The sequence below is a fragment of the Pseudomonas sp. SAS7 genome, from assembly GCF_052112345.1.
GTDB lineage: Bacteria > Pseudomonadota > Gammaproteobacteria > Pseudomonadales > Pseudomonadaceae > Aquipseudomonas > Aquipseudomonas putida_Q.
On record NZ_JBEGGO010000001.1, the window covers coordinates 749,731 to 791,523 of the forward strand.

General features: G+C 65.0%; 33 protein-coding genes and 1 pseudogene (1 of these 34 only partly in view). 10 read left to right on the plus strand and 24 right to left on the minus strand.

The window, feature by feature from the left end; genetic code table 11:
* A protein-coding gene (locus ABI582_RS03345; RefSeq protein ID WP_338746751.1) for a sulfite exporter TauE/SafE family protein crosses the window boundary here: on the plus strand, nucleotides 1-470 show its 3' portion. Its footprint begins 316 nt before the window's first position; only the last 470 of its 786 coding nucleotides appear in the window; its start codon lies off the left edge, out of view; the stop codon is at nucleotides 468-470.
* A gap of 3 nt (nucleotides 471-473) precedes the next feature.
* Here the strand turns inward: ABI582_RS03345 and ABI582_RS03350 are convergent, their stop codons facing one another.
* From ABI582_RS03350 to ABI582_RS03370, 5 genes are all read right to left on the minus strand, one after another.
* The gene (locus ABI582_RS03350) at nucleotides 474-1,013 is read right to left on the minus strand and encodes a histidine phosphatase family protein (protein ID WP_442118392.1); all 540 of its coding nucleotides are present in this window, start codon (nucleotides 1,011-1,013) and stop codon (nucleotides 474-476) included.
* A gap of 227 nt (nucleotides 1,014-1,240) precedes the next feature.
* Nucleotides 1,241-1,579: a DUF3325 domain-containing protein gene (locus ABI582_RS03355; RefSeq protein WP_442118393.1), complete on the minus strand. Its 339-nt coding sequence runs from the start codon at nucleotides 1,577-1,579 to the stop codon at nucleotides 1,241-1,243.
* Nucleotides 1,576-3,096 carry a PepSY-associated TM helix domain-containing protein gene (locus tag ABI582_RS03360; RefSeq protein ID WP_442118394.1) on the minus strand — a complete coding sequence of 507 codons (1,521 nt, stop codon included), beginning with the start codon at nucleotides 3,094-3,096 and terminating at the stop codon, nucleotides 1,576-1,578. Before ABI582_RS03360 ends, ABI582_RS03355 begins: the two co-directional genes overlap by 4 nt.
* The gene (locus ABI582_RS03365; protein WP_258656171.1) at nucleotides 3,093-3,380 is read right to left on the minus strand and encodes an iron transporter; all 288 of its coding nucleotides are present in this window, start codon (nucleotides 3,378-3,380) and stop codon (nucleotides 3,093-3,095) included. The genes ABI582_RS03360 and ABI582_RS03365 overlap by 4 nt, the downstream gene beginning before the upstream one ends.
* 143 nt (nucleotides 3,381-3,523) lie before the next feature.
* Nucleotides 3,524-5,764, minus strand: a complete 2,241-nt coding sequence (locus ABI582_RS03370; protein ID WP_442118395.1) for a TonB-dependent siderophore receptor — start codon at nucleotides 5,762-5,764, stop codon at nucleotides 3,524-3,526.
* 290 nt (nucleotides 5,765-6,054) lie between these two features.
* Between ABI582_RS03370 and ABI582_RS03375 the strand changes: the two genes are divergently transcribed.
* Entirely contained in the window at nucleotides 6,055-7,338 is a 1,284-nt protein-coding gene (locus tag ABI582_RS03375) for an arsenic transporter (protein WP_442118396.1), read from the plus strand.
* Nucleotides 7,339-7,410: 72 nt separating this feature from the next.
* Here the strand turns inward: ABI582_RS03375 and ABI582_RS03380 are convergent, their stop codons facing one another.
* The 7 genes from ABI582_RS03380 to ABI582_RS03410 all read right to left on the minus strand — a co-directional run bounded on the left by ABI582_RS03380 (nucleotide 7,411) and on the right by ABI582_RS03410 (nucleotide 17,838).
* Complete coding sequence (locus ABI582_RS03380) at nucleotides 7,411-8,487, minus strand: 3-keto-5-aminohexanoate cleavage protein (protein WP_049275186.1); 1,077 nt, start codon at nucleotides 8,485-8,487, stop codon at nucleotides 7,411-7,413.
* 63 nt (nucleotides 8,488-8,550) lie between these two features.
* Nucleotides 8,551-10,191, minus strand: a complete 1,641-nt coding sequence (locus ABI582_RS03385) for a fatty acid--CoA ligase (RefSeq protein ID WP_442118397.1) — start codon at nucleotides 10,189-10,191, stop codon at nucleotides 8,551-8,553.
* Nucleotides 10,192-10,234: 43 nt separating this feature from the next.
* The gene (locus ABI582_RS03390; RefSeq protein ID WP_442118398.1) at nucleotides 10,235-12,760 is read right to left on the minus strand and encodes an efflux RND transporter permease subunit; all 2,526 of its coding nucleotides are present in this window, start codon (nucleotides 12,758-12,760) and stop codon (nucleotides 10,235-10,237) included.
* Nucleotides 12,761-12,790: 30 nt separating this feature from the next.
* Complete coding sequence (locus tag ABI582_RS03395) at nucleotides 12,791-13,867, minus strand: WD40/YVTN/BNR-like repeat-containing protein (protein WP_442118399.1); 1,077 nt, start codon at nucleotides 13,865-13,867, stop codon at nucleotides 12,791-12,793.
* A gap of 64 nt (nucleotides 13,868-13,931) precedes the next feature.
* Nucleotides 13,932-15,290 (minus strand): DUF1329 domain-containing protein, encoded by a 1,359-nt coding sequence (locus ABI582_RS03400; RefSeq protein WP_442118400.1) that lies wholly within the window; start codon nucleotides 15,288-15,290, stop codon nucleotides 13,932-13,934.
* Nucleotides 15,291-15,323: 33 nt separating this feature from the next.
* Complete coding sequence (locus tag ABI582_RS03405; RefSeq protein WP_442118401.1) at nucleotides 15,324-17,189, minus strand: DUF1302 domain-containing protein; 1,866 nt, start codon at nucleotides 17,187-17,189, stop codon at nucleotides 15,324-15,326.
* A gap of 82 nt (nucleotides 17,190-17,271) precedes the next feature.
* Nucleotides 17,272-17,838 carry an RBBP9/YdeN family alpha/beta hydrolase gene (locus ABI582_RS03410; protein ID WP_442118402.1) on the minus strand — a complete coding sequence of 189 codons (567 nt, stop codon included), beginning with the start codon at nucleotides 17,836-17,838 and terminating at the stop codon, nucleotides 17,272-17,274.
* A 244-nt stretch (nucleotides 17,839-18,082) separates the two neighbouring features.
* Between ABI582_RS03410 and ABI582_RS03415 the strand changes: the two genes are divergently transcribed.
* Entirely contained in the window at nucleotides 18,083-19,138 is a 1,056-nt protein-coding gene (locus tag ABI582_RS03415) for an AraC family transcriptional regulator (RefSeq protein WP_258656155.1), read from the plus strand.
* An 18-nt stretch (nucleotides 19,139-19,156) separates the two neighbouring features.
* On the opposite strand, the pseudogene ABI582_RS03420 reads toward ABI582_RS03415, so the two are convergent.
* The 11 genes and pseudogenes from ABI582_RS03420 to ABI582_RS03470 form a co-directional block, all read right to left on the minus strand.
* Nucleotides 19,157-19,405, minus strand: a pseudogene (locus ABI582_RS03420) (putative sulfate exporter family transporter); the annotation flags it as partial.
* Nucleotides 19,378-19,512 (minus strand): hypothetical protein, encoded by a 135-nt coding sequence (locus ABI582_RS03425; RefSeq protein ID WP_442118403.1) that lies wholly within the window; start codon nucleotides 19,510-19,512, stop codon nucleotides 19,378-19,380. The gene ABI582_RS03425 and the pseudogene ABI582_RS03420, both read right to left, overlap by 28 nt.
* The gene (locus tag ABI582_RS03430; RefSeq protein ID WP_442118404.1) at nucleotides 19,509-20,171 is read right to left on the minus strand and encodes a DsbA family oxidoreductase; all 663 of its coding nucleotides are present in this window, start codon (nucleotides 20,169-20,171) and stop codon (nucleotides 19,509-19,511) included. Before ABI582_RS03430 ends, ABI582_RS03425 begins: the two co-directional genes overlap by 4 nt.
* On the minus strand, nucleotides 20,168-21,502 hold the full coding sequence (locus ABI582_RS03435) for an MFS transporter (protein ID WP_442118405.1): 1,335 nt from the start codon (nucleotides 21,500-21,502) through the stop codon (nucleotides 20,168-20,170). Before ABI582_RS03435 ends, ABI582_RS03430 begins: the two co-directional genes overlap by 4 nt.
* A gap of 98 nt (nucleotides 21,503-21,600) precedes the next feature.
* Nucleotides 21,601-22,449 (minus strand): TauD/TfdA dioxygenase family protein, encoded by an 849-nt coding sequence (locus ABI582_RS03440; RefSeq protein WP_016500602.1) that lies wholly within the window; start codon nucleotides 22,447-22,449, stop codon nucleotides 21,601-21,603.
* A 13-nt stretch (nucleotides 22,450-22,462) separates the two neighbouring features.
* Nucleotides 22,463-23,443: a quinone oxidoreductase family protein gene (locus tag ABI582_RS03445; RefSeq protein ID WP_442118406.1), complete on the minus strand. Its 981-nt coding sequence runs from the start codon at nucleotides 23,441-23,443 to the stop codon at nucleotides 22,463-22,465.
* A gap of 157 nt (nucleotides 23,444-23,600) precedes the next feature.
* Nucleotides 23,601-24,359 (minus strand): SDR family NAD(P)-dependent oxidoreductase, encoded by a 759-nt coding sequence (locus ABI582_RS03450; RefSeq protein WP_442118407.1) that lies wholly within the window; start codon nucleotides 24,357-24,359, stop codon nucleotides 23,601-23,603.
* Nucleotides 24,356-25,534, minus strand: a complete 1,179-nt coding sequence (locus tag ABI582_RS03455; RefSeq protein WP_442118408.1) for an acyl-CoA dehydrogenase family protein — start codon at nucleotides 25,532-25,534, stop codon at nucleotides 24,356-24,358. The genes ABI582_RS03450 and ABI582_RS03455 overlap by 4 nt, the downstream gene beginning before the upstream one ends.
* Nucleotides 25,535-25,563: 29 nt before the next feature.
* Nucleotides 25,564-26,283 (minus strand): histidine phosphatase family protein, encoded by a 720-nt coding sequence (locus tag ABI582_RS03460; protein WP_442118409.1) that lies wholly within the window; start codon nucleotides 26,281-26,283, stop codon nucleotides 25,564-25,566.
* Nucleotides 26,276-26,638 (minus strand): DUF6285 domain-containing protein, encoded by a 363-nt coding sequence (locus tag ABI582_RS03465; protein ID WP_442118410.1) that lies wholly within the window; start codon nucleotides 26,636-26,638, stop codon nucleotides 26,276-26,278. The genes ABI582_RS03460 and ABI582_RS03465 overlap by 8 nt, the downstream gene beginning before the upstream one ends.
* The gene (locus ABI582_RS03470) at nucleotides 26,635-27,684 is read right to left on the minus strand and encodes a phosphotransferase family protein (protein ID WP_442118411.1); all 1,050 of its coding nucleotides are present in this window, start codon (nucleotides 27,682-27,684) and stop codon (nucleotides 26,635-26,637) included. The genes ABI582_RS03465 and ABI582_RS03470 overlap by 4 nt, the downstream gene beginning before the upstream one ends.
* Before the next feature lie 274 nt (nucleotides 27,685-27,958).
* On the opposite strand from ABI582_RS03470, the gene ABI582_RS03475 reads away from it, so the two are divergent.
* From ABI582_RS03475 to ABI582_RS03505, 7 genes are all read left to right on the plus strand, one after another.
* Nucleotides 27,959-30,616, plus strand: coding sequence for a LuxR C-terminal-related transcriptional regulator (locus ABI582_RS03475; RefSeq protein WP_442118412.1), 2,658 nt, complete (start codon nucleotides 27,959-27,961; stop codon nucleotides 30,614-30,616).
* A 111-nt stretch (nucleotides 30,617-30,727) separates the two neighbouring features.
* Nucleotides 30,728-32,515, plus strand: coding sequence for an acyl-CoA dehydrogenase C-terminal domain-containing protein (locus tag ABI582_RS03480; RefSeq protein ID WP_442118413.1), 1,788 nt, complete (start codon nucleotides 30,728-30,730; stop codon nucleotides 32,513-32,515).
* A gap of 169 nt (nucleotides 32,516-32,684) precedes the next feature.
* Entirely contained in the window at nucleotides 32,685-34,787 is a 2,103-nt protein-coding gene (locus ABI582_RS03485; RefSeq protein ID WP_442118414.1) for a 3-hydroxyacyl-CoA dehydrogenase NAD-binding domain-containing protein, read from the plus strand.
* Between the two features lie 34 nt (nucleotides 34,788-34,821).
* Nucleotides 34,822-36,006 carry an acetyl-CoA C-acyltransferase gene (locus tag ABI582_RS03490; RefSeq protein WP_442118415.1) on the plus strand — a complete coding sequence of 395 codons (1,185 nt, stop codon included), beginning with the start codon at nucleotides 34,822-34,824 and terminating at the stop codon, nucleotides 36,004-36,006.
* A gap of 15 nt (nucleotides 36,007-36,021) precedes the next feature.
* The gene (locus tag ABI582_RS03495) at nucleotides 36,022-36,795 is read left to right on the plus strand and encodes an SDR family NAD(P)-dependent oxidoreductase (protein ID WP_442118416.1); all 774 of its coding nucleotides are present in this window, start codon (nucleotides 36,022-36,024) and stop codon (nucleotides 36,793-36,795) included.
* A 30-nt stretch (nucleotides 36,796-36,825) separates the two neighbouring features.
* The gene (gene prpR, locus ABI582_RS03500) at nucleotides 36,826-38,466 is read left to right on the plus strand and encodes a propionate catabolism operon regulatory protein PrpR (protein ID WP_442118417.1); all 1,641 of its coding nucleotides are present in this window, start codon (nucleotides 36,826-36,828) and stop codon (nucleotides 38,464-38,466) included.
* 75 nt (nucleotides 38,467-38,541) lie between these two features.
* A complete protein-coding gene (locus ABI582_RS03505) occupies nucleotides 38,542-39,744 on the plus strand; it encodes an MFS transporter (protein WP_442118418.1) in 1,203 nt (400 codons plus the stop codon).
* A gap of 10 nt (nucleotides 39,745-39,754) precedes the next feature.
* On the opposite strand, the gene ABI582_RS03510 is transcribed toward ABI582_RS03505, so the two are convergent.
* On the minus strand, nucleotides 39,755-41,563 hold the full coding sequence (locus ABI582_RS03510; protein ID WP_338746723.1) for an ABC transporter ATP-binding protein/permease: 1,809 nt from the start codon (nucleotides 41,561-41,563) through the stop codon (nucleotides 39,755-39,757).
* Between the last annotated feature and the right edge of the window lie 230 nt (nucleotides 41,564-41,793).

Sequence of the window (41,793 nt, forward strand, 5' to 3'; positions counted from 1 at the left end):
TCAAGCAAGGCCTGGCGGTGGTATTGATCCTGACCGCGCTGGCCATCCTGTTCAAATCGCGCCTGCAGGCTTTCGCCAGCCGCCATGCCGGTGACCACTACCACCTCAGCGACCGTAGCCTGAACACCCTTACCGTGCTTACTGGCGTGGTACTTGGGGTAATGGTCACCCTCACCTCCATCGGTGCTGGCGCACTGGGTACGGTGGCGCTGTTCCTGCTGTACCCGTTTCTGGTTACGCGCCGCCTGGTCGGTACCGAAATCGCTCACGCCGTGCCGCTCACCCTGGTAGCAGGCCTGGGCCACGCCGGCATGGGCAACATGGACTGGTCGCTGCTGGGTTACCTGCTGCTGGGCTCGCTGCCGGGCATTTACCTGGGCAGCCACCTCACCGGGCGGATCTCCGACCGCGTACTGCGTCCGTGCCTGGCAGCGATGCTGCTGCTGATCGGCTACAAGCTGGCGTTCTGACCTTCAGCCCAGGCGCAGGCGCCACTGCCCGGTAAAGCTCAGCTCAAGGCGCGAAAGCGGCAGCACGTCGATACGCTGGCTGGCCTGCATCGGACACCCCAACACCTGTACCAGTACAGCGCGCATGACCATCGGGTGAGTCACTGCCAGCCACTCACCCGGCGTGTCGAAAGCCGCCAGCCAGGCGGCCACACGCTGGCATAGCGCAGCAAACGACTCCCCCCCATGCACCGCACTGGCCGGGTCCTGCAGCCAGTTTGCCAACGCCTGCGGTTGTTCGGTTTGCAACTGCTTCAACGGCAAACCCTGCCAACGCCCCAGGTCGCAATCGGCCAATGCCGGCTCGATCTGCGCCGGCCCCGACAACCACGCCGCCGTCTCGCAGGCTCGCCGCTCTGGCGCAGTCAGCACCTGCATGCCAGGCACGATGGCGTCGGGGTGTTGGGTCAACGGCAAGATGCCGTCATCTGCACGGTGCAAGCGCCCGGTCTTCTGGGCCTGGGTCAGGGCATGGCAGATCAGGGTCAGGCGGACGGCTTTCACCGGGGCTCTCTCGCAGCAGGCAGGGGCCCATGGTTTAGCATGCTGCGAGGCTTTTGGCTGCAACAATGTCGCCGGATTAACAAACGCGCATCCCTTGTAGGAGCGGCCTCGTGTCGCGAAAGGGCCGCAAAGCGGCCCCAGATTTTCGGCTTCGCAGCGGATATCGTCGGGGCCGCTTTGCGGCCCTTTCGCGGCACAAGGCCGCTCCTACACAGTCCGCGTTCAGTTCATAGATGGGTAACCACCTGCACCAAACCCCACACCGGCAGCCCCCCCACCAATCCCACCGCCAGCCGCGGCCAGTACGGCAGCAACATCACCAGCACCAACCCCGCCAGCGACAGCACGCCGAACCAGGCCACCGGCCCCATGGCCCAGCCCCAGGCCTGGGCGCACAGCGTCAGGCTCGCCAGCAACGCCAACCAACCGGCACTGCGCAGGCTGATACTCCACACGCGCGGGCAGGTGCGATTCCACACCTGTTTATAATGCCGCTCCAGCCCCTGGCACAGCCCGAGCATACCGGCATAAGCGAACAGCACTGCGCCTGCAATCCACATCATCATGCCTCGGCCTCCTGTTGGCGCCCTGCCCGGGCCTTCTGCTGCACCGGTTGTGCTTGCCGCACCCGCCAGGCCACCAGCCCAACCAACACGCCCAGCACCAGCGCACAGGCCGCTACCCCCAGGCGCATGGCGTCTTCGAGGCCGCCAAACGCACCCAGCCCGATGCACAGCAACCCCGTCAGCAACAGTTGCTCGGCCCATGCACGGCGTGCCGGCCTGATACCCGCATGCAACAGCGCCAGCAGCCATACACCAAAGAACGCACGTACTTCCCAGCTCTCCCGCTGTACCAGTTCCACCGGCAACAAGCGGCTGGCCCACAGCAGCCCGACGCACGCCAGCAGCAAACCGCTGATGAAGCCCACGTTGCATACCTCGGCCACCCGGTACCAGCGCCGTGCCGAAGCATCAGCAGTGGCGCTGGCATACTTGCGCCCGCGTTTCACGCAGAACAGCACCAGGCCGCTGGCGATCATCAGGCAGCTGACCAGCCCGCACACGAAGTACAGCCAACGCATCGGATAGCCGCCGAACTGGGCGAAGTGCAGGCCGACCATGACCCGCTGGGTCAAAGGCACCGCGCGCCATTCAGGCACGTCACTGAGAAGTCGCCCGCTGACGCCATCGAAGACCATGGCCTGCCCCTTGGCCAGCGCCATGCGATTGCCCAGTTCGGGGCGGATTTCGACGCGCGCCGCCGCCGTGTTCGGGTTGCGGATATTCAAGCCGCCAATCGGCCCCAGCCGCGCCTCGGCCTGGGCCAACAGCGGTGCTACATCCACCAGCGCGGCCGGCTGCCTGGCCAGGCCACGGGGCTGTTCCACGCGAGCATTGCCTTGGGCCTGGAAGTAGGCGCGGGCGTCGCCGGCAAAGAGCGCATCGACCCCGGCGGGGATGTAGATAAGCATGAAGATCACCAGGCCGGTGTAGGTGATCATCAGGTGGAACGGCAGCAACAACACCGCACTGGCGTTGTGGAAATCCAGCCACGAGCGCTGGCCCTTGTTAGGCCGGAAAGTGAAGAACTCCTTGAAGATCTTCTTGTGGATGACGATGCCGGTCACCAGTGCCGCAAGCATCACCAGCGCCAGCGCACCGACTACGAAAATACCCCAGTTGCGTGGCAGGTCGAGGGTGAAGTGAAAGCGGAAGAAGAAGTTGCCGCCGACACTGTCGCGCACCTCGATGGCCTCGCCGGTGCGCGGGTCGAGATGTACACCACCGCCGTGGCGGCGCTCGCCGGTAGAAACGCGCAGCCCTGGCGCGCGTTCGCTCGGCAGGCTGATACCCCAGTTGCCAGCCTTTGGTTCATGGGCCTGCAGGTAGTTGATAGCGCGCCGGGCAGCGTCGGCCTGGGACACCTGGGTGGCCGGGATTTCCGGCTGCATCCAGTGGTTGAGCTCCTTGTCGAACACCGCCAGGGTGCCGGTGACGAAGATGGCGAACAGCAGCCAGCCGAAGATCAGCCCGGCCCAGGTGTGCAGCCAGGCCATCGATTGGGTGAAGGTGTTCTTCATGCCAGCCGCTCCATTACCTGCGGCCAGAAGCCGATCAGGGCAAGGGGCACAGCCAGTGCCAGCGGCGCCCAGGCGCGCAGGGCATCACGGCAGGCGAAGGCCCAGAGGATGGCGACGGTGTAAAAAATGAACGCCGGCAGGGTCGCGACAATGACTGCATCGGCGGCAGATAGCGGCAGGATGCGCGCCAGGCAGGCGCTGGCGGCGTAGCTGAGGGCGTAGCCGCCGAGCAACGCGGCGGCGCTGCGGGAGAGTAGTTGTAGCCAGGCGGGGGCTTTGATCATCGGGGGCTCCGTTGCATAGCCAGGTAGGGCATCTGGGGCTGCTTTGCAGCCCGATCGCGACACAAGGCCGCTCCTACAGGGAGCGCGAATCGCCTGTAGGAGCGGCCTTGTGTCGCGATCGGGCCGCAAAGCGGCCCCCGCTGTCAGAAGTTGATATTCAGCGCAGCAAACACCGCCCTGCCCGGCTGGTTATACGTGTTGGCCCCCGAACTGCTCGCGTTGCCGCCACGCAGGATCTGCTTGTCGAACACGTTGTTCACCCCCACCCGCACGTCGTAGTTGGCGTTGAACTTGTACCCGGCACTCACGTCCACCAGGCCATAGGCCTCGACGTCCTGCTGCGCAGCCTGGTCGTAGTTTTCCTGGGTGCGGTAGTTGTAGGTCGGCGACTTCTGTTTACCGAAGTAAGTACCCGCCACCTGGAACGACAGCTGCTCGGTGGCGCGCCAGTCGAGGGTGGTGTTGACGGTGTACTCCGGGATCACCGACAGCGGTTCGCCGGTCTCGCGATTGTCGTTGTCCAGCATCCAGGTCAGGTTGGTGTTCCAGTCCAGGGTTGGCGTCAGCTCGATGAAGAAGTTGCCTTCGATACCTTCCACCCGCGCCTTGCCGGCGTTTTCCCACTGGGTCACGCGGCGGCCGCTGTTGATGGCATAGAGCACATCGGTACCGCCGATGATCTTGTTCTTGTAGTCATTGCGGAAGTAGGTGGCGCTGGTACGCCAGGTGCCGCGGTCGTACAGCAGGCCAATCTCCTTGTTGACGCTGATTTCCGGTTTGAGGTCGGCGTTACCCTGCAGGTAGCAGCCACCGGAGTTGGTCTGCTCCACACTGCAACCTTGGCCGCGGCTATAGAGCAGGTAGTTGGGGTTGGACTGGTACAGGTTCGGCACCTTGTAGGCGCGAGCAATGCCGCCTTTGACCGACAGCGCCTCGGTGAGCTTGTGCGACAGGTTCAGGCTGGGGCTGAAGTTGTCGCCAAACATCTCGTGATGGTCAAAACGCAAGCCAGGCGTCACCGTCGTGTCGCCGATGACGATATTGTCCTCGACGAACAACGCGTAGCTTCTGGCGGTCATCTTCGATTCGCTGCGGTCGAAACCGCTGATCGCGTCATTGCCCGATCCACTCGGGTCGAAGCTCTGCGGACGGAACGAGCCCTGGTCGTTGAGCGACTCGTACAGGTACTCGCCCCCCAGGGTCAGCACATGCTCGGTGCTGCCCAGGGCGAACGGCAAGTTGACCTCACTGTTCAAACGCGTGTTGCGCAACCGCGACATCGCCGCGCCGCTGTCGTTGATCGCCCCTTCCGGGCCACCGGCCAAGCCTTCGTTGAGGCGCCAGTTGCGCACGTATTCGTAAGCCAGGGTGGTCTTGCTGGTACCCCAGGTGAAGTCGCCCAGGTGGGTCAGGTCGTAAGTGCTGCGCTGCATGACGTTGGTTTCGTGGCCATACAGGCTGGAAATAAGTGCGACGTCGCTGCCGCCGTTGCTGTTCATGGTGTCGCCAGCGTAGATATTGCCCTGGCGGCTGTAGCCTGCACTGGCTTCGAAGCGGTGCTCGTCGTTCAGCTTCCAGCTGAGCAGGCCGTTGATGTCCTTGTTGCGCACACCCTCACGCCCGGCAACCAGCGCGCTGTTGGCGTGGCTGGCGTTGATATCCAGGTCGTCAGCGTCAGTCTTGGCCAAGCCGCCGAACAGGCGGAAACCAAGGTTATCGGTGAGGCCGCCACCGAGGTTGAAGTTGGCGCGGCGGCTGGCACCCTCGGCACTGTCCTCCGGCAACTGGGTGAACAGGCTGACGCTGCCCTTGAGCTCGTCGGTGGGGCGTTTGGTGATGATATTCACCACCCCGCCCATGGCGCCGGAGCCGTAGCGAGCGGCGGCCGGGCCACGCAAGATCTCGATACGCTCGACTGCCTCGGCGGGCACCCAGTTGGTTTCACCCCGGGTATCACGGTCACCGTTCCAGCCATAACGCACGGCATTGCGGGCGCTGGAGGGCTTGCCGTCGATGAGGATCAGGGTGTTTTCCGGGCCCATGCCGCGCAGGTCGATCTGGCGGTTGTTGCCGCGTGCGCCGCTGGCGCTGTTGCCGGTCAGGTTGACGCCAGGCTCGCGGCGGATGATATCGGACAGGTCATTGGCCGGTGGGTGGCGCTTGATGTCGTCGGCGGTGATGATCGACGAACCCAAGGCCTGGCGCGCCTCGCGCTCGGCGGTGATCAGCGTGTCCTGAATCACCAGCGCGTTGTCGGCAACCGGCACTTCCAGCACCTCACCCGTACGCTGCTCTTCAGCCTGGGCCGCGGTGGCCACCATGGCCGGTGACGCCAGTGCGACGAACGCCAAGGCCAGGCTGTTGGGTGAAGTTCTGCACTGCATGGGTACATCTCCTGCGATTCATGAGCGAAACGGCACATCCCTGTCGGAAACCGGGGGGCCATCGCCCACCGGCCTCGCAAACACAGTCTGGTGGCCAACAGGGGTGGTAAATATAGGGAATCGCAAATGAGAGTAAATCGTATTTACGAAGTTTACATGTTTGTAACGGAACTTTGCTGAACCGCGGCGTAGAGCGCTGCCTTCTCGCCTGCACGGAATGAACGGGACGCTGAAGTAATTGCCTCCTGCACTGGCTACACTTGCCCTCTCCTGACCCGAGCCACCTGTTCATGCTCCCAGCCGCACTGATTTTCCTGTTCACCTTGACCCTGGTCATCTGGCAACCCAAAGGCCTCGGCGTCGGCTGGAGTGCCACCTTCGGTGCACTTCTGGCCCTGCTGTGCGGCGTGGTGTCACTGCACGATATCCCCACCGTCTGGGCAATCATCTGGAACGCCACCGCCACCTTCATCGCCCTGATCGTCATCAGCCTGTTACTGGACGAAGCCGGTTTCTTCGCCTGGACGGCGCTGCATGTGGCGCGTTGGGCCCGAGGCGACGGGCGTCGCCTGTTTGCCTTCATGGTGCTGCTGGGGGCAGCGGTATCGGCGCTGTTCGCCAACGATGGCGCAGCACTGATCCTCACCCCCATCGTCATGTCGATGCTGCTGGCGCTGCGCTTTTCCCCCACGGCAACCCTGGCCTTCGTGATGGGCGCCGGTTTTATCGCCGACACCGCAAGCCTGCCGCTAGTGGTATCGAACCTGGTCAACATCGTGTCGGCGGACTACTTCGGGCTCGGCTTCAACGCCTACGCCGCCGTGATGGTGCCGGTGAACCTGGTGGCGGTCGCGGCCACGCTGCTGGTGCTGTGGCTGTATTTTCGCCGCGACATCCCGCTGCGGTACGCCACCGACGACCTGCAGTTGCCTGCCCTGGCAGTGCGCGATCGCGCCACGTTCCGTGCGGGCTGGGTGGTATTGGTGGTGTTGCTGGCCGCGCTGTTCGTGCTGGAGCCGCTGGGCATCCCGGTCAGCGCCGTGGCCTCGGCCTGCGCCGCCGTGCTGTTCGCCGTGGCCGCCCGCGGCCACGTGATTTCAACCCGCCGTGTGCTGCGCGAAGCACCGTGGCAGATCGTGGTGTTCTCGCTGGGGATGTACCTGGTGGTGTACGGGTTGCGCAATGCCGGCCTGACCGACGCCCTTGCCGGGGTACTGGACTGGCTCGCCAGGCATGGGTTGTGGGCAGCTACGCTGGGCACCGGGCTGATTGCGGCGCTGCTCTCGTCGCTGATGAACAACCTGCCCAGTGTGCTGATCGGCGCCTTGTCGATCCATGCCAGCGAAGCCCAGGGCGTGGTGCGCGAGGCGATGATCTACGCCAATGTCATCGGCTGCGACCTGGGGCCGAAGATCACCCCGATCGGCAGCCTGGCCACGTTGCTGTGGCTGCATGTGCTGGCGCGCAAAGGGGTGGTGATCAGCTGGGGATATTACTTCAAGGTCGGCGTACTGCTGACCGTGCCGGTGCTGCTGGCGACCTTGGCGGCACTGGCACTGTGGTTGAGTTTTTGAGGTTGCCGAGCAGCTGGCTCCAATCCTTGGAGCACAGCTTCAGCCAGCGCAAAACCTCTCTTCAACCAATACTCAATTGCCGTCAGCGGTTTCAGCCGTCTTGCGCAAGAAACCCTGCTGGCCGCCATTGCGGTTTGGCGCGAACCCATTGGCCTGCAGGCTCTCTTCGACGGTGTCGTAGAACACGCCGATCTTGCTGATTTCACGAGCCTCTTTGGCGGTGGCGATCGGCCGACCGAACTCGCGCGAAATGCGCACCAGCTGCTCGATCTGCTGCACCGTGGACATCTTCTCGGTCTGCGCCTGGTTCCACAGGTTGTCCTCGATACCGCAGCGCACGTGCAGGCCCATGGCGATGCCCATCATGTTGATCGGCAGCACGTTGCGCATCGAGCTTTCCACGGTGAGCACGGCGCCGTCCGGCACGGCCCGCACGATGTTGGCCAGGCTGTAGATATTCGGCACGTCCATGCCGCCGCCGATGGCCACCCAGTTCATCACCAGCGGGCCTTTGTAGATGCCACGGCGCATCAGGCGCTCGACCGACTCGAAACTGTTCAGGTTGTAGCACTGGAAGGCGCTCTGGATACCGGCGGCGCTAAGGCGGCGCACGTGCTCCTCGACCCAGCCGGGCTGCGCGGGCACGGTCATTTCCTTGTAGGCCTCATACACCGCCGGGTCTTCCATCGAAGTCCCGCGCACATCCTGGTAGCCCCAGTGCTCGACCACGTTCATCTGCGAGGTGTTGACCGTCACGGTGACCTGATCGGGCTTGGGGTCGAGCTCGGCCAGCATATGGCGGGTGTCGTCGCTCAGCCACTTGGCCGCGGCGCCTTCGGTCTCAGGGGCAAAGCTGATCGAGCCACCCACCTGGATGATCATTTCCGGTACCGCTTCACGCACACCGGCAATCAACTCGTTGAACTTGGACAGGCGCTTGGAGCCCTTGCCATCCAGCTCGCGCACATGCAGGTGCAGCACCGTGGCACCGGCGTTGTAGCAATCCACGGCCTTTTGTACTTGCTCGGCCATGGTCACCGGAATGTCCTCGGGGAAGTCGGACGGCACCCAGGAAGGCGCATAGGGCGCTGCGGTGATGATCAACGGCTGCTGGTTCTCGGTGAACAGGTGGCCATCAAGGAAGTTCATGGGGGTGTTCCTTATATTGTGATTATTGGAAAAGTGTCGGTACAGACCGACGGCTATCGGGTTTCAGCAATGCATCTCGCGGATCAGCTTCTTGTTGATCTTGCCGACACTGGTCTTGGGTATGTCCGCCACGAAGTGCACCTGACGGGGAATCGCCCACTTGTTGATCTGGCCACTGTCGACAAACTGCTTCAGGTGCGCTTCGAGCCCTACCTGGTCGAGGCTGCCACCCAGCGTGCACACCACCAGCGCAATCGGCCGCTCGCCCCAGTGCTCGTCGGGAATGCCCACCACCGCCACGGCATTGACCGCCGCGTGCTGGCTGATCAGGTTCTCCAGCGCCAGCGAGCTGATCCATTCACCGCCGGTCTTGATCACATCCTTGATCCGGTCCTTGATTTCCAGCACCCCGTGACGGTCGATCGAGCCCATGTCGCCGGTGTGCAGCCAGCCGTCCTGCCACAGTTCGGCACCCTTTTCCGGCTCGTGCAGGTAACCCTGGGTCAGCCACGGCGAACGCACCACGATCTCGCCCAGCGACTCACCGTCGTGGGCCACCTCCACGCCCGCCGCATCGACGATGCGCAGGTCGACCATCGCCACCGGGGCGCCGGTCTTGATCCGCTGCGCTACCTGCTCGCCCATGGGCAAGGCCAGGTCTTCGTCGCGCAGGTGGGTCAAGGTCAGCAGCGGGCAGGTTTCCGACATGCCGTAGCCGCTGAAGATCAGCATGCCGCGCTCGCTGGCCTGGCGCGCCAGGCCGTGGGTAAGCGCGCTGCCGCCGAGCAGGATCTTCCAGCGGCTGAAATCGATGTGCCGGCTTTGCTCGCTGTCGAGCATCATTTGCAGCAAGGTGGGTACGCAGTGGGAGAACGTCACCCCCTCATCGCGGTACAGGCGCACCAGCTTGTCCGGCTCGTAGCGGCCCGGGTACACCTGCTTGATGCCCAGCATCGTGGCCGTGTAGGGCACGCCCCAGGCGTGCACATGGAACATCGGGGTGATCGGCATGTACACGTCACTGGAACGCAGCAACGGCTGGCCGTCGTAGGCGGCGAAGGTGCCTAACTGGTTCAGGGTGTGCAGCACCAGCTGGCGGTGCGAGAAGTACACCCCCTTGGGGTTGCCGGTGGTGCCGGTGGTGTAGAACAGCGTGGCCACCGACTGCTCGTCGAAGTCCTCGAACTCGGCCTCGGGGCTGGCTGCATCCAGCAGCGCTTCGTATTCGCCGAGCACCGGCAGCGACGTGGCCGCAGCCTCCCCGTCCGTCAGTTGCAGGTAGCCTTTGACCGTGCCCAGCTGGCCGCGCAGCTGCTCCAGCAGCGGCACGAAGTCGTCATGCACCAGCACCAGGTCATCCCCGGCGTGATTCATGGTGTAGGCCACCTGCTCCGGCGACAGGCGAATGTTCACTGTGTGCAGCACCGCGCCAATCATCGGCACGGCGAAGAAGCATTCCAGCGAACGGTGGCTGTCCCAGTCCAGCAGCGCGACAGTGTCACCGGCCTGCACGCCGGCCGCGCGCAGCACGTTGGCCAGGCGCCGCACCCGCTGCTCGAGCTCGCGGTAGCTGTAGCGCAGCGTGTCGGCGTAGACGATCTGCTGGTCCGGCTGGTGCCGCACACCCGACATCAGCAGGCGTTTGATCAGCAAGGGGTAGGCATAGGCGCCGGCTGCCGGCGGCATTATTTTTGTCTTGGCCATGACGTTGGTTCCAGTTTCCATGTTCGAATCGACTAAGAGCTGACTACGCCTGCACCCGCGCTTGCGCGCGTGGTACCAGGGCGCTCTCACAGGGCTGTGGTGCGGCTTCGCAATGCGCGGGGGCCGCCGCGACAAAGCGCTTGTCCGGCAGCAGGAAGTGCGACAGGGCCGGGATCAGCAGCAGTGCGCCGAGCATGTTCCAGAGGAACATGAAGGTCAGCAGGATGCCCATGTCGGCCTGGAACTTGATCGGCGACCACGCCCAGGCGACCACCCCGGCGGCCAGGGTGATACCCACCAGCCCGACCACCCGGCCGGTGAAGGCCACGGCGTTCTGGTAGGCCTCGCCCAGGGTGCGGCCCTGCCGCTGGTAGTGCAGCTGCACACTGAGCAGGTACAGCGCGTAGTCCACGCCGATGCCGACGCCCAGGGCGATCACCGGCAAGGTGGCCACTTTCACGCCAATGCCCATGGCCACCATCAGCGCTTCGCACAGCACTGAAGTCAGCACCAGAGGCAGCAGCGCCACCAAGGTCGCGCGCCAGCTGCGGAAGGTGATCAGGCAGAACAGCGTGACCGCCAGGTAGACAAACAGCAGCATGGTGCGGTTGGCTTCGCGCACCACGATGTTGGTGGCAGCTTCGATACCGGCGCTGCCGGCGGCCAGCAGAAACTGCCGGTCGGGGGTGCTGTTTTCGCGGGCGAAGCGGTCGGCGATGGCCACCACGTCGTCCAGGGTCTGGGCCTTGTGGTCCTTGAGGTAGGCGATCACCGGCATCATCGAGCAATCGGTGTTGAACAGCTCCGGGGCGTTGACCGAGGCCTGCTGGGCGGCGTAGTTGAGCATGTCCTGGTTGCGCTGCAGGCTGCTCATCTTCGGGTTGCCTTCGAAGGAGCCTGCGGTGATCTGGCGCACGGCGTTGACCAGCGACACCGTGGTCTGCACGCCGGGGTACTGCTGCAACTGCCAGGCCAGGCGGTCGGCGAGGATCAGCGTCTTGTAGTTCAGGCAGCCTTCCGGCGGGGTCTTGATCATCACCGCGAACAGGTCGCTGGACAGCGCGTAGTGGCTGGTGATGTAGGCGTTGTCGCGGTTGTAGCGCGAATCGGCGCGCAGCTCCGGCGCGCCACTGTCGAGGTCGCCGATCTTCAACTGCAGGCTCACCCAGAACCCGCCCAGGCCCAGCAACGTGGCCACCAGCACCGCGCCGGTGGCCCACTTGCGCGTGGTAAAGCGGTCGAGGGCGTCCCACAGCTTGCCGAAGCCGCGGTGCTCGGCGGCACGCTGGTCAATGCGCAAGGCACGTTCGGATGCCTTGCGGCCAACGCCAACGTAAGACAGCGACACCGGAATCAACAGCAGCGAGGTGAAGATCAGTACCGCCACGCCGATGCTGGCGGTGATCGCCAGGTCCTTGATCACTGGGATGTCGATCAGCATCAGCACGGCAAAGCCCACGGCGTCCGCCAGCAGCGCCGTAACCCCGGCCACAAACAGGCGGCGGAAGGTATAGCGCGCCGCCACCAGCTTGTGGGTGCCACGGCCGATGTCCTGCATGATGCCGTTCATCTTCTGCGCCGCGTGCGACACGCCGATGGCAAAGATCAGGAACGGCACCAGGATCGAGTACGGGTCGATGGCATAGCCCAGCCAACCGACAATGCCCAACTGCCACACCACCGCCGCCAGGGAGCAGAACACCACCAAGAGGGTACTGCGCACGCAGCGGGTGTACAGGAAGATGATCACCAGCGAGGTGACCACTGCCAGGGCGAAGAACATCATTACCTGGATCAGCCCGTCGATCAGGTCGCCCATCAGCTTGGCAAACCCGATGACCCGCACCTTGTACTTGCCCTCGCCTTCCTTGCCAGACGCGCGCGCCTTGCTGTCGCCGCCGTATTCGTACTGGTCGCGCAACTGCTGTTCGAGCATTTGCGAGAACTGCCGGTAGTCGATACCGCGCCCGGTGGCGAGGTCGTGGTCGAGCAGCGGCACCACCAGCATGCTGGACTTGAAGTCGCTCGCCACCAGGCTGCCGACGATACCGGCACGGTTGATGTTCTGGCGCAGCTGCTCGATGTCGGCCGGTTTGCCCTGGTAGTCATCGGGCATCACCGCGCCACCCTGGAAGCCTTCTTCGGTGACCTCGGTCCAGCGCACGCCAGGGCTCCACAACGACTTCATCCAGGCACGGTCGACGCCCTGGGCAAGGAACAGCTCGTCGTTGATCTTTTTCAGCACGTCCAGGTATTCGGGGTCGAAGATATCGCCCTGGGTGTTCTCCACCACCACCCGCACCGAGTTGCCCAGGCCGCGCAGCGACTTGCGGTTGTCCAGGTAGTTCTGGATGTAGGGCTGGCTTTGCGGGATCATTTTCTCGAAGCTGGGCCGCAGTTCCAGGCGGGTGACCGCCACATAGCCGAGCACCAGCGTGGCCAGCACCATGAACAGCATGAACAGCGGGCGATAGTTGAAGACCATGCGTTCGAGCAGGTTGCCGGAACGTGGATCGAAATCCCGCAGGTCGCGGATCACCGGCATGGTGTCTTGCTTGATGTTGGCCATCACGAGGCTCTCTTGGAATTCTTGTGGGTCTTAGCGGGCTGGCAGCACGCGCACGCCGCGCTCACCTACCAGCACCGTGCCGTTGCCGCGGGTTTGCAGGGCAGCCGCCACGGGTGCCAGCGGCACCTGCGGTTGCAAGGCGAAGCTCTGGCCGCCGTCGTGGCTGCGCAGCACATGCCCGGCCTGGCTGAACAGCCAGTAGTCACCCTGGCTGTCGAGGCTGGCGGCGGTGATGCTCTGGCCCAGCCCGGTGTCCACCTTGGTCCAGCTCTGGCCGCCGTCGAGGCTGCGTGCCACATGGCCACGCAGGCCGTAGGCAAGCACTTCGCCGGGCTTGCCGAGAATGCCGAACCAGGTGCCCTGGTAAGGGCCAGGCAGGGCGACGAAGCGCTGCTGCCCGGTGTTCCACTTGAGCAGCAGGCCCTGTTCGCCGGCCACATAAAGGTCATCGCCGACCGCCCGGATGGCATTGAGGTGCAGGCCTTGCGGGTTGTCGGTGCGGTCCTGCATCGGCACCCAGTTTTCGCCGCCATCGTCGGTGCGCAAGATCAGGTTGAACACACCCACTACGTAGCCGTGCCGGGCGTCGGTGAACCACACACCCAGAAACGGCTTGTCGGCGCCCTCTTGCTCCAGGCGCTGGCCTTCGGCGGCGAACTGCGGCCATTGCGCATCGTCGGGGTGGGCCTGTGCCAAGGCCTGGTAATGGGCCGTGACCAGTGCACCGATCTTCCGGCCATCGAGCTGCACGGCCCAGTTCATACCGCCGTCACGGCTGTGCAGCACCACGCCATCGTTGCCTACCGCCCAACCCTCCTGGGGGGTTGGAAACGCCAGGGCATTGAGGTCGGCGCTGACCGGTACGCTGGCCTGGCGCCAGTCCTGGCCCTGGTTGTCGGAATACACGATGTGGCCACGGGCCCCCACCGCGACCAGCCGCTCACCGGCCCGCACCACATCGCGCAAGGCGCTGTGCACCGCCAGCGCGCTAGGCTCGGCCGGCAGGTCCAGCACATCGACATAGGCCGCCTGGGCCACACCGCAACTGCCGCCCAGGGCGAGCGTGATTGCCAGCGCCCACGGCGCATACTTGTTCAAAGAAGCCATGCCACATCCTCTGCAAAACCTGACGGCGGCCACGTGCGGGCCGCCGTCAGACGGGTCGTCGGGGTCAGCGAATGCCGGCGCCGGCCAGGGCTTCGGGCGACCATTGCGCCTTGGACAGAGGGGCGATGTACTCGATACCGCCATGCGGGCCGATCAGGCCGTTGACGTTGTAGGTGCCACCGACCAGGTCGTAGACCACGTGCGGGTTGTTGTTGGGAATCTGCACGTCGTAGCTCTGGGTAAAGAAGCTGAACGAGCCGCGATACAGCTGGCCACGGGCGTCGTACTGGTCAGAAGCCAGCGCAAACCAGCTGTCCTCGTCAAGGTAGAAGCGGCGCTTGGCATAGATGTGGCGGGCATTGCCCTTGAGGGTGCCTTCCACTACCCAGACACGGTGTTTTTCCCAGCGCACCTGGTCGGGCGAAAGGTGGTTCGGCGTGGTCAGGGACTTCGGGTCGTGAATGTAGGTGAGCTTGTAGGTGTTGTACGGCACGTACATTTCTTTCTTGCCGAGCAGCTGCCAGTCGTATCGGTCCAGCGCACCGTTGAACACGTACACGTCGTCGAAGGTGCCGGAGCCTGCAGTACCTGGGTTGGGTGTGTCGTAGGCCAGGTTCGGCGCCAGCTTCACCCGGCGCTGCCCAGGCAGGTACTGCCAGGCGCGTCGCTCTTGTACCAGCGGGTTGGCGGCGTCCTTGAGCATCATCGATTCACCGGCGCGGCGTGCCGGGCCTTCGAAGTACAGCTTGGTCTGGAAGTAGATGTCCTTGGGCTCGATGACTTTGTTCAGCTCTTCGTAGATCGGGTAGGCGTTGTACGCCAGGCCCGTGGTGGCCAGGGCCGCGACGCCGGCGGAGTCGACGTTCCAGGAGTCATACTTGGCCTTCTGTGCCACGCCCTGGTAGCGCAGCAGGTGGTTCCACATGGCCTCGGCGCCCGACTGCGGGATCGGGAACGGCACGCCGGGCAGCACATTTTCGATGGCCATGCCGTCCTGCAGGGACTTGGCATTGGCGGCATTTTTCAGGGTGTTGTCGAGCAGCACCTTGGGCAACGCCGCGGTGCGGTGGCTTGGGTACACATCGATGTGGAAGCTCGGGAAGCGCTTGGCCAGCTCTACGGTGGTAGCGGTCAGCGAATCCTTGTACTGGTCGACGTTCTTGCCGTCGATCACCAGCAGCGGTTTCTCCGAGGCGAAGGGGTCCGGGCGCAGGGTATCGCCCTGCTTGAAGCCGGCAGGCGGGGTGTTCAGGCCACCCTGGTAGGCCGGGATCGCGCCGTCGGCACTGGCGGCCTTGTCGGCGCCGACCAGGGTCAGGTCCTTGCCCAGCCGGGCGACGTCCTGGGCCGGGGCGGCCGCATGGGCATTACCGGCAATAACGACCGCAAGCGAGGCCGACAGCAGGCTATTGAGATACTTCATCGCGTTTCTCCGCTTGTTGTTGTACTAGGAGCTTCAGAAGGTGGTCTTGAACGAGGCCGTGACCATGCCGCGATCTTTGAGCAGCGGTGCAAGCCCTGCCTGCGAAGTGATCTGCCCGGGGATGCACTGGTAACGCCCGTTGGTGCCCGGGGTGTTGTTGTCGGTGCCGGTTTCGCAGGTATCGAACTTGCCGAAGGAGTCGACGTACTTCAGGTCGAACTTGTACTTCTGGTAGACGTCGGCGGCGATCCCGATCGAGTAGCTGCCGGAGTCTTCATTGCCGCCCAGCTGCACGGCCGAGTTGCCCTTGAGGCCGACGTTGTAGGACAGCGGCAGTGTGATATCGACCCCTGGCAGCGCCTGGAACCAGGTCGGGGTGAAGTTGACCGCCAGGGTGTAGGCGTTGGTGGTGACCTTGTCGACACCTTCGTAGCTGGCGTCGCCCTTGAAGGTCTGCTCGCCCTTGTCGACACTGACCAGATGGGTCATGGCGCCTTCCACGGCCAGCGACGAAGCGTTCCACAACGGCGTGGCGCCGAACGACACCAGGCCGTTGAGTACCACATGCAAGGTCTTGCCGCGGGCCAGCCCGGTTTCACCGTGGCCTGGCACTTCGCCGATCAGGTTGGTGCCGCCGGCGGTACCAGCCAGCGCCTCGTACAGCGGCCCGTTGATCGTGGTGAAGTTGCTGATCAGCGGCATGTTTTCGCGGTAGTTGACGTCCAGCCCCACGCTCACCGGGCCGACGCTCTTGGCCAGGCTGATGCCGTAGATATCGATATCGTCGGCATAGGCCGTCATGTAGCTGGTGCCTTCCAGGCTGCCCGTGTGCAGGTTGGGGGCATTGATCAGCACCGCGGGGGTCGGGTCGGAGGTGTTGCGGTAGTAGAAGCCCAGGGTGCCGTCGAGCCATTCCGGGCTCCACTTGGCCATTACACCGAAGTCGCCGCTGTTGTGCGGGCGGATGTCATGCCCACGGGGTGCGCCATAGAAGGCACCGGCACCGCCGACGGCGTTGGGCACCGGCAGCCAGAAAATGTCGGCACCGTCGCCAAGCATGTCGTAGGCGCCCATGTAGGTGCCCCCTTCAGGCAGGCGCGAGTTTTCGAATTCGAGAAAGTACTGGGCCGCCAGGGTCAGTTCCGGGGTGATCGTGTAACTCAGCGACAGCTGCTTGCGCGGCAGGAACAGTTCCTTGGTTTCGGTGCCGGGCACGTTGTACAGCTTGGCCAGGTCCAGTGCCGACTGGCCATAGTTGATGCCGTTGGCGGCGTTGAACAAGGTCTCGCCCCAGTACACCGAGTGCCAGCCGAGCTTGCCGCTGAGCATCGACTCGTCACCGATTTCGCTGCTGTAGAACACGAAGGCATCGAGGAATTCGCCAGACGGGCCGTTGTAGTACCGGTCGCTGTAATTGCTCAGGCCATGGCGCCTGGACGGGCCGCCCTGCAGCACAGTGCCGGCCGGCAGGCCACCGGCCGGGCGCGCCAGCACCAGGTTGCCGGCATTGCCCGCCTGGCCGGGAAACGGGTTGGAGTTGGAGCCCACGTCGTCATAAGCGTGGTCGTACCAGCTCGCAGCACTGACGCGCATACCCATGTTGCCCTGGTACACCACGTCCAGTTCGGTCAGCAGGTCGACCCGCTGGGTCACCGCGCTGCCGACGCTGAAGTTCTTGTCACCGTCGTTGAGGTTGGCGGTGCGGGCGACCTTGGCGTTCTGGCCCTCGACCCGCTGGCCGTAGCTGAGCTTGGCGGTGTTGTCGAAGCGCACGTTCCAGTCAGGGTCGGCCAGGTCAAGCTGAAATGCCTGGGCAGCCGGCGCGCCGGCGACCAGCACCAGCGTGGCCAACAGATTGCGGCGGTGAAGGCAGAAGAGAACGTTCTTATTGTTGTTCATGCGGTATCTCTGCTTGGGATGTGCAAGGTGCCAGCAACGATCGGGCGCCGGCCTGACCCTGAGTGCGCGTGCCCCGCGCGGTTTAGCGGTCGAGTTGCTGGATCAAGGCCTCGGCGTGTGGCCATGGGCCGAAGCCCGAGGCTGGGTTGAGGTGGCCAACGGCGCCGAGATCGACCAGCTCGCTGCCCCACTCGTCGGCCATGCGGGCGACTGCTTCGAAACCCGCCAGGTGATCGTTGCTGCTGGCCGCGACCAGGCTCGGGAATGGCAGCCGGCCGCTTGGCAGCGGCGCCCAGCCGTTGGCGCGCAGGGTGTCGGGGGTGGGGTAACTGGCCGGCCAATTGGTATCCAGGTCCGGTGGGGCGGCCAGCAAGGCGCCCTTGATCGGGCGTTGGTAGCGGGCGGCCCAGTGCGCCACCATCAGCACACCGGCGCTGTGCGCGACCAGGATCACCGGGCCGTCGATGCTGGCCAGTTCGCGCTCGATCGCTTCAACGCGCGCGCTGCAACTGAGCTTGTCGGTTTCCAGCGGTGGTACCGAGCGAACCTTGCCCAGGCGCGCTTGCAGCAGGGTTTGCCAATGTTCGGGTACATGGTCGCGCAAGCCAGGCACGATCAGCACGGTTGCGGCGGTTTGCAGTTTTTCCACGTCAGGGCCCTTGCTCTGGTCAACTCGGTCGATTGCCGACTGCTTGAAGCCAGAGTAAAGAGTCGCCCTGCCAGCCGCTTTACATTGCGCGTCACGAACTTTTCAGTTGATGACACGGCTGCTGTGCCGCCCGGCCCCGGGCTCCGCTGCTCGGAAATGGCTTTGCATCTGACGACACAACCGCTATAAAAGACCACCCGCCAGCGCAGCGGAAGCTCATCAAGATCACGTGGAAAACAATAAAATGACCGTGCTCGCCCGTGCTGCAACCCTCACCAATTACCTGGAAGTTTCACGCCATCTGGGCCTCAACGGCCATGGCCTGCTGGCTCAGGCCGGCCTCAGTGCATCGCTGCTGGAAACCCCTGATCAACGCATCCCGGTGGCCGCCGCCATCAACGTGCTGGAGGAGTCGGCGCGGCTGAGCGGTTGCGAAGCCTTCGGCCTGCGCATGGCCGAACTGCGCCAGTTGTCGGACTTTGGCCAGGTCAGCCTGCTGATCAGCCATCAGCACTCGCTGCGTGACGCCCTGCAGGTGATCGTGCAGTACCGCCACCTGCTCAACAACGCACTGGCCATCCACATCGAGGAAATCGGCAAGACGGTGATCATCCGCCAGGAGGTCATCACCGACCAGCCGATGCACAGCCGCCAGGCCATCGAGCTGGCCATCGGCGTGATGCACCGCTTCTGCTCGGCGCTACTGGGCTCGCACTGGCACCCGATCAGCGCCAACTTCACCCACGCCGCCCCAGCTGACCTGGCCATCCACCGGCGCATCTTCGGCTGCAAGCTGGAGTTCAACACCGACTTCAATGGCCTCGTCTGCTCGGCGTCCGACCTGGACACCGCCAACCCCCAGGCCAACGCAGGCATGGCGCGGCTGGCGCAACGTTATGTGGGGTTGCTGCAGGACGAAAACCTGCCATCGCTGACGCTGGAAGTGCGCAAGGCGATCTTCCTGCTGATGCCCATGGGCCGCGCCACCATCGAGCACATCGCCCAGACCCAGGGCATGAACGTGCGCACCTTGCAGCGGCGCCTGGAAGAAGAAGGCGCGACCTTCAGCGAGCTGGTCAACGGCGTACGCCGCGACCTGGTGGTGCGCTACCTGGAAAGCCCTGGCTATTCGCTGGGGCGCATCGCCGACATGCTCGGCTATTCCATGCACAGCTCGTTCACCCGTTGGTTCATCAGCCAGTTCGGCCAGCCGCCAGCCACCTGGCGTGCGCAGCATGAGCCGCACACACAAACCAGACGCAACCGCAGCGCCGCCCAGGCGACCACCAGCGCACGCTGACGGCCCTTGGCCTCTGGGCTACATGCCGACGTGCATCAGGCCCAGCACCAGCAGCACCAGGAACACCGTCTCGCCCACCATCAGCACAATCGGCTTGATGCCTACGGCGGCCAGCTCCTTGAGCTGGGTTTTCATGCCCAGGGCTGCGATCGATACCACCAGGCACCCACGCGACAGTTCGTTGATACTGCGCTGCACAGCCAGCGGCACCCAGCCGGTGCTGTTGACGCAGACAAGGATCAGGAAGCCGACCGCGAACCATGGCAGTGTTCGGCCAGAAAACTCGCCGCACCCGCGGCGATCAAGCTGACGATCAGGCCCAGGGCCAGGTCGCGCACCCGGTTGTTGACCTGGGCAAACGCCAGCGTGCTCATGCCTCCCTCTCCGTCAGGCCCGACACCGCAAGATGCATGGCCTCCAGCAAGGCCTCGGCCGGCTGCGCGCCAACCACTTGCAGCCGGTCATCGAAAACGAAGCACGGCACGCCGCGGCCGGCGATGTCAGCGCTGGCGCTGACGAACGGCAGGCCATCGCCACGCAAGCTTCCGGCCAGCGCCTCTGGGGCAAAGCCGCACTGCTCGGCGATGCGCAACAGCGTAGCGCGGTCGCCCAAGTCCTCACCCTGCTTGAAGTACGCAGCCAGTAACCGCTCCAGCAGTGCCTCTACCTGTGCTTCACTGCCCAGCTCACTGGCGTGAAGCAACAGGCGATGAGCGTCGGCGGTATTGGGCATGCGCTCGATGCGGCTGAACTCGATCTGCTCGCCGACGGCGCTGGCCGCTTCGCGCACCTGGGCCTGACGCTGCCGCACCGCCTGATCGCTGCCCAGGCGTCGCCGGTAGAACTCAGCGAACGGCTGGCCATCGAATGGCAGCTCAGGCAACAGTTGCACGCCCTGCCAGGCCAGGTTGACCTCGACCTCTGGCTGCGCTGCCTTGAACTGCGCCAGGGCGGCTTGCAGTTGCCGGCGGCCTATCAAGCACCACGGGCAGATGAAATCGAAGTACACATCAATCGACAACGAACGCTTCACGAACGGGCCTCCAGTTCTGGCTGGACAGGTGCCTGGGCGGTTTCACCGAGCTGCAGGTGCGCCATGTCCAAGTGATAGTGACGCTTGGCATAAATGAACACCGCTGCAGCGCCGATGCTGATCAACGGCACTAGCTGGAATGCCGACTGCAAGCCGATCAGGTCAGACACCTTGCCGGTGATCAGCGGGCCGGTGGCCAACCCGAGCAGGTTGTTGCACAAGGTCAGCGTGGCAAACGCGGTGCCGTGCACCGTGTAGTGGGTGAGGTTGGCGACCATGGCGCTGGATGGGCCATTGGTGCCGGCGGCGATCATCATGCCCAGGCAAATCAGCACCAGTTGCGGCATGCCCGGCGGCAAGGCAAAGGCCACTGACAGCAGCACACAGCTGCCCAGGCAGTAGGCGATGGCCAGGCTGATCTTGTGGTCCGGGCGCTTGCGCCCCATGCGGTCGCAAAACATGCCGCACAGCACGATGCCAACCCCGCTGCACAGCACGATAATCGCAGCCACGGCGCCGGCGCGGTCAGTGCTCATGGCGTAGTAGCGGTTCAGGTAGCTGGGGAACCACACGATCACCGTGCCACCGACGAACAACTGCAAACCGCTGCCGACATAGGCGCTGATGACCGAGCGGCTTGAATACAGGGTACGCAGTGGCCGCATTGCCTTGAGCGCAGCCTTGTCGGGCGTTGCCGCCAGGCCCTTGGGGGCAATGCGCGCCTCGCGCACGATGAGCGGATACAGCAGCGCCAGCGCCAGGCCGAAGAAGGCCATGCCGGCGAATGCCCAGCGCCAACCCAGGTGCTGGGCCATCACACCGCCCAGGCCCATGCCCAGTACCGAACCGAACATGCCGCCGGCCATGAACGAACCCGCCAGTGTGGCGCGCATCTCACGCGGGAACACCGCCACCACCACGGCAATACCGACGCTGCCGTAGGCCGCCTCGCCGACACCAACAAGAAAGCGCGCGATGAACATCTGCTGGTAGTTTTCCGCCAGGGCGCAACCCAAGGTAGCCAGGCTCCACATCACGGCCATGAACGTCAGGCTCTTGATCCGGCCAATGCGGTCGGCCAGCAACGACAGGGGGAAGGTCAGCAAACCGACCATCAGCGCGACGATGCCGCTGAGCAGCCCGAGCTGGCTGTCGCTGAGCTGCCATTCCTGCTTGAGCAGCGGGAATACGGCGTTGAGCACTTGCCGCGACATGTAGTCGGAAATCAGCAGGCCGAAGGTCAGGGCGAAAACGATCCAGGCGTAGCGCCGTGGAATGCCGAGCGAAGTATCAGTGCCTGGTTCTGCCGCACTGGCGTGATAGGTGGCCATGCTGCCTCCTCGGATATCTGAGTTTTTTTTGTTGTTATTGCTTACAGGCTATCGCGTAGCGATTGGGGCCGCATTGCGGCCCCAACGTGTCTGGCGGGTCAGAAAGTCGCATCCCCCATGATCCCGGCGCGTTCCATCTTGCGGTGGCAGGCTGGGTAATCCATGACGGCGTAATGCTGGGTACTGCGGTTGTCCCAGATGGCAATGCTGTTGGGCTTCCAGCGCCAGCGCACCTGGTACTCGGGGATGTAGGCCTGGCTGATCAGGTAGCGCAGCAATTCGCCCGCGCCGGGGTTGGCATCCTGGCCGAAACGCACCCGCTCGGGGGTGTGATAGTTGCTGAAATGGGTGGCGAAGGCATTGACGAACAGCACCTTCTCGCCGGTCTCCGGGTGAGTACGCACCACCGGGTGCTCGGCATCCGGGAAGCGCGCCTTTAATGCCAGGCGTTTTTCGATCGGCATGGCCGCGCCAAACGTGGCCTCGATGCTATGTCGCGCCCGCAGCCCTTCGATACGCGTCTTGATCTCGGTCGGCAGGTTGGCGTACGCCAGCACCATGTTGGTCCACAGGGTGTCGCCGCCCACCATAGGGCTTTCCACGCAGCGCAGCACGCAACCCATCGGCGGTTTTTCACGCCAGGTGGCGTCGGTGTGCCAGGCGTTTTCATAGCGGTCAACCGGCGTTTCCGGCGACTTGTAGATCTGCACCAGGCCCGGGTGGTCCGGGTCGCTGCCGACCACGGGGTGGTCCTCCAGCTCGCCGAAGCGGCGGGCGAACGCCACGTGGTCGGCGCGGCTGATGTCCTGGTCGCGCAGGAACAGCACCCGGTGCTTGAGCAACTGGGCACGCACCTCGGCAAACAGGCCGTCATCATGGATCGCATCGGCCAGCCTGACGCCAAGCAGTTCGGCACCGATGGCGCAGGTCAATTGTTCGACTTGCATGGCAGTGCCCTCCTCAAATGACGAAGATCGACGAGCCGGTGGTCTTGCGCGACTCCAGATCACGGTGCGCCTGAACTGCGTCCTGCAAGGCGTAGTGCTGGTTGATTTCGATCTTGATACGGCCGCTACCCACATGGCCGAACAGCTCGCCTGCCAGGGCGGCTTTCTCGGCCGGGTCGGCGATGTAATCAGCCAGCGCCGGGCGGGTCAGGAACAGCGAGCCCTTCATCGCAAGAATCTGCGGGTCGAACGGTTCGATGGTGCCGGATGCGGTGCCCACGCAGACCATCAGGCCACGGCGCTTGAGCGAGTCCAGCGAGCCCATGAAGGTAGTGCGCCCGACGCTGTCGAAGACCACGTTGACCCCAACCCCGTCGGTCAGCTCGCGCACGCGTTTGGCCACGTCTTCGTGGCTGTAGTTGATGGTGTGGTCGCAACCATGGGCATGCGCCAATTCGGCCTTGGCGTCGGTGGACACGGTACCGATCACGGTCAGCCCCAGCAGCTTGGCCCACTGCGAGACGATCAACCCGACACCACCCGCAGCGGCGTGCAGCAGAATGCTGTCCCCTGGTTTGAAGTCGTACAGGCGACGCATCAGGTACGAGGCCGTGAGGCCGCGCATGGTCATGGCCGCGGCCGTTTCGAACGCGATGGTTTCCGGCAGCTTGATCAGCGGCGCGGCAGGGATCAGGCGCTCGGTGCTGTAAGCGCCGAGGGTATTCATGAAGCCGGTGTAGGTCACCCGGTCGCCGACCGCTACGTGGCTGACACCCTCGCCCACCGCCTGGACCACGCCGGACGCTTCCACGCCCATGCCGTTGGCCAGCGGGATCGGGTAGGTGCCGTTGCGGAAATAGGTGTCAGCGTAGTTCAGGCCGACCGCCACGTGGCGCAGGCGCACCTGCCCAGGGCCCGGTTCGCCGACTTCGACGTCTTCGTAGCGCAGGACCTCAGGCCCTCCGGTTTCGTAGAAACGTACCGCTTTGGCCATGCCAATCTTCCTTCTTGTAGTTTTTGGTGAATAGCAACATTCGTCTTGAAGGGCAATTTAGGCCGTTGCGCAATACGCCGCTTATCATCGGACGACAACGGTTTTTCAGTTCATGACAGCGCCCCCGGTTTCAGTGCCGGGGCGCGGCTGGCATGGCTCAGAACGCCGAAATACCACCATCCACGGCGATCGCCTGGCCGGTCATGTAGCTGTTTTCACGGGCGCACAGCATCAGCATGGCCGCAACGATTTCGTCGGGGGTACCCAGGCGCTTCATCGGCGAGCCCTGGGCGAGAAACGCCTGCTGCTCGCCCACAGCGCTCCCGGTAACCATGGGCGTGGCGCTGTAGAACGGGCACAGCGCATTGACGCGGATGCCTCGGCGGGCGTATTCCACCGCCGCAGTTCGGGTCAGCCCCACCACTGCATGCTTGGCAGCGGCATAGGCGGCCAGCTTGGGCGCACCGCCAAGCCCGGCCATGGAGGCGATGTTGAGGATCACCCCGCCGCCTTGCGGCAACATCTGGCGGAGCTGTTGCTGCATGCAGAAGAACACGCCCTTGGTGTTGACCGCGTGGCTGCGGTCCAGCTCTTCTTCGGTGGTGTCGACGAAGCGCTTCATCGGCGTAAGGATGCCGGCGTTGTTCACCCCCACATCGAGGCGGCCGAAGGTGGCCATGGCCGCGTCCACCAGCGCCTTGACCTGCACCTCACGGGTCACGTCGCACGGCACCGCCAGCACTGTGGCGCCGGCCTCGCGCAGGGTGCCGGCCACCCGCTCCAGGCCCGTGACGTTGCGGTCGCCGAGCACCAGGCGGGTGCCCAACCCGGCCAGTCGCTCGGCCAACAACGCGCCAAAACCGCTGGCGGCGCCGGTGATCATCACCACCTGGTTGCGATAGCTGTCCAGGTTCATCCGGCCACCCCCGGCGCTGTGCGGGCGAGGATCTTCTTCGCCAGGCTCATGCGGTGCACTTCGTTCGGGCCGTCATAGATGCGGAAACTGCGCGCATCGCGGAAAATCCGCTCGACGATAGACTCGCCGGTAACGCCCTGCCCACCGAGCACCTGCACACAACGGTCGATCACCCGCCAGATGGCCTCGGAGCTGAGCACCTTGGCCATGCTCGACTCGAAATTGCCGCGCTCGCCCTGGTCCAGTACCCACGCGCAGTGCCAGATCGACAGGCGCGTGGTGTGCAGGTCCATTTGGTTGTCGGCGAGCATGAAGCCCACGCCCTGATGCTCGCCCAGCGGCTTGCCGAACGACACCCGGTGGCTTGCGTAGCGGCAGGCTTCGTCATGGGCACGACGGGCCTGGCCGAGCCAGCGCATGCAATGGGTCAGGCGCGCCGGGGCCAGGCGCACCTGGGCGTAACGGAAGCCTTTGCCCACTTCGCCAAGCACATCGCTGGCGGGAATGCGCAGGTTGTCGAAGCGCAGCACCGCGTGGCCGCCGGCGAAGCAACTGTCGAGCGAGTCCATCATGCGCTCGAGGATGAAACCGGGGCGGTCGGTGTCGGTGAGGAACATGGTCGCGCTGCCGTCTTCCATGCGCGCCATGATGATTGCCACTTGCGCGCCCTCGGCACCGGTGATGAACCACTTCTGGCCATTGATGACGTAGTCGTCGCCGTCGCGTACGGCCTGGGTGGTGAGCATCGACGGATCGGAGCCGGCGCCCGGGCTTGGCTCGGTCATGGCGAAGCAGGAGCGGACCCGGCCCTGCACCAGCGGCTTGAGCCAGCGGTCTTTTTGCGCAGGCGTTGCCACTTGTTCCATCAGGTGTATGTTGCCTTCGTCGGGGGCATGGATGTTCAGGGCCACCGGCCCAAGCGGCGAATAACCGGCCTCTTCGAAGATGATCGCCTTCTCGATGTGGCTCAGGCCCAGCCCGCCCATTTCACGCGAGGCATGCGGAGTCAGCAGGCCGTGTTCACGGGCGCGCTCGATCAGCACCTGGCGCAGCTCGGGCGATGGACCGTGGGGTGTCTGGCGCGGGTCGCGCTCCAGGGGGATGACGAGGTCAGCGACGAACTGCCGTACTTTGGCTTGCAGGGCAGTCAACTCGGCAGACAGGGCGAAATGCATGGCGGTATTCCTTAGCAGGGTCATCAGGGTCAGGCGAGCAGGCGACGTGGGTCGATGGAGGCGTGCACATGCTCCATGACGGTCTGGTCGATCGTTGCCTTGGCAGGGTCGTAGGCTGAGTAGTTGAGGGTGCGGATGTAGGCACGCAGCACCCGCGGGCCAGCCATGTCGATGTCGACGATGTTCAGGCAGGCCGGGTCTTGCTCGAAGGCAGCCAAGGCACCAAGGCCGGCGCCGCAGGCCCAGGCCAGGAGGATGCGGTTGACCGCATCATGGGTGACCAGTAGCAGCGCGCTCCAGTCAGGCGATTCCAGCAACTGCTGGAAGCTGCCCAGCACGCGTTGCTGGAAAGCAACCCACGGCTCACCGCGCAAGAAGGCTGCGTCGGCGCGATCAGCGAGCTGGTAGGCCTGGGCCACTTCGCGGTGCAGGCATTCGCGGGGGATTTCCCTCAATCGGCCGGCACGGATTTCGCGAAACCCCGCGTGCTCTTCCACAGGCTGGACGCGGCCGTCCAGGAGCTGGTCGAGTGTTTGCCGGGTGCGCGGGTAGTCCGAGCACACGGCGCGGTCGAAGGGTGTCTGCGCCAGCACCTGGCCCAGCGCTTGGGCCTGGGCTACGCCCTTGGGCGACAACGGCACGCTGCGCGGGTCGAGGGGCCGGCCGCTGGCATCGAAATAGTCAACATGGCCATGGCGCACCAGGTAGCAACGACGGCGGCGCACGGGCTGGGCAGGCTGTTCAGTCATGGATCAGTGCCTTGGGGTTGCTGATGCTCAGTTGTGCGCGGTTGATGGCACGCAGTGCCGCCAGCAGGCGGGCACGGGGCTCACCGGCATGGTCGTAGGCCCCCTGGCGAATGCGCTGGGCGAGCTCGCTGCGGGCTTGCTCGGACGAGGCCTGGTCTTGTAGCAGCCCGGCCATGGCCTGGCGTTCGATGTTGGCACAGGCCACCCCCTGGGCAGCCTCGCGGCAGGCGATCAGCAGAGCGCTGGCCACCATCCGCGCCTCGTAGTGTAAGTGCGCCGGCAATGCGGGCAACAACTGCTTGAGCACGGCGTCACGCGCCGTCAGCAGCAAGTCCTGGGCATCGGGCTGGTTCATGCGCGGCCTCCTTGGGTGAGCAACAGCAGTTCCTGTTCGAGCTCGCTGACCATGCGCCCGGTCAACGCCAGCTCCAGCGAACGTTGCTGGCCTGAGGCATGGCGTTCGGCCTGCTGCAGGGCGATCACCGCCCAGCGCAGGTGGGCCATGACCTGCCAGAAACGCAGCGTTTCGCGGTCCAGGTCGAGTGGCGAGACGCTGCGGTAGCCGGCGAGCAGGTCGTCCAGGCGGCCGACGCCGCCCGCCTCCAGATCCGGCCGGGCGAAGCGCCAGCAGCGTGCGGTGAACCAGCCCAGGTCTTCGCGGGGGTCGCCCCAGCCGGCGAATTCCCAGTCCAGCACGCCGCAGAGCTCCCCTCCCTCGACCATGTAGTTGCCTGTGCGGTAGTCGCGATGGATCAGGCAGGTGGCAAGGGGCGCTGGCTTGTTCAGCTCGCACCAGCGCAAGCCCCATTCGATGATCGGGTGGCTGCCCGGCAAAGCATCGAGGAACAGCCGGTACTGGTCGACGCTGGCCTGCACGGCGTCGGCCACCGGTGCAGGCAGGAACGCCAGCGCCGCTTGCGGTGGGCGCAGCTGGTGCAAGCGTGCGAGGTTGGCCCCAAGCGCCCGGCACAGCCCCGGGTTGCCCTCGGGGGCGCCTTGGCTGCTGGTCAAGCGGTGGCCGCCAGCGTGGCCGGCCAGGGCCTGCATGATGAAGAAATCGCGCCCGATCACCTGTGGCGTCTGGCACAGCCACAGTGGCTCGGGCACCTTCACGCCCACTTGGTGAGCGGCGCTGAGCACGGCGAACTCCTGCTCGCGGCTCATGCTGGCGGCCACGGCGGAAGCCGCATCGGTGCGCAGTACCCAACGCTGCGGCACACCGGCAACCTCGGCCTTGATCAACCAGTTCTCCTGGATGGCGCCGCCTGACAAGCGCTCACTGTGGGTGATGCGCACCGGCTGGCCGTGCAGGCGCTGCTGTAGATAGGCAGACAGCACCTCATGGGCGTCTGATACGTCGATGCGAGCACTGGATTGCTGCGCGAAATGGCTGCTTGGCATGGTCGGTCCAACTCACTGTTCACGAGTGCCGTGGCTCTAAGCAAGATGGTTGCCAGCTTCCTATGATTTAAATATTCGCTTAATAATCAATGAGTTGAATCTAATTTCCCGGCGTACTCAACGCGATTCAAATCAAACTTGAACAGCGCCATCGCACAGCTGAAACCGCCGTTCAATTCTGCACAGCAAGCCACTGCCCTCCCCCGCAGAATTTCCCCGCGCCGGGCGTGCGCTCGGCTAGGATGTCTGGCCAAACCGATGGAACCTGCTAGCCATGCATCTTCCCGCGCTCAAACCGAACCAGCTGCGCCCGCCCGCCGAGCCGACCAAAGGGGTGGTGCGAGCGCGGCTGCTCGAGCAACTGGCCACCGCCCTGGACAACAGCAGCGTCGTGCTACTGCAAGCACCGCTGGGCTATGGCAAGAGCACGCTACTCGGCCAGTTAACCCGCAGCCTGGCGGGAGCCTGGGCATGGCTGCGTGTGACCCGTGCCGAGAACCAGCCACTGGCCCTGCTGCTGCACCTGCACGCGGCGCTGCAACTGCCTGCGCAGCAACGCGACACACCCCAGGCCGAGCACCTGTGGAGCCTGATCCTGGCCGACCTGGAGGCCCGTCAGGCGCCGCTGACGCTGCTCCTCGACGACCTCCACCTGCTCAACGCCGCACCCGCCTGGCAGTACCTGGACACGCTGCTGCATTACCCGCCGCCTGCGCTGCGCCTGGTCGCCGCCAGCGAAGGGCCGCCCCCGCTGCCGCTAGCCCACTTGCGCCGCGATGGTCGGCTGACTGTGCTGGGCGCCCGTGACCTGGCCCTGGACAGCGAAGAGACGCGCCAGTTGGCACAGGCCCGGGACGTCAACCTGGGCAGCGATGCGCTGTACCAGCTGCGCGCCGGCAGCGAAGGCTGGCCCAGCGGTGTGCTGTTCTGGTTCGAGGCCTACCGCGAGGCGCTGCACAGCACCGGCCAGGCCCCCGCTGACCTGCGCCCGATCACCCGCCAGGCCTATGCCCATGCCCGGCAGTTTCTCGAAGAGGAACGTCTGCAGCGCTTGCCCCTGCCGTTGCGCGCATTTCTCGAACACACCGCGGTGGCCCAGGTGTTCGATGCAGGCCTTGCCAGCGAACTGGCCGCCAATGCCGATGTGCCCGCCGCGCTGCGCCAGCTGCAGCGCCTGGGCCTGATCATCGAAGTCCCCCAAGGCAGTCACGCCGAATACCGCTACCACCCGGCCCTGCGCAACAGCCTCTACCACCGCCTGGAACAGCGCGATCCCCAGCGCCTGCGGCAACTGCATCGCCAGGCTGCCAACTGGCTGCTGGCCCAGCGCCGTTACACCGAGGCGATCTACCAGTTCGGCCGCGCCCGCGACCTGGACGCCGTGCTCAACATCGTCGATCGGCACGCTTTCGAGCTGCTGCGCGAGGGCAAGGTCAACACCCTGGTCGATGTGCTCGACGAGGTCGCCGGGCACGCCGGCAACGACAGCTTCACCTTGGCAATGACCGAAGCTTCCACGGTGATGGTCACCAACGATATCGCCCAGGCCTGCCAGTGCCTGCACCAGCTCTATGCCCTGCAGCGCCGCCAGGCAGTGCCGCGGCACCCCGAGCGGGTACAGCAGACGGTGATGTTTCTGCGCAGCCGCCTGGCCTACCTGGGGGGCAATCTGGGGCACGCGCTGGCCCTCGCGGCGCGGGCACTGCAGCAGTTTCCCCAGCACAACGCGGCGCGCTCGGTGCTGTACTTCGACCGCGCCAACTGCCTGGCCGCGCTCGGCCAACTGGAGCAGGCCCACACCGAAGGTAGCCGCGCCCTGCGCGAGCTGCAGGGCTTTGGCCTTAGCGGCTACACCAACCTGCTGCAACTGTTGCTGGCGCAGATCGAACTGGCCCAGGGCGCCAACGATGCTGCGTGGGCGCGCCTGCAAGGCATGGCCGAGCTGCCTGCCGCCGGCAGTTCGGGGCGCTTCTATGAACTGTTCCGCCACCTTGGCAAAGGCTTGGCACTGTTGCAGGCCAACCGCCTGGCCCAGGCACGCCAAGCCCTGGCCCAGGCCGAGGTGCTGGCACTGGGCTTCCCCCACAGCGCTGCGCTGCCTTGGGTGTTCCACCACCAGGCATGCCTGCACTGGGCGCTGGGCGAGACCGGCCAGGCCAAGGCACGCTGGGCAGAGGTACGCCGGCTGGCCCGCCAGAACCGTTTGCTCACCCTCTACCGCCAGGCCGGCGCCTGGCTCGCGCGCCTGGCATTGCGCGACAATGATCAGGACTACCTGCCCGACTGGCTCGACCAATGGCACTGGTGCCGGCGCCAATATGGCGAGCAACTCTTACCGGAAGAGTGGCTTGCCTATGCCTGGGTGCAACGCCACCTCGGCCAACGCGACAAGGCCTGGCAGATCCAGCAGAGCTTGCAGGCTCAAGCGCAGGCCCAAGGTAACCGCCGCCTGCTGCTCGACGCACTGCTGCTCGACGCTGCCCTGCTACAGGACCGTGGCGTCCGCGACGACGCCCTGCCCAGCCTCGAACAGGCGCTGCAACTGGCCTGCACCTACGGCTTCGGCCAACTGCTGCAGTACGAAGGTGACGCCTGCCTGGAGTCCCTGCGCCAACTGCTGCTGCCCCAGGTGCGCGAACGCCTGGGCCTGAAGGCCCCAGCGCCCTCGCGCGAGCAACTGAATGCCCTGTTCCGGCCATTGCTGGCAAACAAGGAAAACGCGCAAAGCGCCCTGATCGTGCCGCTCTCGCGCCGTGAGCTGGAAGTGTTGCAGCGCATGGCCCGCGGGCAGAGCAACGGGCAGATCGCCGAGGCGATGTTCATCAGCCTGAGCACGGTCAAGACCCACATCAACAACCTGTTCCGCAAGCTCGACGTGGCCGACCGCGACAGCGCCCTGTGTTCGGCGCGCGAACTGCAACTGCTGGGCTGACCTCCACCTGGCCCTCGCCGCGATTCCACCCGCCATTCCACCCGGGGGGTGGACGCGGTGCCCGGGCCTGCCTGTTACAACATGCCGAGTCCACCCAGCCAGGAGTTCGGCATGCCCAGCTACACCGCCCCATTGCGCGATATCACCTTTGTTGCCCAGGAGCTGCTCGGCCTGAGCTGCCACTACCAACAACTGACTGGCTGTGAAGCCCCGGACGCGGCTACCTTCGCGGCCATCGTCGAAGAAGGCGCCAAATTCGCCGAGCAGCAGCTGGCCCCGCTCAACGCCGTGGGCGACCAGCACGGCTGCCAGTGGCATGACGGCAAGGTCACCACCCCGCCCGGCTTTGCCGATGCCTACAAACGCTTCGCCGACAACGGCTGGCTTGGCCTGGACAAGGACCCGGCCTTCGGTGGCCAGGGCCTGCCGCCGTCGCTGGGGTTCGTCAACTACGAGATGGTGTGCAGCGCCAACCACGCCTGGGGCATGTACGGCAACCTCGCCGGGGGCGCCATCAGTACCCTCAGCGAGCACGCTGACGAAGCCCTGCAGCAGCGCTTGCTGCCACCGATGATCGCCGGTCGCTGGGGCGGCACCATGTGCCTGACCGAGGCCCACTGCGGTTCGGACCTTGGCCTGCTGCGCACCAGCGCCAGGCCCCAGGCCGACGGCAGCTACCAGGTCAGCGGCAGCAAGATGTTCATCTCTGCCGGTGAACACGACATGACCGAGAACATCATCCACCTGGTGCTGGCGCGCATCGAAGGCGCGCCCGCGGGGGTCAAAGGCATTTCGCTGTTCGCCGTGCCGAAGATCCAGGTCGATGCCCAAGGCCAGCTTGGCGCGCCCAACGGCGTGAGCTGCGGCTCCATCGAACACAAGATGGGCATCCACGGCAACGCTACCTGCGTGCTCAACTTCGATAGCGCCACAGGCTACCTGCTGGGCGAGGCCAACCGTGGCCTGAACGCCATGTTCACCTACATCAACGAGTCGCGCCTAGCGGTGTCCCAGCAGGCCCAGGCCCACGCCGAAGCGTCGTTCCAGGGTGCCTTGGCCTATGCCCGCGACCGCGTGCAGATGCGCGCCACGCCACGCCTGCGCAGTGACCAGCCAGCCGACCCGATCATCGGCCATGCGGATGTGCGGCGCATGCTGCTAACCCAGAAGGCCTATGCCGAAGGCGGCCGCATGCTCGCCTACACCTGCGCCAAGGGCGTCGACCAGCTGCACCACGGCGCCAGCGCCGGCGTGCGCGAGCCTGCGGCGCGCCGCCTGGCGTTGCTCACGCCCATTGCAAAAGGTTTCCTCACAGAAACTGGCAACGAGGCCGCGCAACTGGGCATCCAGGTATTCGGTGGCCACGGCTACATCCGCGAGTGGGGTATGGAGCAGATCGCGCGCGACGTGCGCATCACCGCGATCTACGAAGGCACCAACACCATTCAGGGCCTCGACCTGTTGACCCGCAAGGTGCTGGCCGATGGCGGCGAGGCCTTGGCCGAACTGCTCGGTGAAATCGAAGACTTCACCCAGAGCACCAACGCTCCGGCCCACCTGGCCCAGGCCCTGCTCAAGCAAGTGGTTGCCTGGCGCGAAGTCAGTGCCTGGCTGCGTGACGCCAGCGCAACCGATGCCAACCTGATCGGCGCCAGCGCCTACGACTACCTGATGCTCAGCGGTTACACGCTGCTTGGCTACCTCTGGCTGCGCGCTGCGTGCGTGGCCGAACGGGCACTGGCCGCCGGCAGCGACGAGGTTGCGTTCTACCAGGGCAAGCGCGAGACCGCGCGCTTCTACCTGCAGCGCCTTCTTCCACGCGCCAACCTGCATGAAACACTGATTCGCACCGGCAGCGACAACCTGATGGACATCAGCGAGGCAGCATTCGCCCGCTGATACCACCGAGAAGGTGATCGCTGGTTGATAACTCTCCAATTTAGCGACTTCCCTGTGGGAGCGGGTTTACCCGCGAACACCGGCACAGCCGGTGCCATGCACCGCGTTGGATTATTCGCGGGTAAACCTGCCCCTCACACCCGACCCAATAACAAGAAGGTTCCCTCCCATGCAGCTGATCGACTATCGCCGCGAAAACCAACTGGCTCTGATCGGCCTGCGCCACGCGCCGGTCAACGCCCTTGGCCATGACTTGCGCCAGGCACTGATGCACGCCTGCAGCCAGGCAGCTGCTGACCCCGAAGTGAAGGCCATCATCCTGCACGGTCAGCAACTACCGTTCAGTGCCGGTGCCGACATCAGCGAGTTCGGCAGCCCACGCACTTGGGGGGAACCTACACTGCCCCAACTCCTCGATGCCCTGACCCGCATCGAAAAACCCCTGATTGCCGCCATCGACGGGGTGGCCCTGGGCGGCGGTTTGGAACTGGCCCTGGCTTGCAGCCATCGTCTGGCTACCGCCACCGCACGCCTGGGGCTGCCCGAAGTCCGCCTGGGCCTGCTGCCCGGTGCTGGCGGCACCCAGCGCCTGCCGCGCCTTATCGGCGTGGCCCCGGCGCTGGAGATGATGCTCAGCGGCGACCCGATCGATGCCCGCCAGGGCCTTGCCCTGGGTCTGATCGACCGCCTGGTCGAAAGCGGGCAGGACTTGCTCGAAGCAGCCTGCACTTTGGCTCGCGAGCAACTGGCCCAACCGGCCCTGCCAAGCGCCCCTGCAACACCTTTGGCCGCTGGCCTGGAAAGCGACTTCTTCGCCAGCCGCGAGGCACAACTGATCGCCCGTAAGCCCGGCCAGAACGCGCCCCTGCGCGTGCTCGCCGCGGTCCGCGCCGCCTGCGAGATGCCCCTGGCCGAGGGCCTGGCCCGCGAGCAGGTACTGTTCCGCGAAGCCCTGCAAGACCCACAGGCCACCGCCCTGCGCCACCAGTTCTTCGCCGAGCGCGAGGCGCTGCGCGTACCCGGCATCGACGCCAGCACGGTGCTGCGCAGCATTGACCGGGTGGCAGTGATCGGCGCCGGCACCATGGGCGCCGGCATCGCCATGAACTTTATCAACGCCGGTATCCCGGTGCGCCTGCTGGAGCTCAAGCCCGAAGCGCTGGACCGGGGCCTGGCGCAGATCCGCAAGACCTACGAAGGCAGCATCAAGCGCGGCAAGCTTGGCGCCGGGCAGCTCGAACAACGTATGAACCTGCTGCAAGGCACCCTCGACTACGCCGACCTGGCCGACGCCGACCTGGTGATCGAGGCGGTGTTCGAGGACCTGTCGATCAAACAGCAGGTGTTCCACACCCTGGACCGGGTGTGCAAGCCGGGCGCGATTCTGGCCAGCAACACCTCGACCCTGGACGTCGACCGCATCGCCGCCTGTACCCACCGACCGCAGGACGTGGTCGGCCTGCATTTCTTCAGCCCGGCGAACGTCATGCGCCTGCTCGAAGTGGTACGCGGCCGGCTGACGGCGCCCGACGTGCTGGCCACCACGCTGCAGGTCGCCAAGCGCATCGGCAAATTGCCAGTGGTGTCGGGCGTGTGCTTTGGCTTCATCGGCAACCGCATGCTCGAACCCTATGCCCGCGAAGCCCACCGCCTGGTGCTTGAAGGCGCCTCGCCAGCCCAGGTGGACAAGGTGCTCACCGGCCTGGGCCTGGCCATGGGCGTGTTCGCCATGTACGACCTGGCCGGCATCGATGTCGGCTACCTGGTGCGCCAGGCACGGCGCAGTGAAATCGCCCACGACCCGAGCTACTTCCGCCTGGCCGACGAGCTCTACAGCCTGGGCCGCTACGGCCAGAAGAGCGGGCGCGGGTTCTACCGCTACGAAGGCCGCGAACGCATCGAAGACCCGGAAGTGGAACAGATTGCGGCGCAACTGGCGGCCAGGCTGGGCATCACCCGGCGCACCATCAGCGACGCCGAAATCCACGACCGCTGCCTGTTCATGCTGGTCAACGAGGGCCTGCAGTTGCTCGATGAAGGCATTGCCCTGCGCAGTGGCGACATCGACCTGGTGTGGACCAACGGCTACGGCTTCCCGGCCTGGCGTGGGGGCCCGCTGCACTATGCCCGCGAGCTGGGCCTGGACAACGTGCTGGCGGGCATCGAGCAACAGCGCGAAGCGCTCGGCGCCTATGGCCACATGTGGCTGCAGCCGGCCCCGTTGCTGCGGCGCCTGGCATCCAGTGCGAAGTTGCGCACTGCCGGCCTCTGAGCCGTTCTACCCTGTTCATCAAGGAACCCAGGACATGAAAGAAGCCGTCATTCTCTCCACCGCCCGTACCCCGATCGGCAAGGCCTTTCGCGGCGCGCTGAACAACACCCGCTCGCCGAGCCTGGCCGCGCACGCCATCCAGGCGGCAGTGGCCCGCGCCGGCATCGCCGGTGATGAAATCGAAGACCTGGTAATGGGTACCGCGATGCCCTCCGGCACCGCTGGCTGGAACCTGGGCCGCATGAGCGCGCTGGCCGCCGGCCTGCCGGTGTCGGTAAGCGGCCAGACCCTGGACCGCCAGTGCGCCTCCGGGCTGATGGCAATCGCTACCGCCGCCAAACAGATCATGGTCGATGGCATGCAGGTGACCGTCGGCGCCGGCCAGGAAAACATCAGCGCGGTACAGGCGCGCAACCTGGAATGGGCATTGGCCGAGCAGGACAGCAGCGTGATCCAACGTGTCCCACACGCCTACATGCCGATGCTGCAGACCGCCGAGCACGTGGCCAAGCGCTATGGCATCAGCCGCGACGCCCAGGATGCCTACGCCCTGCAGTCACAGCTGCGCACCGCCGCCGCCCAGCGCAACGGGCTGTTCGAGGCCGAGATCGTGCCCGTGACAGCGCAGCAGTTGATCAAAGACAAGCAGACCGGCGAGGTCAGTTACCGCGAGGTGACCCTGGCGCAGGACGAAGGCAACCGCCCGCAGACACGCCTGGAAGACCTGACCGGCTTGAAACCCGTGCTCGAAGGCGGCTGCATCACCGCCGGCAATGCCAGCCAGCTTTCCGACGGTGCCAGCGCCTGCGTACTGATGGACGCGCGCCTGGCCGAGCAGCGCAATCTTGAGCCGCTGGGCCTGTACCGGGGTATCGGGGTGGCCGGCCTGGCCCCGGAAGAGATGGGCATTGGCCCGGTGTACGCTGTGCCGCGCCTGCTCAAGCAGTATGGGCTGAAGGTGGACGACATCGGCCTGTGGGAACTCAACGAAGCGTTCGCCTGCCAGGTGCTGTACTGCCGCGACAAGCTGGGCATCGACCCCGCGCGGCTGAACGTCAACGGCGGCGCCATCGCCATCGGCCACCCCTATGGCATGAGCGGCGCAAGGATGGTCGGGCATGCCTTGCTCGAAGGCAAACGGCGCGGGGTGCGCTTCGTGGTGGTGACCATGTGCGTGGGGGGTGGCATGGGTGCCGCCGGCCTGTTCGAAGTACTTTGACCAAGGGCAGACAGCATGCTTGCAAATACATTTTCCCTGGCTGGTAAGACCGTGCTGGTCACCGGGGCCTCCAGCGGCCTGGGCTCGCATTTCGCACGCCTGGCCCAGGCTGCTGGCGCCCGGGTGGTGCTGGCAGCGCGCCGGGTCGAGCGCCTGCAGGTGCTGGCCGAAGCACTGCAGGCCAACGGCGGTGAAGCACTTGCCGTGGCACTGGACGTGACCCGCCGCGACAGCGTCGAACAGGCCTTCGACCAAGCCGAGGCACGCTTTGGCGTGGTTGACGTGATCATCAACAATGCCGGTATCGGCGACCCCGGGCGCTTTCTCGATATGAGGGAGCAGGACTGGCAACGCATGCTCTCGACCAACCTCGACGGTGTGTTTCATGTTGCCCAGTGCGCAGCCCAGCGCCTGGTCAAGGCCGGGCAGCCAGGCAGCATCGTCAACATCGCCTCGATCCTCGGCCTGCGGGTCGGCAGCGGCCTGAGCCACTACTGCACGGCCAAGGCCGCCGTGGTGCAACTGACCAAGTCCATGGCACTGGAGCTGGCCCGCTACCGGATCCGCGTCAATGCCATTGCGCCAGGCTACTTCAGGACCGAGATGAACGAAGACTACTTCGACAGCGAGGACGGCCAGGGCTACATCAAAAACCACGTGCCGATGCGCCGCCTGGGGCAACTGCACGAGCTGGACGGGCCTTTGCTGTTGCTGGCCAGTGATGCCGGTGCATTCATGACCGGCAGCATCGTGGCCGTGGATGGCGGGCACCTGGTAAACCCTCTGTGATGCCCCAATTGCTGTAGACAAGGAGCCTGTATGCCCGTCACCGCTTACCTGCCCCGCGTGGTTGCGCTGGTTACCCACCTGCATCGCCCCGCCGCCCCCAGCCGCATGGCGCAATTGATCGAGCAAGTAAGCGCCGACTACCGGCAACAAGCCCGTATAGAGGTCATCGAAACCACCCTGGCCGACCTGCTGCCACTGGCGCGCGAGCTGGAAAGCCATCAGCAGGCAGACGTCATTTTGTGCTCCGGGGCTGCCGCCGATTACTTGCGGCAGCACCTGAGTACCTCGGTGCGGACCCTGCACCTGGGCGAATTCGACCTGATCCGTGCCCTGATGCTGGCCCGCGACCGGGCCAGCCGGGTGGGTATCCTCAGTTTCGGCCAGCCGTATCCGGAACTGGCGGCGATGCAGGCGCTGTTCACCCTGCAGATTCGCGAGCACACCTACACCAGCCTGGAGCAGGCCCGGGATCAGGTCGAACGCTTGGTCGCGGATGGCTTCGAGGTGATCATCGGCTCGCCAACGGTATGCCAGTTGGCCGACGCAGCAGGTGCCCAAGGGGTGCTGGCGCTGGATGCCGAAAGCCTGCGCCATACATTCGACAGCCTGGTGACCCTGAGTGCCAAGGCTGATGGCGCCCCCACACGCCGCCTGCCAAGGCGCAGCCGTGAACAGCCCGAGAAGCGCCCGTTCAAGGCGCGCCATCGCTTCGAGCAACTGCTCGGTGACGCGCCGGCATTTCGCGCCATCCTGAGCCTGGCTCAGCGCTACGCAAAGGCCGACGCCACGGTGCTGATCACCGGAGAAAGCGGTACCGGCAAGGAGTTGCTGGCGCAAAGCATGCACCATGCCAGCCCGCGCCAACAGGGGCCGTTCGTGGCGATCAACTGTGCGGCGCTGCCCGAGTCGCTGCTTGAAAGTGAACTGTTCGGCTACGAGGACGGTGCCTTCACCGGTTCGCGCAAAGGCGGCAAGCCCGGCCTGATCGAGCTGGCGCACACCGGCACTTTGTTCCTCGACGAGATAGGCGACATGCCGGTGGCGCTGCAGACCCGCCTGCTGCGTGTGTTGCAAGAGCGCGAGGTGCTGCGTTTGGGCGCCTGCGAGCCGAAGGCAGTAGATATCCGGGTGATTGCCGCTACCCATTGCGACCTGCCCGCGCGTATCGCCGACCAGCGCTTTCGCCAAGACCTGTATTACCGCCTGAACATCCTGCGCCTGGCCGTACCACCGCTACGCGAGCGGATTGCAGACATCTTGCCGCTGTTCAATGCCCTGCTTGCGCGCCACTGCCGTGCCAGTGGCTTGCCGTCTTCAAGTGACGAACACGTGGGACACCTTCTGCCATTGATGCTGCGACACCCTTGGCCCGGCAACATACGTGAGCTGGAGAACATCGCCGAGCGCGCGGCCTTGTGCCTGAGTACGCAGGAGCACGATGACGAGTTCGACCTGGCCACGTTGTTCCCGGAGTTCTTCGAGGCCGGCGTGGCTGCAGCGCCGAAGCGGCCCCTTGCCGCCACCGACAACCTGCGTAGCTTGGGCAAAGCAGCCGAAACGGCCCATGCGCGTCAGGTGCTGGACGGCTGCGACGGCGACATGGGCGAGGCCGCACGGCGCCTGGGGGTCAGCCGCAGTACCGTCTGGCGGCGGGTACGCATGTTGGCCTGAGCGGTCGTGGTTCCGGTTTGCATCCTGCGCGTGGGCTCCTACAGTTTGAACGTAGCAACGCTGACGAGCACCCAGATGCGCAGCAATGAAGAAAGCGGCGCCGTTAATGCCAGCCGAACCTTGCCAAAGATCCCGCGCAGTGTCTGGGCGCTGGGCTTCGTGTCGATGTTCATGGACATTTCCTCGGAGATGATCCACGCCCTGCTGCCACTTTACATGGTCACCGTGCTCGGCACCTCGGTGGTGGCGGTGGGCGTTATCGAAGGTATCGCCGAGGCAACCGCGTCGATCACCAAAGTGTTTTCCGGTGCGCTCAGCGACCGGCTGGGCAAGCGCAAACTGCTGACCGTGCTCGGCTATGGCCTGGGCGCGCTGACCAAGCCGGTATTCCCCATGGCCTCCGGGCTGGAGTGGCTGATCGCAGCACGTTTCGTCGACCGGGTCGGCAAAGGCATCCGAGGGGCGCCGCGTGATGCGCTGGTGGCTGATGTCACGCCCCCCGCGTTGCGTGGTGCAGCCTTTGGCCTGCGTCAGGCGCTGGATACGGTTGGCGCTTTCCTCGGGCCATTGCTGGCGATCGTGCTGATGTGGCTGACCGCGAGCCACTTCCAGATGGTGTTCTGGGTGTCGGTGATCCCGGCGTTCGTGGCGGTGTACATCCTCATCGCCTTCGTGCGCGAACCTGAAGCGCCGGCCAGCACACGGCCCGTGCGCGCACCGCTGGCGGTGCACGAACTGGTGCGCCTGGGCCCCGCCTACTGGCGGTTGATCGGCCTGGCGACCGTATTCACCCTCGCCCGCTTCAGCGAAGCCTTCCTGCTACTGCGCGCTCAGGACATGGGCCTGGCACCAATGTGGGCGCCGGCGGTGCTGGTGCTGATGGCGCTGGCCTACTCGGTGTCCGCGTACCCTGCCGGGGTGCTGTCGGACCGCCTGGGGCGCCGCGGCGTGCTGATGACGGGGCTGGGGATGCTGATCGCCGCCGACCTGTTGCTGGCCCTGCTGCCTGGCTGGGCGGGGTTGGCCCTGGGGGTTGCCGCCTGGGGTCTGCACCTGGGCTTCACCCAAGGCATCTTCGCGGCCATGATCGCCGACAGCGCACCCGCCAACCTGCGCGGGACCGCCTTCGGCCTGTTCAACCTGCTGACCGGGGTAGCACTGCTGGCGGCCAGCGTGGTGGCAGGGTTGTTGTGGGATGGTGCGGGGTTCCAGGCAACCTTCCTGGTCGGTGCAGGGCTTGCCAGCACCACCCTGGTGGGGGTGATGCTGTTACGTTGAGCACACCGGACTACGCCAACGCCGGTTCCTGCTTGAGCAACGACCAGCCCCCGTGCCCATCCACCTCCAGCCGGTGAGTATGGAACCCCGCCAGTGTGCTGCGATGGCCAACACTGACCAGCAGCGCGCCCGGCATTTCCGTGCGCAACATTGAATACAGGGCGTGCTCTAGCCCTTCGTCCATTGCCGAGGTGGACTCGTCAAGGAACACTACCTGGGGCCGGTTGAACAGAACCCGGGCGAACGCCAGGCGCTGCTGCTCGCCCACCGAAAGAATGTGCGACCAGTCACAACTGACCTCCAGCCGATCGGCCAGATGAGCCAGATTGACCTGGCGCAGGGCCTGCCGCATCCGGCCTTCGTCCTCGGCCTTGCTGGCTGCCGGGTAGGCGATGACCGTCCGCAAGTCGCCCAACGGCAGGTAGGGACGCTGCGACAAGAACAACGCCTGATGGCCTAGCGGGCGCTTGACCTCACCTGCAGCGTACGGCCAAAGGCCCGCCAACGCTCGCAGCAGGGTAGTTTTGCCGCTGCCCGACGGCCCCTTGATCAACAGTGCCTGGCCGGCGTGCAGGCTCAGGCCAAGATCAGTGACAAGGGGATGCCCGTCCGGGCGCAGCACCTGCAGATCCGTGATTTCCAGCGAATGTTCCTGAGCCTCGGTGGTAATACGCGGCAAAGCGCTTGCCTGCTCGTTGGCATCGAGAAAACCGGTCAGGCGGTCGAGGGTCGCCCGATATTGAGCGAACGCGTCGTAAGATTCGCGGAAGAACGACAACGAATCTTGTACCTGGCCAAAGGCCTGGGCTGTCTGCATCACGTCTCCCAACTTGATCGCACCGCTGAAAAAGCGTGGTGCCTGGAGGATAAACGGGAACACCACGGCAACCTGGCTAACCCCCAGGTTGAAGCCACTGAATTTCAGGTTCCGGAACACCAGCGCCCAGGCATTGACGATCAAGGCACCAAAGCGGCCCAGCAACGTGCCCCGCTCTACCAAGGCGCCTTGGTAGAAGGCAATGTTCTCGGCATTCTCGCGCAGGCGCATCAGGGCGTAACGGAAGTTGGCGGTGAGCTTCTCGTTAAGAAAGTTCAGGCGGATCAACGGGCGCCCCAGGCGGAAGGCAATCCAGGTGGCAACGATGACATACAGGTACACGGCAAACACCATCGCGCGGGGGACTTCCACACCGGCAACCGCCAGCGGTGCCGACAGCGACCAGAGGATCCCGGTGAACGCCACCAGCGACACCAGCGCACTGACTGCGCCCAGGGCCAGGGTTACCGAGTTGGTGACAAATGCATTGGCATCCAGCTCTATACGCTGGTCAGGGTTGTCCACCGGCTCGGCGAGAAACTGACCCCGGTAGTAGGCATCGCCATGCATCCAGTCGTTTGTCAGCCGCTTGGTGAGCCAGACCCGCCACTGAATACTGAATGCCTGGGTTACATAAAAGGTGAACAGCGAGCGCAGCACATGGATGGTGGCCAACACGGCAAAGACGCCGAGCATGTACCAGAAAGCGGCCTGGTCAAGGCCCTGCAAGGCGCTGTAGAAGCCGTTGTACCAAAACGAGAACAGCACGTTCAGGCGTACCGAGAACAGCGTCAACACCAGCAGCAGCGCAAACACTAACAGTGGCCGCCAACTGCGCCTGAAATTGAAATAGGGCCCGGCAAGTTGCCAGAACTGGCTGCCCCAGCGCGTGCAACGTACAGCCAGGGTCGCGGCAGCGGTAAAGCAAACAAGCGTGATGAACGAGGCGATTGCCAGCCAGCTCAGGCTCTCCTGCAGGGCCTGGTGCCAGTTCATGTCCATGGTGGGTATCCGTGCTGAGTATTTCCGCGAGCGTAGCATTGCCCTACGGTTCATCAGGCATAGATGACGCACATTTCATGATCCTGACCTGTTGCCGCGGCCCCTGTAGGAGCAGCCTTGTGCTGCGAAGAGGCCATTGCAGGCGAAGATAATCTTTAGCTTTACCGGCCTCTTCGCAGCGCAAGGCTGCTCCTACAGGGCTTCGGGCAGGGCCGGATTTTTTTCGCCCA

Excerpts from the sequence above, each read along its gene's own strand:
- ABI582_RS03360 (WP_442118394.1), bottom strand. The coding sequence starts at position 3,096 with ATGAAGAACACCTTCACCCAATCGATGGCCTGGCTGCACACCTGGGCC.
- ABI582_RS03435 (WP_442118405.1), bottom strand. The coding sequence starts at position 21,502 with ATGGCCACCTATCACGCCAGTGCGGCAGAACCAGGCACTGATACTTCG.
- ABI582_RS03485 (WP_442118414.1), top strand. The coding sequence starts at position 32,685 with ATGCAGCTGATCGACTATCGCCGCGAAAACCAACTGGCTCTGATCGGC.
- ABI582_RS03370 (WP_442118395.1), bottom strand. The coding sequence starts at position 5,764 with ATGCAGTGCAGAACTTCACCCAACAGCCTGGCCTTGGCGTTCGTCGCA.
- ABI582_RS03495 (WP_442118416.1), top strand. The coding sequence starts at position 36,022 with ATGCTTGCAAATACATTTTCCCTGGCTGGTAAGACCGTGCTGGTCACC.
- ABI582_RS03425 (WP_442118403.1), bottom strand. The coding sequence starts at position 19,512 with ATGAGCACGCTGGCGTTTGCCCAGGTCAACAACCGGGTGCGCGACCTG.
- ABI582_RS03505 (WP_442118418.1), top strand. The coding sequence starts at position 38,542 with ATGCGCAGCAATGAAGAAAGCGGCGCCGTTAATGCCAGCCGAACCTTG.
- ABI582_RS03355 (WP_442118393.1), bottom strand. The coding sequence starts at position 1,579 with ATGATGATGTGGATTGCAGGCGCAGTGCTGTTCGCTTATGCCGGTATG.
- ABI582_RS03395 (WP_442118399.1), bottom strand. The coding sequence starts at position 13,867 with ATGGCTTCTTTGAACAAGTATGCGCCGTGGGCGCTGGCAATCACGCTC.
- ABI582_RS03455 (WP_442118408.1), bottom strand. The coding sequence starts at position 25,534 with ATGCATTTCGCCCTGTCTGCCGAGTTGACTGCCCTGCAAGCCAAAGTA.
- ABI582_RS03460 (WP_442118409.1), bottom strand. The coding sequence starts at position 26,283 with ATGACTGAACAGCCTGCCCAGCCCGTGCGCCGCCGTCGTTGCTACCTG.
- ABI582_RS03390 (WP_442118398.1), bottom strand. The coding sequence starts at position 12,760 with ATGGCCAACATCAAGCAAGACACCATGCCGGTGATCCGCGACCTGCGG.
- ABI582_RS03470 (WP_442118411.1), bottom strand. The coding sequence starts at position 27,684 with ATGCCAAGCAGCCATTTCGCGCAGCAATCCAGTGCTCGCATCGACGTA.
- ABI582_RS03385 (WP_442118397.1), bottom strand. The coding sequence starts at position 10,191 with ATGGCCAAGACAAAAATAATGCCGCCGGCAGCCGGCGCCTATGCCTAC.
- ABI582_RS03445 (WP_442118406.1), bottom strand. The coding sequence starts at position 23,443 with ATGGCCAAAGCGGTACGTTTCTACGAAACCGGAGGGCCTGAGGTCCTG.
- ABI582_RS03490 (WP_442118415.1), top strand. The coding sequence starts at position 34,822 with ATGAAAGAAGCCGTCATTCTCTCCACCGCCCGTACCCCGATCGGCAAG.
- ABI582_RS03415 (WP_258656155.1), top strand. The coding sequence starts at position 18,083 with ATGACCGTGCTCGCCCGTGCTGCAACCCTCACCAATTACCTGGAAGTT.
- ABI582_RS03400 (WP_442118400.1), bottom strand. The coding sequence starts at position 15,290 with ATGAAGTATCTCAATAGCCTGCTGTCGGCCTCGCTTGCGGTCGTTATT.
- ABI582_RS03465 (WP_442118410.1), bottom strand. The coding sequence starts at position 26,638 with ATGAACCAGCCCGATGCCCAGGACTTGCTGCTGACGGCGCGTGACGCC.
- ABI582_RS03510 (WP_338746723.1), bottom strand. The coding sequence starts at position 41,563 with ATGGACATGAACTGGCACCAGGCCCTGCAGGAGAGCCTGAGCTGGCTG.
- ABI582_RS03480 (WP_442118413.1), top strand. The coding sequence starts at position 30,728 with ATGCCCAGCTACACCGCCCCATTGCGCGATATCACCTTTGTTGCCCAG.
- ABI582_RS03405 (WP_442118401.1), bottom strand. The coding sequence starts at position 17,189 with ATGAACAACAATAAGAACGTTCTCTTCTGCCTTCACCGCCGCAATCTG.
- ABI582_RS03380 (WP_049275186.1), bottom strand. The coding sequence starts at position 8,487 with ATGAACTTCCTTGATGGCCACCTGTTCACCGAGAACCAGCAGCCGTTG.
- ABI582_RS03450 (WP_442118407.1), bottom strand. The coding sequence starts at position 24,359 with ATGAACCTGGACAGCTATCGCAACCAGGTGGTGATGATCACCGGCGCC.
- ABI582_RS03475 (WP_442118412.1), top strand. The coding sequence starts at position 27,959 with ATGCATCTTCCCGCGCTCAAACCGAACCAGCTGCGCCCGCCCGCCGAG.
- ABI582_RS03365 (WP_258656171.1), bottom strand. The coding sequence starts at position 3,380 with ATGATCAAAGCCCCCGCCTGGCTACAACTACTCTCCCGCAGCGCCGCC.
- ABI582_RS03440 (WP_016500602.1), bottom strand. The coding sequence starts at position 22,449 with ATGCAAGTCGAACAATTGACCTGCGCCATCGGTGCCGAACTGCTTGGC.
- prpR (WP_442118417.1), top strand. The coding sequence starts at position 36,826 with ATGCCCGTCACCGCTTACCTGCCCCGCGTGGTTGCGCTGGTTACCCAC.
- ABI582_RS03375 (WP_442118396.1), top strand. The coding sequence starts at position 6,055 with ATGCTCCCAGCCGCACTGATTTTCCTGTTCACCTTGACCCTGGTCATC.